The sequence below is a fragment of the Pseudomonas sp. QS1027 genome, from assembly GCF_002814235.1.
GTDB lineage: Bacteria > Pseudomonadota > Gammaproteobacteria > Pseudomonadales > Pseudomonadaceae > Aquipseudomonas.
The window spans coordinates 1-57,671 of sequence record NZ_PHSU01000015.1 but is presented as its reverse complement, the minus strand read 5'-3'; the positions used below and the strand labels follow the sequence as shown (position 1 = coordinate 57,671).

General features: G+C 59.6%; 51 protein-coding genes, 1 tRNA gene and 1 pseudogene (1 of these 53 running past the window's edge). 22 read left to right on the top strand and 31 right to left on the bottom strand.

What is annotated here, in order from left to right:
- The 3 genes in view from CWE01_RS14535 to CWE01_RS14525 are tightly spaced (at most 10 nt apart) and all read left to right on the top strand, a layout consistent with a single transcriptional unit that may run on beyond the window.
- A protein-coding gene (locus CWE01_RS14535) for an ABC transporter permease subunit (RefSeq protein ID WP_100941230.1) crosses the window boundary here: on the top strand, nucleotides 1-686 show its 3' portion. It extends 226 nt beyond the left edge of the window; only the last 686 of its 912 coding nucleotides appear in the window; its start codon lies beyond the left edge, outside the window; it ends in the stop codon at nucleotides 684-686.
- A 10-nt stretch (nucleotides 687-696) separates the two neighbouring features.
- Nucleotides 697-1,665, top strand: a complete 969-nt coding sequence (locus tag CWE01_RS14530; RefSeq protein WP_100941229.1) for an ABC transporter ATP-binding protein — start codon at nucleotides 697-699, stop codon at nucleotides 1,663-1,665.
- Nucleotides 1,665-2,636, top strand: a complete 972-nt coding sequence (locus tag CWE01_RS14525; RefSeq protein WP_100941228.1) for a peptide ABC transporter ATP-binding protein — start codon at nucleotides 1,665-1,667, stop codon at nucleotides 2,634-2,636. Before CWE01_RS14530 ends, CWE01_RS14525 begins: the two co-directional genes overlap by 1 nt.
- A 114-nt stretch (nucleotides 2,637-2,750) precedes the next feature.
- Here the strand turns inward: CWE01_RS14525 and CWE01_RS14520 are convergent, their stop codons facing one another.
- The gene (locus tag CWE01_RS14520) at nucleotides 2,751-2,969 is read right to left on the bottom strand and encodes a hypothetical protein (RefSeq protein WP_100941227.1); all 219 of its coding nucleotides are present in this window, start codon (nucleotides 2,967-2,969) and stop codon (nucleotides 2,751-2,753) included.
- A gap of 463 nt (nucleotides 2,970-3,432) precedes the next feature.
- Complete coding sequence (locus CWE01_RS14510) at nucleotides 3,433-5,016, bottom strand: peptide chain release factor 3 (RefSeq protein WP_100941225.1); 1,584 nt, start codon at nucleotides 5,014-5,016, stop codon at nucleotides 3,433-3,435.
- Nucleotides 5,017-5,356: 340 nt separating this feature from the next.
- Here CWE01_RS14510 and CWE01_RS14505 point away from each other — a divergent pair, with 340 nt between their 5' ends.
- From CWE01_RS14505 to CWE01_RS14470, 8 genes are all read left to right on the top strand, one after another.
- Complete coding sequence (locus CWE01_RS14505; RefSeq protein ID WP_100941224.1) at nucleotides 5,357-6,073, top strand: ABC transporter permease; 717 nt, start codon at nucleotides 5,357-5,359, stop codon at nucleotides 6,071-6,073.
- A 20-nt stretch (nucleotides 6,074-6,093) separates the two neighbouring features.
- The gene (locus CWE01_RS14500; RefSeq protein WP_100941223.1) at nucleotides 6,094-6,987 is read left to right on the top strand and encodes a glycine betaine ABC transporter substrate-binding protein; all 894 of its coding nucleotides are present in this window, start codon (nucleotides 6,094-6,096) and stop codon (nucleotides 6,985-6,987) included.
- Between the two features lie 9 nt (nucleotides 6,988-6,996).
- Nucleotides 6,997-7,650, top strand: coding sequence for an ABC transporter permease (locus CWE01_RS14495; RefSeq protein ID WP_100941222.1), 654 nt, complete (start codon nucleotides 6,997-6,999; stop codon nucleotides 7,648-7,650).
- Nucleotides 7,647-8,804: a betaine/proline/choline family ABC transporter ATP-binding protein gene (locus tag CWE01_RS14490; RefSeq protein ID WP_100941221.1), complete on the top strand. Its 1,158-nt coding sequence runs from the start codon at nucleotides 7,647-7,649 to the stop codon at nucleotides 8,802-8,804. Before CWE01_RS14495 ends, CWE01_RS14490 begins: the two co-directional genes overlap by 4 nt.
- A gap of 337 nt (nucleotides 8,805-9,141) precedes the next feature.
- On the top strand, nucleotides 9,142-10,305 hold the full coding sequence (locus tag CWE01_RS14485; RefSeq protein ID WP_100941220.1) for a type III PLP-dependent enzyme: 1,164 nt from the start codon (nucleotides 9,142-9,144) through the stop codon (nucleotides 10,303-10,305).
- Nucleotides 10,306-10,485: 180 nt separating this feature from the next.
- Nucleotides 10,486-10,710 (top strand): type II toxin-antitoxin system HicA family toxin, encoded by a 225-nt coding sequence (locus tag CWE01_RS14480; protein ID WP_100941219.1) that lies wholly within the window; start codon nucleotides 10,486-10,488, stop codon nucleotides 10,708-10,710.
- On the top strand, nucleotides 10,679-11,086 hold the full coding sequence (locus CWE01_RS14475) for a type II toxin-antitoxin system HicB family antitoxin (RefSeq protein WP_100941218.1): 408 nt from the start codon (nucleotides 10,679-10,681) through the stop codon (nucleotides 11,084-11,086). The genes CWE01_RS14480 and CWE01_RS14475 overlap by 32 nt, the downstream gene beginning before the upstream one ends.
- A 175-nt stretch (nucleotides 11,087-11,261) precedes the next feature.
- Nucleotides 11,262-13,793, top strand: coding sequence for a sulfite reductase flavoprotein subunit alpha (locus CWE01_RS14470; protein WP_100941217.1), 2,532 nt, complete (start codon nucleotides 11,262-11,264; stop codon nucleotides 13,791-13,793).
- A gap of 321 nt (nucleotides 13,794-14,114) precedes the next feature.
- On the opposite strand, the gene CWE01_RS14465 is transcribed toward CWE01_RS14470, so the two are convergent.
- From CWE01_RS14465 to ptsP, 3 genes are read right to left on the bottom strand one after another with little or no spacing between them, the layout of a single operon-like run.
- Nucleotides 14,115-15,857: a PTS fructose-like transporter subunit IIB gene (locus tag CWE01_RS14465; protein ID WP_100941216.1), complete on the bottom strand. Its 1,743-nt coding sequence runs from the start codon at nucleotides 15,855-15,857 to the stop codon at nucleotides 14,115-14,117.
- An 11-nt stretch (nucleotides 15,858-15,868) separates the two neighbouring features.
- Complete coding sequence (pfkB, locus tag CWE01_RS14460; protein WP_100941215.1) at nucleotides 15,869-16,810, bottom strand: 1-phosphofructokinase; 942 nt, start codon at nucleotides 16,808-16,810, stop codon at nucleotides 15,869-15,871.
- Complete coding sequence (gene ptsP / locus CWE01_RS14455; RefSeq protein WP_100941214.1) at nucleotides 16,810-19,671, bottom strand: phosphoenolpyruvate--protein phosphotransferase; 2,862 nt, start codon at nucleotides 19,669-19,671, stop codon at nucleotides 16,810-16,812. Before ptsP ends, pfkB begins: the two co-directional genes overlap by 1 nt.
- 414 nt (nucleotides 19,672-20,085) lie before the next feature.
- Between ptsP and cra the strand changes: the two genes are divergently transcribed.
- Entirely contained in the window at nucleotides 20,086-21,081 is a 996-nt protein-coding gene (cra, locus tag CWE01_RS14450; protein ID WP_100941213.1) for a catabolite repressor/activator, read from the top strand.
- A gap of 2 nt (nucleotides 21,082-21,083) precedes the next feature.
- Nucleotides 21,084-21,872, top strand: coding sequence for a TatD family hydrolase (locus CWE01_RS14445; RefSeq protein WP_100941212.1), 789 nt, complete (start codon nucleotides 21,084-21,086; stop codon nucleotides 21,870-21,872).
- A gap of 70 nt (nucleotides 21,873-21,942) precedes the next feature.
- On the opposite strand, the gene CWE01_RS34280 is transcribed toward CWE01_RS14445, so the two are convergent.
- The 4 genes from CWE01_RS34280 to CWE01_RS14425 form a co-directional block, all read right to left on the bottom strand.
- Nucleotides 21,943-22,647, bottom strand: coding sequence for a methyl-accepting chemotaxis protein (locus tag CWE01_RS34280; RefSeq protein ID WP_371315573.1), 705 nt, complete (start codon nucleotides 22,645-22,647; stop codon nucleotides 21,943-21,945).
- 1,624 nt (nucleotides 22,648-24,271) lie between these two features.
- Nucleotides 24,272-25,108 carry a regulatory signaling modulator protein AmpE gene (ampE, locus tag CWE01_RS14435; protein WP_100941210.1) on the bottom strand — a complete coding sequence of 279 codons (837 nt, stop codon included), beginning with the start codon at nucleotides 25,106-25,108 and terminating at the stop codon, nucleotides 24,272-24,274.
- A complete protein-coding gene (gene ampD, locus CWE01_RS14430) occupies nucleotides 25,105-25,668 on the bottom strand; it encodes a 1,6-anhydro-N-acetylmuramyl-L-alanine amidase AmpD (protein WP_100941209.1) in 564 nt (187 codons plus the stop codon). The genes ampE and ampD overlap by 4 nt, the downstream gene beginning before the upstream one ends.
- A gap of 128 nt (nucleotides 25,669-25,796) precedes the next feature.
- Complete coding sequence (locus tag CWE01_RS14425; protein WP_100941208.1) at nucleotides 25,797-28,004, bottom strand: DUF1631 domain-containing protein; 2,208 nt, start codon at nucleotides 28,002-28,004, stop codon at nucleotides 25,797-25,799.
- Nucleotides 28,005-28,375: 371 nt separating this feature from the next.
- On the opposite strand from CWE01_RS14425, the gene nadC reads away from it, so the two are divergent.
- The gene (gene nadC, locus CWE01_RS14420; protein ID WP_100941207.1) at nucleotides 28,376-29,224 is read left to right on the top strand and encodes a carboxylating nicotinate-nucleotide diphosphorylase; all 849 of its coding nucleotides are present in this window, start codon (nucleotides 28,376-28,378) and stop codon (nucleotides 29,222-29,224) included.
- Between the two features lie 175 nt (nucleotides 29,225-29,399).
- Here nadC and CWE01_RS14410 read toward each other — a convergent pair whose 3' ends face one another.
- The 6 genes from CWE01_RS14410 to CWE01_RS14385 form a co-directional block, all read right to left on the bottom strand.
- The gene (locus CWE01_RS14410; protein ID WP_100941205.1) at nucleotides 29,400-29,897 is read right to left on the bottom strand and encodes a methylated-DNA--[protein]-cysteine S-methyltransferase; all 498 of its coding nucleotides are present in this window, start codon (nucleotides 29,895-29,897) and stop codon (nucleotides 29,400-29,402) included.
- Nucleotides 29,894-31,390 (bottom strand): DNA-3-methyladenine glycosylase 2, encoded by a 1,497-nt coding sequence (locus tag CWE01_RS14405; RefSeq protein ID WP_100941204.1) that lies wholly within the window; start codon nucleotides 31,388-31,390, stop codon nucleotides 29,894-29,896. Before CWE01_RS14405 ends, CWE01_RS14410 begins: the two co-directional genes overlap by 4 nt.
- Nucleotides 31,391-31,448: 58 nt before the next feature.
- A tRNA-Thr gene (locus CWE01_RS14400) sits at nucleotides 31,449-31,524 on the bottom strand.
- 39 nt (nucleotides 31,525-31,563) lie between these two features.
- On the bottom strand, nucleotides 31,564-32,532 hold the full coding sequence (locus CWE01_RS14395; RefSeq protein ID WP_256579355.1) for an O-antigen ligase: 969 nt from the start codon (nucleotides 32,530-32,532) through the stop codon (nucleotides 31,564-31,566).
- Between the two features lie 492 nt (nucleotides 32,533-33,024).
- Nucleotides 33,025-34,671: a tetratricopeptide repeat protein gene (locus CWE01_RS14390; RefSeq protein WP_100941202.1), complete on the bottom strand. Its 1,647-nt coding sequence runs from the start codon at nucleotides 34,669-34,671 to the stop codon at nucleotides 33,025-33,027.
- 113 nt (nucleotides 34,672-34,784) lie between these two features.
- Nucleotides 34,785-35,192: a prepilin-type N-terminal cleavage/methylation domain-containing protein gene (locus CWE01_RS14385; RefSeq protein ID WP_100941201.1), complete on the bottom strand. Its 408-nt coding sequence runs from the start codon at nucleotides 35,190-35,192 to the stop codon at nucleotides 34,785-34,787.
- Between the two features lie 226 nt (nucleotides 35,193-35,418).
- On the opposite strand from CWE01_RS14385, the gene pilB reads away from it, so the two are divergent.
- The 5 genes from pilB to yacG are packed head-to-tail and all read left to right on the top strand — an operon-like array spanning nucleotide 35,419 to nucleotide 40,035.
- Nucleotides 35,419-37,119: a type IV-A pilus assembly ATPase PilB gene (gene pilB, locus CWE01_RS14380; protein WP_100941200.1), complete on the top strand. Its 1,701-nt coding sequence runs from the start codon at nucleotides 35,419-35,421 to the stop codon at nucleotides 37,117-37,119.
- 3 nt (nucleotides 37,120-37,122) lie between these two features.
- The gene (locus CWE01_RS14375) at nucleotides 37,123-38,340 is read left to right on the top strand and encodes a type II secretion system F family protein (RefSeq protein WP_100941199.1); all 1,218 of its coding nucleotides are present in this window, start codon (nucleotides 37,123-37,125) and stop codon (nucleotides 38,338-38,340) included.
- A 2-nt stretch (nucleotides 38,341-38,342) separates the two neighbouring features.
- Complete coding sequence (locus CWE01_RS14370; protein WP_100941198.1) at nucleotides 38,343-39,215, top strand: A24 family peptidase; 873 nt, start codon at nucleotides 38,343-38,345, stop codon at nucleotides 39,213-39,215.
- Complete coding sequence (gene coaE, locus CWE01_RS14365; RefSeq protein ID WP_100941197.1) at nucleotides 39,212-39,835, top strand: dephospho-CoA kinase; 624 nt, start codon at nucleotides 39,212-39,214, stop codon at nucleotides 39,833-39,835. Before CWE01_RS14370 ends, coaE begins: the two co-directional genes overlap by 4 nt.
- Nucleotides 39,832-40,035 (top strand): DNA gyrase inhibitor YacG, encoded by a 204-nt coding sequence (gene yacG / locus CWE01_RS14360; protein WP_100941196.1) that lies wholly within the window; start codon nucleotides 39,832-39,834, stop codon nucleotides 40,033-40,035. The genes coaE and yacG overlap by 4 nt, the downstream gene beginning before the upstream one ends.
- Nucleotides 40,036-40,046: 11 nt before the next feature.
- On the opposite strand, the gene CWE01_RS14355 is transcribed toward yacG, so the two are convergent.
- Together CWE01_RS14355 and CWE01_RS14350 are read right to left on the bottom strand one after the other, a co-directional pair.
- Nucleotides 40,047-40,262, bottom strand: coding sequence for a hypothetical protein (locus CWE01_RS14355; RefSeq protein WP_100941195.1), 216 nt, complete (start codon nucleotides 40,260-40,262; stop codon nucleotides 40,047-40,049).
- A 61-nt stretch (nucleotides 40,263-40,323) separates the two neighbouring features.
- On the bottom strand, nucleotides 40,324-41,010 hold the full coding sequence (locus tag CWE01_RS14350) for an energy-coupling factor ABC transporter permease (RefSeq protein WP_100941194.1): 687 nt from the start codon (nucleotides 41,008-41,010) through the stop codon (nucleotides 40,324-40,326).
- Nucleotides 41,011-41,139: 129 nt separating this feature from the next.
- Between CWE01_RS14350 and CWE01_RS14345 the strand changes: the two genes are divergently transcribed.
- The 3 genes from CWE01_RS14345 (at nucleotide 41,140) to CWE01_RS14335 (ending at nucleotide 43,372) form a co-directional block, all read left to right on the top strand.
- Nucleotides 41,140-41,769, top strand: a complete 630-nt coding sequence (locus tag CWE01_RS14345) for a DUF1780 domain-containing protein (RefSeq protein ID WP_100941193.1) — start codon at nucleotides 41,140-41,142, stop codon at nucleotides 41,767-41,769.
- A gap of 67 nt (nucleotides 41,770-41,836) precedes the next feature.
- Nucleotides 41,837-42,010 carry a DUF3094 family protein gene (locus tag CWE01_RS14340; protein WP_100941192.1) on the top strand — a complete coding sequence of 58 codons (174 nt, stop codon included), beginning with the start codon at nucleotides 41,837-41,839 and terminating at the stop codon, nucleotides 42,008-42,010.
- Nucleotides 42,011-42,073: 63 nt separating this feature from the next.
- Nucleotides 42,074-43,372 carry an NAD(P)/FAD-dependent oxidoreductase gene (locus CWE01_RS14335; RefSeq protein ID WP_100941191.1) on the top strand — a complete coding sequence of 433 codons (1,299 nt, stop codon included), beginning with the start codon at nucleotides 42,074-42,076 and terminating at the stop codon, nucleotides 43,370-43,372.
- Nucleotides 43,373-43,461: 89 nt separating this feature from the next.
- On the opposite strand, the gene CWE01_RS14330 is transcribed toward CWE01_RS14335, so the two are convergent.
- The 14 genes and pseudogenes from CWE01_RS14330 to CWE01_RS33690 form a co-directional block, all read right to left on the bottom strand.
- Nucleotides 43,462-44,268, bottom strand: coding sequence for a class I SAM-dependent methyltransferase (locus CWE01_RS14330; RefSeq protein ID WP_157815222.1), 807 nt, complete (start codon nucleotides 44,266-44,268; stop codon nucleotides 43,462-43,464).
- Between the two features lie 129 nt (nucleotides 44,269-44,397).
- Nucleotides 44,398-45,369, bottom strand: a complete 972-nt coding sequence (locus CWE01_RS14325) for an SDR family oxidoreductase (RefSeq protein ID WP_100941189.1) — start codon at nucleotides 45,367-45,369, stop codon at nucleotides 44,398-44,400.
- Nucleotides 45,369-46,136, bottom strand: a complete 768-nt coding sequence (locus tag CWE01_RS14320; RefSeq protein ID WP_100941188.1) for a glycosyltransferase family 2 protein — start codon at nucleotides 46,134-46,136, stop codon at nucleotides 45,369-45,371. The genes CWE01_RS14325 and CWE01_RS14320 overlap by 1 nt, the downstream gene beginning before the upstream one ends.
- A 9-nt stretch (nucleotides 46,137-46,145) precedes the next feature.
- Nucleotides 46,146-47,555 carry a mannose-1-phosphate guanylyltransferase/mannose-6-phosphate isomerase gene (locus CWE01_RS14315; RefSeq protein ID WP_100941187.1) on the bottom strand — a complete coding sequence of 470 codons (1,410 nt, stop codon included), beginning with the start codon at nucleotides 47,553-47,555 and terminating at the stop codon, nucleotides 46,146-46,148.
- Nucleotides 47,549-48,685: a glycosyl transferase family 1 gene (locus tag CWE01_RS14310; protein WP_100941186.1), complete on the bottom strand. Its 1,137-nt coding sequence runs from the start codon at nucleotides 48,683-48,685 to the stop codon at nucleotides 47,549-47,551. The genes CWE01_RS14315 and CWE01_RS14310 overlap by 7 nt, the downstream gene beginning before the upstream one ends.
- Before the next feature lie 2 nt (nucleotides 48,686-48,687).
- Nucleotides 48,688-49,827 (bottom strand): glycosyltransferase family 4 protein, encoded by a 1,140-nt coding sequence (locus tag CWE01_RS14305; protein ID WP_157815221.1) that lies wholly within the window; start codon nucleotides 49,825-49,827, stop codon nucleotides 48,688-48,690.
- Nucleotides 49,828-49,838: 11 nt separating this feature from the next.
- Nucleotides 49,839-51,005 (bottom strand): glycosyltransferase, encoded by a 1,167-nt coding sequence (locus tag CWE01_RS14300; RefSeq protein WP_256579360.1) that lies wholly within the window; start codon nucleotides 51,003-51,005, stop codon nucleotides 49,839-49,841.
- Between the two features lie 44 nt (nucleotides 51,006-51,049).
- Nucleotides 51,050-51,514, bottom strand: a pseudogene (locus CWE01_RS14295) (DapH/DapD/GlmU-related protein); the annotation flags it as partial.
- 116 nt (nucleotides 51,515-51,630) lie between these two features.
- Nucleotides 51,631-52,608 (bottom strand): GDP-L-fucose synthase, encoded by a 978-nt coding sequence (locus CWE01_RS14290; protein WP_100941182.1) that lies wholly within the window; start codon nucleotides 52,606-52,608, stop codon nucleotides 51,631-51,633.
- Nucleotide 52,609: 1 nt separating this feature from the next.
- Nucleotides 52,610-53,734 (bottom strand): GDP-mannose 4,6-dehydratase, encoded by a 1,125-nt coding sequence (gene gmd / locus CWE01_RS14285; protein WP_100941181.1) that lies wholly within the window; start codon nucleotides 53,732-53,734, stop codon nucleotides 52,610-52,612.
- 32 nt (nucleotides 53,735-53,766) lie between these two features.
- Nucleotides 53,767-54,726: a GDP-mannose 4,6-dehydratase gene (locus CWE01_RS14280; protein ID WP_100941180.1), complete on the bottom strand. Its 960-nt coding sequence runs from the start codon at nucleotides 54,724-54,726 to the stop codon at nucleotides 53,767-53,769.
- Nucleotides 54,727-54,730: 4 nt separating this feature from the next.
- Nucleotides 54,731-55,825 (bottom strand): glycosyltransferase family 1 protein, encoded by a 1,095-nt coding sequence (locus CWE01_RS14275; protein WP_100941179.1) that lies wholly within the window; start codon nucleotides 55,823-55,825, stop codon nucleotides 54,731-54,733.
- A 99-nt stretch (nucleotides 55,826-55,924) separates the two neighbouring features.
- Nucleotides 55,925-57,424 (bottom strand): lipopolysaccharide biosynthesis protein, encoded by a 1,500-nt coding sequence (locus CWE01_RS14270; protein ID WP_100941178.1) that lies wholly within the window; start codon nucleotides 57,422-57,424, stop codon nucleotides 55,925-55,927.
- 13 nt (nucleotides 57,425-57,437) lie between these two features.
- The coding region (locus tag CWE01_RS33690; RefSeq protein ID WP_218274284.1) for a hypothetical protein at nucleotides 57,438-57,671 on the bottom strand (234 nt) is incomplete at its 5' end.

Sequence of the window (57,671 nt, the reverse complement as noted above, 5' to 3'; positions counted from 1 at the left end):
GCCAGATCCAGTACCTGCTGGGCACCGACGAACTGGGCCGCGACCTGCTTTCACGGCTGATCCACGGTTCGCGCCTGTCGCTGCTGATCGGCCTGTCCTCGGTGGTGATGTCGCTGATCCCGGGCATCTTCATGGGCCTGCTGGCCGGTTTCTTCCCGCGCATCCTCGGTCCGACCATCATGCGCCTGATGGACATCATGCTGGCCCTGCCCTCGCTGCTGCTGGCCGTGGCGATTGTCGCCATCCTCGGCCCTGGCCTGATCAACACCGTGATCGCCATCGCCATCGTTTCGCTGCCGTCCTACGTACGTCTGACCCGGGCCGCCGTCATGGGCGAACTGAACCGTGACTACGTGACCGCCGCACGCCTGGCCGGTGCCAGCCTGCCGCGCCTGATGTTCATCACCGTGCTGCCCAACTGCATGGCGCCGCTGATCGTCCAGGCCACCCTGAGTTTCTCCTCGGCGATCCTCGATGCCGCCGCCCTGGGCTTCCTCGGTCTGGGCGTACAACCGCCCACCCCGGAGTGGGGCACCATGCTGGCCTCGGCCCGCGACTACATCGAGCGCGCCTGGTGGGTGGTGAGTCTGCCTGGCTTGACCATTTTGCTCAGCGTGCTGGCAATCAACCTGATGGGCGACGGCCTGCGCGATGCGCTGGACCCGAAACTCAAGAACGCCGCCTGAGGAGATTCCCATGTCACTGCTAGAAATCAAGAATCTCAATGTTCGCTTCGGCGACAAAACCGCTGTGCCGGTGGTCGACGGCCTCGACATCAGCGTGGACAAGGGTGAAGTCCTGGCCATCGTTGGCGAGTCGGGTTCGGGTAAATCCGTGACCATGATGGCGCTGATGGGCCTGATCGAGCACCCCGGCATCGTCACCGCCGACGCCCTGCGCTTCGACGGCAAGGACATGCTCAAGCTCAGCGCCCGCCAGCGCCGGCAAGTGGTCGGCAAGGACCTGGCGATGGTTTTCCAGGACCCGATGACCGCGCTGAACCCCAGCTACACCGTGGGCTTCCAGATCGAGGAAGTGCTGCGCCTGCACCTGAAGATGTCCGGCAAGGCGGCGCGCAAACGTGCCATCGAGCTGCTGGAAAAAGTCGAGATCCCGGGCGCCGCCAGCCGCATGGACGCCTACCCGCACCAACTGTCCGGTGGCATGAGCCAGCGTGTCGCGATCGCCATGGCGATTGCCGGCGAGCCCAAGCTGCTGATCGCCGACGAACCGACCACCGCCCTCGATGTGACCATCCAGGCGCAGATCATGGACCTGCTGCTCAGCCTGCAACAAGAGCAGAACATGGGCCTGGTGCTGATCACCCACGACCTCGCGGTCGTTGCCGAAACCGCCCAGCGGGTCTGCGTGATGTACGCCGGCCAAGCCGTGGAAGTCGGCATGGTGCCGGGGTTGTTCGATGTACCGGCGCATCCGTACAGCGAAGCCCTGCTCAAGGCGATCCCGGAGCACAGCTTGGGAGCCGAGCGCCTGTCGACCCTGCCGGGTATCGTGCCCGGGCGTTATGACCGGCCGGTGGGTTGCCTGCTGTCGCCGCGCTGCCCCTACGTGCAGGAAAGCTGCCGGCAGCAGCGTCCGACCCTGGACCCGAAAGCCAAGAGTCTTGCCCGTTGCTTCTTCCCGCTGAACCAGGAGGTGGCGTAATGGCCGTCGTTCTTACCGCCCGCGACCTCACCCGTCACTACGAAGTCTCCCGTGGCCTGTTCAAGGGCCATGCGCTGGTGCGCGCCCTCAACGGCGTGTCGTTCGAACTGGAAGCCGGCAAGACCCTCGCCGTGGTCGGCGAATCGGGTTGCGGCAAATCCACCCTGGCCCGGGCCCTGACGCTGATCGAGGAGCCGTCGTCCGGCTCATTGAAAATCGCCGGGCAGGAAGTCGCCGGCGCCAACAAGGCCCAGCGCAAGCAACTGCGCAAAGACGTGCAGATGGTGTTCCAGAGTCCCTACGCGTCGCTCAACCCACGGCAGAAGATCGGCGACCAGTTGGGCGAGCCGCTGCTGATCAACACCAAACTGTCCGCCGCCGAGCGCCGGGAAAAAGTCCAGGCGATGATGAAGCAGGTCGGCTTGCGCCCTGAGCACTACCATCGCTACCCGCACATGTTCTCCGGCGGCCAGCGCCAGCGTATCGCCCTGGCGCGGGCAATGATGCTGCAACCGAAAGTGCTGGTGGCGGACGAACCGACCTCGGCGCTGGACGTGTCGATCCAGGCCCAGGTGCTGAACCTGTTCATGGATCTGCAGCAGCAGTTCAACACCGCCTACGTGTTCATTTCCCACAACCTGGCGGTGGTCCGTCACGTTGCCGACCAGGTGCTGGTGATGTACCTCGGCCGGCCAGTGGAAATGGGCCCGAAGGAGGATATCTACGCCCGTCCCCTGCACCCGTACACCCAGGCCCTGCTCTCGGCGACGCCGGCGATCCATCCGGACCCGCTGAAACCGAAGATCAAGATCGCCGGTGAACTGCCCAACCCGCTCAACCCGCCGTCCGGCTGTGCTTTCCACAAGCGCTGCCCGTACGCCACCGAGCGTTGCAGCACGGAAGAGCCGGCCTTGCGCGAGCTCGACTCGCGTCAGGTGGCCTGCCATTACGCGGAGCAATTCCTCAACTGACAGGCCATAAAAAAGCGCTCTCCTGAATAAGCGAGAGCGCCGAAAACGGTAGTACGGCCTCTTTCGTCGAGCGAGTTACTCGCTGGGCGCAAGGGGCTTTTTCATTCGTGTGACTCAGCTATCGCTGTCACCATCAGCGTCGTCGTCGCCCTGATCATCCTGATCCGGGGCTTTCTTTTCCGTGTCATCGGCATAAAGCGCGTGCACCGCGGACTTCGAAGGAGAAACCGCCCCATGATCCGACACCGCATTACTGGCCCAGGCACTTGAAGCCCCCACCATCAACAACACCAGTACCTTGATCAGCAGCACGCTGCGTTGAAAAATTTTCATCGTCGCTTCCGTCCCTCTGTGGATAAGTCACCAACACTGCAGCCGACTTCAAGAAGCCAACGGCAACTTGTCTGAACCTAGACCGGTTGGCCGGACTTTTCCATACTGGCTAGATGAAAACTGTTGGCTGGCCATAGAATTATTCTGAATTACAATTATTCTCAAAAAGAATAAGAGCCTTTCAACTGCCCTGCCCAGCGCCGCCAAATCTATAGCAACAGCCGGACACTCCTGCAGGTTCTCGACAGGCACAGCACCAGCGCACGACACAATCCTGTAGGAGCCGGCTTGCTGGCGATGAGGCCAGGGAGTCTTGTACCGCTCTTGCGGCCGTCTTCGCCAGCAAGCCGGCTCCTACAAGGGGACCGCGTCAAACCTCGACTTTTTGCCGTGCCCATAAAAAACCCGCGGCCTGGGCCGCGGGTTTTTCAAGAGTGCGGCCAGTAGTGCCGCGAGCAACGCCTTAGTGGTGCTCACGCGTCGCGCGAAATTTCACGTCCGGCCAGCGCTCTTCCATCAGCGCCAGGTTGACCCGGGTCGGCGCCAGGTAGGTCAGGTGACCGCCGCCGTCCAACGCGAGGTTTTCCACGGCCTTGACCCGCAGTTCATCCAACTTCTTCTTGTCGCTGCAATCAATCCAGCGCGCGGACCACACGGTGATCGGCTCATAAGAGCACTCGACCTTGTATTCCTCTTTCAGGCGGCTGGCGACCACATCGAACTGCAGCACACCGACGGCGCCGAGGATGATGTCGTTGCTGCGCTCGGGGAAGAACACCTGGGTCGCGCCCTCTTCCGCCAACTGCTGCAAGCCCTGGCGCAGTTGCTTGGACTTGAGCGGGTCACGCAGGCGCACGCGACGGAACAGTTCCGGGGCGAAGTGCGGGATACCGGTAAAGCCCAGGGCTTCGCCCTCGGTGAAGGTGTCGCCGATCTGGATGGTGCCGTGGTTGTGCAAGCCGATGATGTCGCCGGCGTAGGCCTCTTCCAACTGCTCGCGCTCGGAGGAGAAGAAGGTCAGCGCATCGCCGATCCGCACGTCCTTGCCAGTCCGCACATGGCGCATTTTCATGCCCTTGTCGTACTTGCCCGAACAGATGCGCATAAAGGCGATCCGGTCGCGGTGCTTGGGGTCCATGTTCGCCTGGATCTTGAACACGAAACCGGCGAACTTCTCTTCCACCGGTTCCACGGTGCGCTCGTTGGCGACCCGAGCCAGAGGCATAGGAGCCCAATCAACGACGGCGTCCAGCACATGGTCAACACCGAAGTTGCCCAGGGCGGTGCCGAAGAACACCGGGGTCAGTTGACCGTCGAGGAACTCCTGCTGGTTGAACTCGTGGCAGGCACCCTGCACCAGTTCCAGTTGGTCGACAAAACGATCGTACTCGTCACCCAGGTGGGCGCGGGCTTCGTCGGAGTCGAGCTTCTCGATGATTTTCACATCGGTGCGTTCATGCCCGTGACCAGCGGTGTAGACAATGATGTAGTCGTCGGCCAGGTGGTACACACCCTTGAAGTCGCGGTAGCAACCAATTGGCCAGGTGATCGGCGCGGCCTTGATCTTCAGGACGGCTTCGATCTCGTCGAGCAGCTCGATCGGGTCACGGATATCGCGGTCGAGCTTGTTGATAAAGCTGACGATGGGCGTGTCGCGCAGGCGGCAGACGTCCATCAGGGCGATGGTCCGTGGCTCGACGCCCTTACCGCCGTCGAGGACCATCAGCGCCGAGTCGACCGCGGTCAGGGTGCGGTAGGTGTCTTCGGAGAAGTCTTCGTGGCCCGGGGTGTCGAGCAGGTTGATCATGTGATCGCGATACGGGAACTGCATGACCGACGTGGTAATCGAGATACCCCGTTGTTTTTCCATTTCCATCCAGTCGGAGGTGGCATGGCGGTCGGATTTACGGGATTTCACCGTGCCGGCCACCGCGATCGCCTTGCCCATCAGCAGGAGCTTCTCGGTGATGGTGGTTTTACCGGCATCGGGGTGGGAAATAATGGCGAAAGTGCGGCGTTTCGCGACTTCGGCGGCCTGGTGGGTCATGGGAAATCGCCTGGCAGGTGAGTCAAAAAAGGGCGGCGAGTATAGCGCAAACCGAGGTCCACGGACCACCGCTCACCCGTTTGCAGTGACTTCAAGGGTGGCTAAATGCTGCCAAGTATGGAACCTTTTAAAAGGTGGAGGCGTCCACTCCCCTGTTACCTCACTCGTGCCAGGGGCTGAAATATCAGCAAGTTAGCCTGACGAGGCTGCGCTTATGGCTCGACCGCCTGCCGCTTTGCCGGCAGTAGCGAGCTGCATTTCGCGAGTACATTCACCGGCAGCCAGGAATGGCCTTGCCACACCGGAATGTGCTCGCCGACTGAAATAAAGGAGTCCGCCTGTGGCTATTCGCTATGGCAAAGGGCTGATAGGTGGAGCGGTTGTCGTCGCTCTCCTGGCCCTGCTGGTCCACTGGATTGGCATCAACACGATCGAACTGTACCGCGACGATTTGTTGTTTTACCTGCAAGCTCACCTGATCCTGGTTCTTGTCTCCATGCTTGCCGCCCTGATCGTAGGGATTCCCGCCGGTATCCTGCTGAGCCGACCGAACATGGTCGGGCGCGCGGAACGCTTCATGCAGATCTTCAATATCGGCAACACCGTCCCGCCCCTGGCCGTACTGGCCATCGCCCTCGGCGTGCTGGGCATCGGCAGCGGCCCGGCGATCTTCGCCCTGTTCCTCGCCTCCCTGCTGCCCATCGTGCGCAACACCTACGAAGGCCTGAAAAACGTCCAGGGCTCGCTGAAAGAAGCCGCCGTCGGCATCGGCATGACCCCGCGCCAGGTGCTATGGCGGGTGGAACTGCCCAACGCCGTGCCAATCATCATCGGCGGTGTGCGGGTGGCCCTGGCGATCAATGTCGGCACCGCGCCCCTGGCGTTCCTGATCGGCGCCAACAGCCTGGGCAGCCTGATCTTCCCCGGCATCGCCCTGAACAATCAGCCGCAACTGCTGCTCGGCGCCGCCTGCACCGCGCTGCTGGCCTTGCTGCTCGACGGCCTGGTGACCATGACCAGCCGCCTCTGGCTGGAACGCGGGTTGCGCCCGTCTTAAGGCTAGGCAAAGGAATCGATATGAAAAGACTGACTGCAATACTGGTCTGCGTCCTGCTGTCCGCGGGAATTGCGCAGGCCGCTGAAAAACCGCTGATCCGCATCGGCGCCCGGGTCTTCACCGAACAGACCCTGCTGGCGGAAATCACCGCCCAGTACCTGCGCACCAAGGGCTATAACCCCCAGGTGACCGGCGGCCTGGGCAGCAACCTGGCGCGTAGCGCCCAGGAAAGCGGGCAACTGGACCTGATCTGGGAATACACCGGCGTGTCGCTGGTGGCCTACAACCATGTCGACGAGAAACTCGACAGCGAACAGTCCTACGCAAGGGTCAAGGAACTCGATGCGAAAAAAGGCCTGGTCTGGCTGGCACCGTCGAAGTTCAGCAACACCTACGCCCTGGCCCTGCCGGAGAAGGTGGCCAAGCAATACCCGCAGATCAACAGCATCAGCGACCTGACCCGGGCCCTGGCCGAAGACAGCCAGGAAAACCGCCTGGTGGCCCTGGACACCGAGTTCGCCAACCGTTCCGACGGCATGGCCGGCATGGTCAAGCTGTACCAGATGAACCTGACCCGCAAGAACACCCGGCAGATGGACGCCGGCCTGGTCTACACGGCCCTGCGTAACGGCCAGGTGTTTGCCGGCCTGGTCTACACCACCGACGGTCGCCTCAACGCCTTCAAATTGAAGCTGCTGGACGACGACAAACATTACTTCCCGGACTACACCGCCGCGCCGGTGGTGCGCCAGGTCTATCTCGACGCCCATCCGCAATTGGCCGCCGATCTCAAGCCACTGGCGGCGCTGTTCGACAACGACACCATGCGCCAGCTGAATGCGCGGGTCGATGTCGACCATGAAAGCCCCTCCGCCGTGGCCGCCGACTTCCTGCGCCAACATCCGATCAACTGAGGAGAAGACATGGAATTTCTCAACGCCTTTTCCCATCTCGACTGGACACAGGTCCTGCATCTGACCTGGCAGCACATCACCCTGGTGGGCATCGCCGTCATTCTCGCGATCGTCGTCGGTGTGCCCCTGGGCGTGCTGATGACCCGCTTCCCCACCCTGGCCGGGCCACTGCAAGCCAGCGCCACCGTGCTGCTGACCGTGCCGTCCATCGCCTTGTTCGGCCTGCTGCTGCCGTTCTACTCCAAGTTCGGCCAGGGCCTGGGACCGCTGCCGGCGATCACTGCCGTGTTCCTCTACTCCCTGCTGCCGATCATGCGCAACACCTACCTGGCCCTGACCGGTGTCGAGCCGGGTATCCGCGAAGCCGCGCGGGGCATCGGCATGACCTTCGGCCAGCGCCTGCGCATGGTCGAGCTGCCCATCGCGGTGCCGGTGATCCTCGCCGGTGTCCGCACCGCCGTGGTGATGAACATCGGTGTCATGACCATCGCCGCCACCATCGGCGCCGGCGGCCTGGGGGTACTGATTCTGGCGGCCATCAGCCGCAGTGACATGTCGATGCTGATCGTCGGCGCCGTCCTGGTCAGCCTCCTGGCCATCGTCGCCGACCTGCTCCTGCAATGGCTGCAACGCACGCTGACTCCAAAAGGATTACTCAAATGATCGAACTTCAAAACCTGACCAAGACCTTTCAAAGCAACGGCAAGACCATCACCGCCGTCGACTCCGTAAGCCTGACCGTCAACGAAGGCGAAATCTGTGTATTCCTCGGCCCTTCGGGTTGCGGCAAGAGCACCACGCTGAAGATGATCAACCGCCTGATCAAGCCCACCTCGGGCAAGATCCTGATCAACGGCGAAGACACCACCGACCTCGACGAAGTGACCCTGCGCCGCAACATCGGTTATGTGATCCAGCAGATCGGCCTGTTCCCCAACATGACCATCGAGGAAAACATCGTGGTGGTGCCGAAACTGCTGGGTTGGGACAAGCAGAAATGCCACGACCGCGCCCGCGAGTTGATGAGCATGATCAAGCTGGAGCCCAAGCAGTACCTGCACCGCTACCCGCGGGAGTTGTCCGGTGGCCAGCAACAGCGGATCGGTGTGATCCGCGCCCTGGCGGCCGATGCGCCGTTGCTGTTGATGGATGAGCCGTTCGGCGCGGTCGACCCGATCAACCGCGAGATGATCCAGAACGAGTTCTTCGAGATGCAGCGGGCGTTGAACAAGACCGTGATCATGGTCAGCCACGACATCGACGAAGCCATCAAGCTGGGTGACAAGATCGCCATCTTCCGCGCCGGCAAGCTGTTGCAGATCGACCACCCGGACACCCTGCTGGCCCACCCGGCCGACGACTTCGTCAGCAGCTTTGTCGGCCAGGACAGCACCCTCAAGCGCCTGCTGCTGGTGAAGGCCGAAGACGCGGCGGACAACGCGCCCTCGGTGAGCCCGGAGACCCCGGTGGCCGATGCCCTGGAGCTGATGGACGAACATGACCGGCGCTATGTGGTGGTCACCGATGCCGGGAACAAGGCACTGGGTTATGTACGACGTCGCGACCTGCACCGTCAGACCGGCACCTGCGCGCAGTTTCTGCGCGAGTTCAACGCCACGGCGGCCTATGACGAGCACCTGCGCATCCTGTTGTCGCGGATGTACGAGTTCAACCGTTCGTGGCTGCCGGTGATGGACGCCGAGCGGGTATTCCTTGGCGAAGTGACCCAGGAGTCGATTGCCGCCTACCTGAGTTCCGGGCGCTCGCGCGGGGCCAAGACCAGTATCGTCTCGCCTGCGGAAATAGCCCTGGCCTGAGACCATCGGTCAGTGATCGGGAACATCAGACTGTCATCCGGGTCGGTTAAACAGGTGACTGATCCGGGCTACGCGACGGGCGCGTGCAAAAACGCGACATTTTTAGTTGATCTAAAGCCCCTCAAGTCCTAAAGTTCGCGCCGAACGTCCATGCTGGAAACGATCCATCCGGCTCAAGTACTGACGACGAGACAGCAAGGCCAAGGGAAGCGGTTGTTCCCATGGCCTTTTTGCTTTCGGCGACATGCCTTGGGAAGTAGGCGAACCAAAGTGGGGATACGGAGGACGTTCATTTGCACCCATTGATCAATCTAGTTTGCCAGTAGGAGTTCCCAGCATGTCGATTCAGGTCGAAGACTATTTCGCGCGCGCCACTTTTGACAAAATGAAGGCGTTCGCCGACCAGCAAGAAACCCCGTTCGTGGTGATCGACACCGCGATGATCAGCCAGGCCTACGATGACCTGCGCGCCGGTTTCGAATTCGCCAAAGTCTACTACGCAGTCAAGGCCAACCCGGCCGTCGAGATCATCGACCTGCTGAACAAGAAAGGCTCCAGCTTCGACATCGCGTCGATCTACGAACTGGACAAGGTCCTGGGCCAGGGCGTCACCCCCGACCGTATCAGCTACGGCAACACCATCAAGAAATCCAGGGACATCCGCTACTTCTACGAGAAGGGCGTGCGGCTGTTCTCCACCGACTCCGAAGCCGACCTGCGCAATATCGCCAAGGCTGCCCCGGGCTCGAAAGTCTATGTGCGCATCCTCACCGAAGGCTCGACCACCGCTGACTGGCCTCTGTCGCGCAAGTTCGGCTGCCAGACCGACATGGCCATGGACCTGCTGATCCTCGCCCGCGACCTGGGCCTGGTGCCTTACGGCGTGTCCTTCCACGTCGGTTCGCAACAGCGCGATATCAGCGTCTGGGACGCGGCGATCGCCAAGGTCAAAGTGATCTTCGAACGCCTGAAGGAAGAAGACGGCATCCACCTGAAGCTGATCAACATGGGTGGCGGCTTCCCGGCCAACTACATCACCCGTACCAACAGCCTGGAAACCTACGCGCAGGAAATCATCCGTTTCCTCAAGGAAGACTTCGGCGACGACCTGCCGGAAATCATCCTGGAACCGGGCCGTTCGCTGATCGCCAACGCCGGCATCCTGGTCAGCGAAGTGGTACTGGTCGCGCGTAAATCCCGTACCGCCGTCGAGCGATGGGTGTACACCGACGTGGGCAAATTCTCCGGCCTGATCGAAACCATGGACGAGGCGATCAAGTTTCCGATCTGGACCGAGAAGAAAGGCGAGATGGAAGAAGTGGTCATCGCCGGCCCTACCTGCGACAGCGCCGACATCATGTATGAAAACTACAAGTACGGCCTGCCCCTGAACCTGGCCATCGGCGACCGCCTGTACTGGCTGTCCACCGGCGCCTACACCACCAGCTACAGCGCCGTGGAATTCAATGGCTTCCCGCCGCTGAAATCCTTCTACGTGTGATGCGCCGGGCCGCTGAAAGGCGGCCTTGCGGACACCGCGCGTTGCTCCCGAAAGGCCCGTGAACCCTCACGGGCCTTTTCTATTTCACATGCTGCAAAACCTTTCGAAGCGGTGTACTGTTGCCCTGTGGAATTTGGTGGGTACAGTAACCACCAAACCCCAACGACAAGGAACGTCGTCTTGAATAGCCGACAGCTGATCAGGCTTATCGAAGCGGACGGTTGGTATCTGGTCAGGATCAAGGGCAGTCACCACCATTTCAAGCACCTGTACAAGCCAGGGCTGGTGACCATCCCCCATCCGAAGAAAGACCTACTGACCAAGACAGTCAACAGCATCCTGAAACAAGCACAGTTGCAAGCAGGAGACCATCATGCTTTTCCCCATTGCGATTCAACCCGGTGACGAGCAACACGCCTGGGGCGTAGAGGTTCCGGATATTCCGGGCTGCTTCTCGGCGGGCGAGGACCTGGACGATGCCCTGGCCATGGCCCGTGAAGCCATCGAAGGACATCTGGAAATTCTCGCCGAGGACGACGCGCCCATCCCTCGGGCGGGCACCGTGACCCAGCACGCGAAAAACCCGGACTACGCAGGTTGCATCTGGGCACTGGTGGACATCGATATCACCCAGTACCTGGGCAAGTCGGAAAAACTCAATATCACCTTGCCCGGTTACCTGTTGAGCCGTATCGACGCTTACGTGCGCAATCATCCCGAGCAGAAGAGTCGGTCGGGCTTCCTGGCCACGGCGGCCTTACGCATATTGCAAGGCGCCTGAGCCTTCAACCCACCCGCTCGTGCATCGACCCAAGCCCCGCTCCTGCCCAGGAATGGGGCTTTTGTCCGTTTTGTCACACGAAAAAAACGCCGTTAATATGAATTCGTCGCATTCTCACAAACACACGGCATAATGCGCGTCGTGAGAATCACTTCGAGAAAGCAAGGCGGTCGCCGTGTTGAAGAAAACACTGTTCCAATTGCACTGGCTGTTCGGCATTACTGCCGGGCTGGTGCTGGCTTTCATGGGCATTACTGGAGCCACGGTGTCGTTCCAGGACGAACTGCTACGCCTGCTCAACCCCAGCGTCCTGCAACTCGAAGTGCCCGCGCAAGGCGAAGCCCTGCCCCCCGCCGAACTGGTGCGCAGGCTCGAAGCCCGCGAAGGCAAGACCGTCGCCATGCTCTGGGTTTCCCCCCATGGCGACAACGCCGCGCGGGTCGCCTTCACACCTGCGCCCGGTGAACGCCGTGGGCAGATGCGCTATTTCGACCCCTACACCGGCGAGTACCAGGGTGAGGCACAAGGCCAGGACTTCTTCGCCCTGGTATTGCAACTGCACCGTTTTCTCGCCCTGGGCGATACCGGCCGGCAGATCACCGGCGCGTGCACCCTGATGCTGCTGTTCTTCTGCCTCTCCGGGCTCTATCTGCGCTGGCCGCGCCAGGCCCTGAACTGGCGGGTCTGGCTGACACTCGACTGGGCGAAAAAAGGTCGCGCCTTCAACTGGAACCTGCACGCGGTCGCCGGCACCTGGTGCCTGCTGCTCTACCTGCTGTCGGCGCTGACCGGCCTGTTCTGGTCCTACGAATGGTACAGCGACGGCCTGAACAAACTGCTGGCCGACTCACCGATCCAGCATCGCGGCGGCGGACAACGCAAGCCGGCACCCGGCGGCCCGGCGCCGAGCGCCGACTACGACGCGATCTGGGCCAGTATCCAGCGGGCCACGGGCCCTGACGTCAGCGCCTACAACATCCGCATGCCGGCGGTGGCCGGGCAACCGGCGACGGTCTACTACCTGCTCAAGGATTCGCCCCATGAGCGCGCCCTCAACCAGATCAACCTGGACCCGGCCACGGGGGTGATCAGCGACCAGTTGCGCTACGCCGACCAAAGCTTCAAGGCACAGTTGCTGACCAGCCTCTACGCGCTGCACACCGGCGGCTATTTCGGGATCACCGGGCGAGTCCTGCTGACCCTGTCGAGCCTGGCCATGCCGCTGTTCTTCGTCACCGGCTGGCTGCTGTACCTCGATCGGCGGCGCAAGAAACGCCAGGTCAAGCAAGCCCGCCTGGACCTGGAGCCACAACACGGCGAGGCCTCCGCCTGGCTGATCGGTTTCGCCAGCCAGAGCGGTTTCGCCGAACAGATGGCCTGGCAGAGCGCCGGTCAGTTGCAGGCCGCCGGCGTGCCAGTGCGGGTCAGCCCGCTGGCCGACATCAATGAGCGGGACCTGCGCGAGTCGCAGCATGCGCTGTTTGTCGTCAGCACCTTCGGCGACGGCGAGGCACCGGACAGCGCCCGCGGTTTCGAACGCAAGGTACTCGGCCAGCCGCTGCCCCTCGGCACCCTGAACTATTCGGTACTGGCCCTGGGCGACCGGCAATACCAACACTTCTGCGGTTTCGCCCGACGCCTGCATCGGTGGCTGGAAGCGCGTGGCGGCAATACCCTGTTCGCCCCGGTCGAAGTCGACAACGGCGATCCCTACGCCCTGCGCTATTGGCAACAGCAACTCAACCAACTGACCGGCGGCACGCCTCCGGTGGCCTGGCAGGCACCGGATTTCGCCAACTGGACCTTGCGCCAGCGCGACCTGCTCAACCCGGGCAGCGCCGGTTCCGCCGTCTACCTGCTGGGCCTGACGGCCGAGACGGCGACCCCATGGCAAGCCGGTGACCTGGTGGAAATCCTCCCACGCCAGAGTGCCCTGGCAGTGGAACGCTTCCTCGCCGGACTCGGACTTGACGCCGACACTCCGGTACAACTCGACGGTTTGCAGGAAAGCCTCGCCCAGGCCCTGGGAGCACGCCAGTTGCCGGAGAACCGGGCTCATCTGGTCGGCCTGCATGCCCAGGCCCTGGTGGATGCGCTGATACCGCTGAGCCCGCGCGAATACTCCATCGCCTCCATTGAAAGCGATGGGCAACTGGAGTTGATCGTGCGCCAGGAGCGCCACGCCGATGGCAGCCTGGGCCTGGGTTCCGGGTGGTTGACCGAGCATGCGGCGCCGGGCGCCGGTATCAGCCTGCGGCTGCGGCGCAACAGTGGTTTCCATTTGCCGACGGCGCCGTGCCCGTTGATTCTGCTGGGCAACGGTACGGGCCTGGCGGGCTTGCGCAGCTTGCTCAAGGCGCGCATTGCCGATGGCCAGAGGGACAACTGGTTGTTGTTCGGCGAGCGCAATATCGCCCATGACTTCCACTGCGGGGAAGAACTGAAAGGCTGGCTGGCCAGCGGTGACCTGGCGCGCCTGGACCTGGCGTTTTCCCGTGACCAGGCAGAAAAGATCTATGTCCAGGATCGCCTGCGCGCAGCGGCGGATGAACTGCGCCAATGGCTGGCGAACGGTGCGGCGATCTATATCTGCGGCAGCTTGCAGGGGATGGCGACGGGGGTCGATCAGGTGCTGCTGGAGTTGCTCGGGGCCGAGGCCGTCGAGCAATTGATCGAGCAAGGGCGTTATCGGCGGGATGTGTACTGAGGCCCACTCGACGCCCCGGCTTGCCAGCGGTGAGGCCCTTGAGCCTCGCATCGTCAGATGCCGACGCTTTCGCGGGCGAGCCCAGCTCCTACAGTTTTGTGTCGTACACAAGGTCAGTGAACGACGACGTACTGTAGGAGCTGGGCTTGCCCGCGAAGAGGCCCTTGAGCCTTGCGCAGCTTATACGAACGCGATCGCCAGCAAGCCGGCCCCTACAGGTTTTATGTCGTACGCAAGGTTTGCGCTCGGCCACATACTGCAGGAGCCGGCTTGCTGACGATCGCGGTGCAACTACCGCCGCGGATCTGAGGCCGAATGCAATCAAGCTCGCACCGGCTCCACCGCCAACTCGACGACTTCCGGCCGCTTGAGCACGGCATAGGCCAGCGCCGTCAGCAGGCTGCCGGCGACAATCGCCAGCAAGTACAGCAAGGTATGGTTGATCGCATTCGGGATCAGCATCACGAACAGGCCGCCGTGGGGCGCCATCAGCTTGCAGCCGAAATACATCGACAAGGCACCGGTCAGCGCACCACCGGCAATGCTCGCCGGAATCACCCGCAACGGGTCCTTGGCGGCAAACGGAATCGCCCCCTCGGAGATAAAGCACAACCCCAGCACAAACGCCGCCTTGCCCGCCTCGCGCTCACTCTGGGCAAACTTGTGCCGCGCAATCAGGGTGGCAATCCCCAGGCCGATCGGCGGTACCATCCCCGCCGCCATGGTCGCCGCCATCGGCGCATAACTCTGCGACGCCAGCAGCCCGACCGAGAACGCATAGGCCGCCTTGTTGATCGGTCCTCCGAGGTCGACACACATCATCCCGCCCAGCAACACCCCGAGCAGAATGGCGTTGGTGGTGCCCATGCTGTCGAGGAAATGGGTCAGCCCTTCGAGCATCCCCGCCACCGGTTTGCCCACCACGTAGATCATCACCAGACCGGTGAACAGGCTCGCCAGCAACGGAATGATCAGGATCGGTTTCAACGCCTCAAGGCTGCTGGGCAGCCGCGCATAACGATTGATCGCCTTGGCGCTGTAGCCGGCAAGAAAACCGGCGACGATCCCGCCAATAAAACCCGCACCCAGGGTGCTCGCCAACAGGCCACCGATCATCCCCGGCGCCAGGCCCGGACGGTCGGCAATCGAGTAGGCGATATAGCCGGCCAGCAGCGGTACCATCAACTTGAACGCGCTTTCGCCACCGATCTGCATCAAGGCCGCCGCCAACGTGCCGGGTTCCTTGAAGGCGGTGATGCCGAAGACAAACGACAAGGCGATCATCAGGCCGCCCGCCACCACCATTGGCAACATGAACGAGACACCGGTCAGCAGGTGCTTGTAGACACCGGTCTTTTCCTGCTTGACCGAGGGCCCGGCGTTGCCCGACGCAGCCTGCTCCGGATGACCTTCGGCCAGTGCCTTGTTGAGGGTCGCGTCCGGCTGCTTCAAGGCAATGCCGGTACCGCAACGGTAGATTTTCTTGCCGGCGAAACGCTCGGTGGAGACGTCGATATCCGTCGCCAGCAGCACCACATCGGCCTCGGCAATCGCCGCTGCGCTCAGCGGGTTGCGGGCGCCGACGGAGCCCTGGGTTTCCACCTGCAGGTCATAACCCAGGCGCTTGGCCGACTGCTGCAAGGCTTCGGCGGCCATAAAAGTGTGGGCCACGCCGGTCGGGCAGGCGGTCACCGCCACCAGGCGCGGTGCGCGCTTGGCGGCCGCAACCGGTTCGGTCGCCACTGCTGGCGCAACAAACACCCGGGCCTCTTCGGCACCACGACGCAACACCGCCTCGACATCCTGCAACGCCTGGGCCGGGGTGCTTTGAAAAACCCGCTTGCCGATAAATCGCGACATCTCCACCGGCACGCTGCTGACCAGCAGGACCCATTCGGCGGCATCGACCGTCGCCGCCGACAACTGGCGCTCCGGGTGCTGGTTGTCGTGGACTTCGACGCTGGTGCTCCAACCCTGGCGCTGGGCCGCCGCATCGAGCAGGCGGGCGCAGAGCACACTGGTGACCATGCCGTTCGGGCAGGCGGTAACAATGGCTAATTTCATCACTTTCCCTCTTATTGTTCTGTCAGGGCGTGCACGCGGACGCCGCTTTCAAGCTGCGCCAACTGCGCCTTGTCACTGATGCCGAAACCGATCTGGGTCACCGCCTGGGCGGCAATCGCGGTGGCGGTGCGCAGGGTCTGCTCGGCGGAGTGACCGCTGAGCAACCCGTGCAGCATGCCGGCCAGCAACGAGTCGCCGGCACCGACCGTGCTGGCGACCTTCACCTTCGGCGGCAAGGCCTGCAAAGCCGGCGCGCTGGAAAACCAGTTCACCCCTTCGGCACCGTGGGAAATCACCACGTGTTCGATCCCCTGGGCCTGCAGTCGCGCGGCGGTTTCGGCCTGGCCCTGCAACGAGGTCACCGGAGTCTGCAAGGCTTCGGCCAGCTCCTCGCCATTGGGTTTGATCAGCCAGGGCGTTGCCGCAAGACCGGCGCGCAATGCCGCACCGCTGGTGTCCAGGGCGACTTTCAGGCCAAGGTTTTTCAAGCGCAGCAGCAGCGCCTGCAACCACTCGGGGCTCACCCCTTGCGGCAGGCTGCCGGCGACCACCACGGCGTCGTGCCCCGGGGCGATCAGGTCGAGTTTGTCCAGCAGCGCTTGCCGCGCCTGTTCGCTGACCAGGGGCCCCGGGCCATTGAGATCGGTGATCCGCCCGTCGTGTTCGGCCAGCTTGATATTGCTGCGGGTTTCGCCCGGCACCCGGACAAAGGCGTCGACAAAACCGCGACGCGCCATCAGGGCCTCGAACGCTTGCGGATTGCTGTCGCCGAGAAAGCCACCCACGGTCAGTTGATGCCCCAGGTCCGCCAGCACCTGGGCGACATTCACCCCTTTGCCGGCGGCGTGGGTCTGCATCGCTTCGCTGCGATTGACCTGGCCGGGCTCCAGCCGCGCCAACTGTACGGTCAGGTCCAGCGCCGGGTTCAGGGTCAGGGTCAGAATCCGCGCCATTACAAAGCCTCCACCAGGGCACGGACTTCATCGCCGCTGCCCACCGCCAGGGCGGCCTGGGCCAGCGCTTGCGCTTCAGGCAGGCTCAGCTCGCGGACCCGCGCCTTGACCTCGGGAATGCTGCGCGCCGAAACGCTCAGTTCATCCACACCCAGCCCTACCAGCACCGGCACCGCCAAAGGATCAGCCGCCAGTTCGCCGCACACGCCGACCCACTTGCCATGGGCATGGGCCGCGCGCACGGTGATATCGATCAGTTGCAGCACCGCCGGGTGCAGGCCATCTGCCTGGGCCGAAAGGGTCGGGTGACCACGGTCGATGGCCAGGGTGTATTGGGTCAGGTCGTTGGTGCCGACGCTGAAGAAGTCCACTTCCTTGGCCAGCACCGGCGCCAGCAACGCCGCCGACGGCACCTCGATCATGATCCCCAGTTGCAGATCGGCCACCGGGATTTCCAGCCGCAGACGTTCGGTCATCTCCCGCGCCTGGCGCCACTCGGAGACGCTGCCGACCATCGGGAACATGATCCGCAACGGACGGTTGTCGGCGGCACGGAGCAAGGCACGCAGTTGCCCTTCCATGATCTGCGGACGTTGCAGGGTCAGGCGAATGCCGCGCACACCGAGGAAGGGGTTTTCCTCCTTGGCGATCGGCCAGTACGGCAGCGGTTTGTCGCCGCCCACATCGAGGGTCCGCACCACCAGTGGCCGACCCGCCAGGCCATCGAGCACGCGACGGTATTCGGCTTCCTGGGTCGCCTCGTCCGGCGCCTGCTGATGGGCCATGAAAATCAGTTCTGTGCGCAGCAGGCCGATGCCTTCGGCACCCTGCTCCACCGCGCTGGCGACGCCGGCGCTTTCGCCGATATTGGCGAACACCTCGACCGCGTGACCATCGCGGGTCAGCGCCAGTTCGTGGCGTTGCTCCGAGGCCAGACGCAGGCGTTGCTCGCGGGTGTCACGTTCCTGCAAGGCGCGCTGCAAGGTCGCGTCATCCGGCGACACATGCAGGCGGCCGCGCTGCCCGTCGATCAGCAACGGCGTGCCCGGCGCCAGCAGCAACACCGCCGCACCGGCACCGACCAGGGCGGGGATGCCCAGGGCCCGGGCCACGATCGCGCTGTGGGCCGTGGCGCCGCCGCGGGCGGTGAGAATCCCGGCAACCCGCGCCGGGTCCAATCGAGCCACATCCGAAGGACCGACTTCATCCATCACCAGCACATACGGCTGGTCGGGCTCGGCCAGGGTTTCGACGCCACAGAGTTGCGCCAGCACTCGCCGGCCGACATCCCGCAGATCCGCCGCGCGTTCGGCCAGCAAGGCATCCTGCAACGCCTCCTGCTGACGGGCCGCCGCCTCGATCACGGCCATCCAGCCGGCCTCGGCGCTTTCGCCCTGCTTGAGACGGGCTTCGACGTCGTCGCTCAGTTCCGGGTCATCGAGCATTTCCTGATGGGTAATGAAAATTTCCCGGATGGCCTTGGCCTTGCTGCGCTGGATCAAGCCTTCAATGTCCGCGCGCACAAGATCCAGGGCCTGTTGCAGACGCTGACGCTCAACCAGCGCGGACTCGCCGCGCAGCGGGTACTCGAACTGCGCCAGCACCTGGACATGGGCCGGGCCGATGGCGATTCCCGGTGCGGCGGCGATAGCCTGGAGCTGGCTGCCGGCACTCGGCGCCACCAGGGGCACCAGTACTTCTTCCGGCGCAGGGCTCGCGGCACTGATCGCCGGCAATGGCTCGACTTCCTCGCCAAGGCCTTCTTCCACCGCCGCCAGAAGCGCGGGCAAGGCATCGGCGGCAATGCTCGGTTCAGCGATAAATTCCAGTACCTGGGCGCGCCGGGCGCCGAGGCTGAGCAACTTGCTCAGGCTTTTGACCGACACGGCACCGCCCGTGCCATCGACGATGCGCACCCGGATATCGCCTTCGAAATTTTTCGCCAATTGCGCCAGGACCTTCGCCGGCCGGGCATGCAGCCCATGGGCATTGGCCAGGGCAATCCGCGCGCTCGGCCAATCGGCCGGCAACTCGCCGCCCAGCACTTCGAGCACCGCCCGGCTGCTGGTGGCGCGGCCCAGTTCGTGACCACGGCCTTCGATCAGCAGCGCACACAGGCGCTCGAGCAGAGCCTGGTGCGCTTCGCCGAGACTGGCCAGGCAGAACAGGCCGCTCAGGGGCTGTCCAAGGTAGCGCATCGGTTTGTTCGGGGTGACAAAGGCCAGGCCAGGACGCTTGACCGTCTGCTCGCTGTGCAACCACCAGAGGCCGTCGCCCAGGGGCAAGGCTTCGACCTGCTGCAACACGGCGGCAAAACCATTGCTGACACAATCGGCCTGGCGCAACAGGCGCGCACCGCGCCAGACCAGTTCTTCGAAATCATCCGCGGCCACCCCCAGGCCGATCATCTGTGCATCCAGCGCCAGCTCCTGCGGTGCGCCTTGCAGCAGCTTGAGCAACGCTTCAGCGGAACTGGCGCGACGCAGGGCCTGGCCCAGATCGGTTTCACCGAGGGCCCGGGTCAGCAGTTGCAGCAAGCGCAAGTGCTCATCGGAACGCGCAGCGATACCGATGGCCAGGTAGACGATCTGGCCGTCGCCCCAGTCCACACCTTCGGGAAATTGCAGCAGGCGCACCCCGGTGGCGAACACCTGGTCGCGGGTTTCCGGCGTGCCGTGGGGAATCGCAATACCTTGGCCGAGAAAGGTCGAGCCCTGGGCCTCACGCGCCTGCAAACCCACCAGGTAACCCTCGGCCACCAGGCCGTCAGCCACCAGTCTGTTCGCGAGCAGTTGCAGGGCTGCAGATTTGTCCACGGCCGACTGGCCCATGGAAATCTGCTCTACGGTGAGCTCGAGCATGCCTTTCTCCTATTCAGCGTCATAAGGACGCTAGGTATTGTTTTGAATGAGTCAGCTTAGGCGGGTGGCCCGAACAATGTGCAACGGTCTTCCGGCAGGACCGTGACACGGGCCGAATGTCCCAAAAATACGCTTGCTGAAACGTTTAATCTAGAGTGTTGGTCACGTTACTCGATTATTGTTCGGTGTTGAAGCCCCACGACGTCTTGAAAGTCCGGGGATAAACCGCTGGACCATGACGGGCCGTCGAAGCGTTTGACAGCCCCAAGGCTCCGACATCCGGGTTGTATACAGCCTGACATCTGAAACTCCGTCGTCTTTTGACAACTGGGCGACGAAGGTCGGCTGCTGGAATAGGATACGATCAGCGAAAATGCAGACATGAACGCTGCAGCAAAATAAGGAACTCCCCGCTTGAAACTCAGTGATATCGCCCAACTGGCCGGTGTGTCCGTCACCACCGCCAGCTACGTGATCAACGGCAAGGCCGCGCAACAGCGTATCAGCAGCAGCACCGTCGAACGGGTGCGGGCGGTGGTCGAGCAGCATGGCTTCACGCCCAACCCCCAGGCTGCCGGGCTGCGCAGTCGCAAGACGCGGACCCTGGGTTTCATTCTGCCGGACCTGGAAAACCCCAGTTACGCGCGCATCGCCAAGCTGCTGGAGCAAGGCGCCCGCGCCCGTGGCTATCAGTTGCTGATCGCCAGTTCCGACGACGCTCCCGACAGCGAGCGGCAATTGCTGCAACTGTTCCGCGCGCGGCGCTGCGATGCACTGTTCGTCGCCAGTTGCCTGCCCGCCGATGACGACAGCTATCGCGAGTTGCAGGCGCTGGGGACACCGGTAATTGCCATTGACCGGGAAATGGAGCCGGCGCACTTCTGCTCGGTGGTCAGTGACGACCGTCAGGCCAGCCTGCAACTGACCCGCAGCCTGCTGCAGCCGTTGCCGCGGCATATCGCCCTGATCGGCGCCCGCGCCGAGTTGAGCATCAGCCGCCAACGCGCCGCCGGTTTCCAGGAGGCCTTGAAGGGCTTCAAGGGCGAGGTGCTGGTCGAACAGGGCGAGGCCTTCAGCCGCGAGTGCGGTCGCCAGTTGATGGAAGGCCTGATCAAAAGCCTCGGCCATCTGCCGGACGCCCTGATCACCACCTCCTATGTCCTGCTGCAAGGTGTGTTCGACGCCCTGCACGATCAGCCGCTCCAGGCGCAGCCGCTGCGCCTGGGCACCTTCGGCGATACCCAGTTGCTGGACTTCCTGCCGTTGCCGGTCAACGCCATGGCCCAACAGCACCAACTGATCGCCGAAAAAGCCCTGGAACTGGCCCTGGCCGCCATCGAGGACAAGAACTACCAGCCGGGCGTCCAGGCCATCGCCCGGACCTTCAAGCAGCGCATCCACGGGGTCTGACAGTGGAGCTGATCGACACCCATACCCACCTCGACTTTGCCGATTTCGATGCTGATCGCGGCGAGGTCCTTGAGCGCAGCCGCGCCTTGGGTGTGGGGCGGATGGTGGTGCTGGGGGTTTATCAGAAAAACTGGCAGCGGGTCTGGGACCTGGTGCAAAGCGATTCGCGGTTGCACGCGGCGTTCGGCTTGCACCCGGTGTATCTGGATGATCACCGCCCGGCCGATCTCAACGAACTGGGCGACTGGCTGACGCGTTGCGCCGGCCATCCGCAGCTGTGCGCGGTAGGCGAGTTCGGCCTGGATTATTTTCTGCCGCAGCTGGATCGCGAACGCCAGCAAGCGCTGTTCGAAGCCCAGTTGAAACTGGCGGTGGACTTCGCCCTGCCCGCGCTGCTGCATGTGCGCAGAAGCCACGCGGCGACCATTGCCACCCTCAAGCGTTTTCGCCCGGCCCGCAGCGGCATCATCCATGCGTTTGCCGGCAGTCGCGAGGAAGCCCGGGAATATATCAAGCTGGGTTTCAAGCTGGGCCTGGGCGGTGCCGGCACCTGGCCGCAGGCCTTGCGCCTGAGCAAGGTCATCGCCGACCTGCCGCTGGACAGCGTGGTCCTGGAGACCGATTCACCGGATATGGCGCCGGTGATGTTCGCCGGCCAACGCAACAGCCCCGAGCATTTGCCGGCGATTTGTGCGGCGTTGGCCGGGCTGATGAATGTGAGCCCGGAAGCCCTGGCGAACGCCAGCACGGCCAATGCCTGTGCACTGTTCAATTGGCCGGCAGGCGCCTGAGCACCGATGTCTCGATTGCTGGCGATGGCGATGTCACATTCACCATCGCCCTCTCTGAAAACTCCCCGCCTCAGACCCTGAACGCGCCAATCAATTGCTTCAGCTCCACCACCTGTACCGAGAGCAGGCGGCTGGCACTTTCGGTCTGGTGCGCGCCTTCGGCCGTACGCTCACCCGCGCGATTGATCTCGACGATGTTCTGGTCGATATCATGGGCCACCGCGGTTTGCTGCTCGACGGCCGCCGCGATCTGCTGGTTCTGGTCGACGATCATGCCCACCGCGCCGAGGATATTGTCCAGCGCCTGCTGGACCTTTTCCGACTGGCTCACCGTGCTGTTCGCCATCCCATGACTGATGCCCATGGCTTTCACCGCCGCCCCCACGCCGCCGTGAAGCCGGCTGATCATCTGCTCGATTTCCCCCGTCGACTGCTGGGTGCGCTTGGCCAGGGTCCGCACCTCGTCGGCCACCACCGCAAACCCCCGGCCCTGCTCACCGGCCCGGGCCGCCTCGATGGCCGCGTTGAGGGCCAGCAGGTTGGTCTGCTCGGCGATGCTCTTGATCACTTCCAGCACCCGGCTGATGGACTGGCTGTCGGTGGCCAGTTGATTGATCACCTGCACCGACTGATCGATCTCGCCAGCCAACTGCACGATGCTGTTCTGTTGCGACTCGACCAGGCCACGGCCACTGAGGGTTTCGCCATTGACGCTATGGGCGCTGCTCACTGCGGCCGCCGCGCTGCGGGCCACTTCCTGGGCGGTGGCCGACATCTGGTTCATCGCGGTTGCCACCTGCTCGATCTGGCTGCGCTGACCGGCTACCGCCTGATTGCTGCGGGCCGACACCGACTCGACCTGGCCGGCCTGGCGCTCGACCTCGCTGACGGTCTGCCCGACCCGCTCGATCAGGTCATGGATCTTCGCCACGGTGCCATTGAACACGCCGCCCAGCTCCCCCAGTTCATCGCGACTATGGGCGACGAAATTGACCGTCATGTCCCCGGCCGCGACCTTGTTCATCATTTCCCCCAGGCGCCGCAAGGTGGTCCGGGTCGAGGCATAAAAACCACCGTACAGGTAGACGATGGAGAAAAACACCGCCGCCAGCGCGACCACCAATGACAGCATGTGCAGGCGATTTTGCCCCAGGCGCTGTTCAAGCTCCTGAGCGAAATAGGCCAGGGTCGCGTCATTGAGCTGGTAGGTCTGCGCCATCAGGGCGCTGACCTGATCGTAGAAAGCCGGCCAGGGTGCATCGAGGGTTTCGGCCATGACCACCTGCTCTTCGAACAGCTCACTGCCTTTTTTCAGCGACGCCTTGCTGCTGGCGGCCTGTGTATCCAGGGCGGCGTGAGCATTTTTGCTGCCGCCCAGGGCATCCTGGAGTTTCAGCGCGTATTCGGCCTGCAACTTCTCGATCTGTTGCAACAGCTCGTCGAAGCGCGTGCTCGACGCCGAATTGAGAAAGCCCTGGCCCAGGGAATAAGCGCCCATGGAGCGGCCTTCGCCGAGGATCTGCGTCACTTGCGGCGTGACACTGGTCACCAGCTCGCTCAACTGCCGCAGATCGCTCTGGTTATCGCGGCTGAGCCCCGACTGGCTGGCGATGATCTGGCTGAAAATCTGCGCCTTGGCCAGCAGCTTGGTGATCAGTGCGCTTTTGCTTTGCAAGGAGGTTTCGGCCTGCTGGGCCTTGAAGGCGCCAATCATTTCATCGCGCTTGGCGTTGAAGGCATCGACCTGCTCGGGGTCGATCGTCACCGGCGCCAGGCCTTGCAGGCGGGCGAGGACGCTTTGCTCGAGGGTGTGGATCTTGCTTTCCAGGTCCCCCGCCTTGCCGGACTGACCGAGGACGGCGTCGATCTGCACCTGGTTGTTCAGGGTTTCCAGGTCGCGTCGCAGGCTCAGGCTGCTGCCCAGCAGGTCGAGGCTTTGCAGCTCGATCTGGGTGCCGGAGAATTCGCGATAGGAGTCGTGCACCAGGTAGAAGTTGGTCACCAGCATCGGCACGAAGAACAGCACACTGATCAAACTGAACTTCTTCCCGAAGCTCATGCGATTCATCAGGGCGACGGCGGGATATAGCAAGCGCTTCACTGGAATGCTCCCTTTCGTATTATTTTTATAGTGGCAGGCACGGCGAGGCACAAAGCCAGTATCCGCAGCTACTGCTTGTATAACTTAATTTGGAAGGGAGTTTTGTAACTTAAGGTTAATGGCGATTCGCCCGCCTGCGGTCGACACTGCATTGCTTTTGAAAACGCCACAGACCTGCAGAAGCCGGCTTGCTGGCGATGAGGCCAGTGAGCCTTGCGTCGTTTTATCGGCCGCTATCGCCAGCAAGCCGGCTCCTACAAGGTTCGCGGTGCTGGCGAGAACAGTGGGCGGCCGTGGATCAGATCAGTACGGTCCACAGGGCAAACCCGGCATACCAGAGCACCGCCGCCCGCAGCAGCAGCTCCCACAGGCTGTCCAGGCTGGTGACACCATCGGCACCGACGACAGGCGCGGGGATTTCCCCGGCGACGCGACCCACCTTTTCCACCAGTTGTCGCGCCGTGATATCCCAGTTGAGCAACTCATGCAGCATCACCCGGCTGACCCCGACAAAATTGCCCACCAACGCCAGGCTGGCCGCCAGCAAGCGCACCGGCAACCAGTCGAAGGCGTGCCGCAGCAAGGTCGCGCGCTCCACCAGCGCCGGGCTCTGGCCATGCTCCGCCGCCAGCGCCAGCAGCCGATAACTCAGCGCCGCCACCGGGCCCAGCAGGAAATACCAGAAAATCACCACGAAGAAACTCTGGTAGGCCTGCCACAACAGATAGCCCTGGACCTTCTCCAGCAAGTCATCGCCGTTTTCGGCGCAAACATCCAGGTCACGCTTGGCCACATGCACGGCCGCCTGCACATCACCGCGGCGCCAGGCATCGCGAAACGGTCCGAGGGCCGCCAGCAGATCCCCGCGGCCCAGGCTGTAAATCACCACCACCAGATGCACCGGCAACGCCAGCAAACCATAGGCCAGCGGTTGCAAGGCCATCAGCAGCAAGCCGAGTACGACCACCGGCAACAGCACCAGCAGGACCAGCACCAGCCAGGGATGCCCAGCCGTCCGCGGAGCGGCTTCCAGCTTGGCCAGCTCCCGCAGCCAGCTGCCGTCACGTTGGACCCGTTGGCGCAAGGCCGAGAATTTTTCGACCCAGACCGCCAGCAGCAACACCAGAAAACTCATTGTGACTCTCCTTTTTCCAGCACGGCGGCACGAAAGCGCGCCCAGTCGAACGCCGGCCCCGGATCGGTCTTGCGGCCCGGAGCAATATCGCTATGGCCGCAAATCCGTTGCGGGGTAATGGCCGGGTAAGCGGCCCGCAGTTGTCGGGTCAAATCGATCAGCGCCGTGTACTGCGCCTCGGTGAAAGGCAGCTCATCGGTGCCTTCCAGTTCGATGCCCAGGGAAAAATCGTTACAGGTTTCCCGCCCCTCGAAAGACGACACCCCGGCATGCCAGGCGCGCTCCAGACAAGAGACAAACTGAGTGACTATACCGTCACGCTCAATCAGAAAATGCGCAGACACGCGCAGGTCGGCAATGCCTTCAAAGTAGGAATGTTCCGTGACATCCAGGCGGTTCTGGAAGAACTCCTGCACCTTGCCCGTGGCGAACTGCCCTGGCGGCAGGCTGATGTTGTGGATCACCAGTAGGGAAATTTCCTCGGCCGGACGCTGGTTGAAGTTGGGCGACGGACAGTGACACACGTCCTGGCACCAACCGCTGGCGGGATCCAACTGCATACCGATTCCTTCGAAGACAAAACGACAGGCTCAGTATGCCGCGATAGGCACGCGGATGGGTCAGCAATCCGCGCTTATACAGGAAATTTTCTCAAGCAACGCCCGGCGCCGGGACACGCGAAGCGCACTCAGCGCATCTTCATCCGTCGCAGGTTGCCGATGACCGACGCCAGCGCCCGGTCGAACAGCAAGGCGTCGTCGAGCAGGCGGACCGCGCCACGGCGGAACTCCACGGCCAGGGCCTGGGCGGTTCGCTCCAGCACCTTCATGCCGGTACGGTTGACGAAAATGTACTTGCCGCCCGGCTCGATGATTGCCGTCAGCTTGCAGCGCAGACAGTTCTCCTCGTCCTCACGGATTTCCACCCACTGGCCGATGCGCAATTGCCGGATCCAGAACAGCGCGGCGTCATCGGCCGGCAACTCGAAGGCGACGTCTTCGACCAGGGGCTCGTGGGGCGCGCTGAGGACAATCTCTTCCACCACTTCAACCATCGCCGGCGCCTGGGCGCTCACCACGGGCTCGGCATTCTTCCTGGCAAGCTGCTGGAGCACCTGCACATGCAGGCCTTCCAGCTGGCTGAAAAATTCGCTGGTGGCGAAGGGGTCGAAGGCGGCGCTGGTCAAGCCATCGCGCAGGGACTTGAGCAACCCCGGCACCAGCTCCAGCAGCTTGAGCCGCGCATCCACCGGGTCCTGGGGTTCGACACTCCAGATCAAATCGTCCATGGTCTGCAAACCGGCCTGCCATTCGGTGGACGCTTCGCCCTGCTTGAGCCAGGTCAGCAACAGCACCTTGCTCCAGGCCTCCTGGAGCAGACGCACCACCACCTCGGGCAAGGTCCGCCCCAACAACCGTTCGTTCAAGACTTCCTGGACCCGCTGGCGCGCCTGCTCGGCTTTCGCCCGACCTTCTTCGGCATCGCGAGTACGCTGTTCGAGCAATTCGCTACGCCGGCGCTCGTCGCTGGTAAAGGCGAGGAATTCCACCAGCAGCTCGGCAAAGATCGCCGGATCGTCGACGAAATCATTCAACAGGCGCTGCACGATCTGCTCGATGCGCACGTACAGGACGTCGCGCTGATAGTCGTCACGTGACCCCCAGCCCAGGGCAGCGGAGGCGATTTCATTCAACAGGCGGCGAGCCGGATGACTGCCACGGCTGAAGAAGCTCTTGTCCAGCACCGCCACTTTCAACATCGGGATCTGCAAGCGACCGATCAAGGCCTTCAGCGAATCCGGCAGGACACGATCATCGAGGATAAATTCGAAGAGCATGGCGATCAGGTTGATCACGTCCTCGTCCATGCCCCCGACCACCCGGGACTTGCCGCTTTTCACGCTGACCCGGGTCAGCAGCTGTTCCAGCTGATTACGCAGGTCGAAATCTTCCGGCGAGCTGGGCTCCGGCACATATTGCTGCAGATGCGAGAGCAGGCGCAGCAGGTCGTTGGTGGAAATCGGCTGGACCTCGGAGCCGGCCTCAAGCTTGGGCGCGACGCTGCCACGCACATGCAGCAGGAGTTCCTGCAAGGCGGCGAACACCTCCTGCACGCTTTCATCCAGGGGCTTGGCGTTGGCGGTCGGCGCCTGATGGCCACGGGTACTGGTGGTCACACGATCACTGGCGCGCCGCGCCGGGGCAGCCTTGAGCTCCGGCAACACACCGGTGGCGATCAGCAACTGATTGGCTTCGGCGTACAACTGGTCGGCGTCGCTGAGGACATATTTCTCGAACAGCTTGAGGATGATCAGCTTGACCTTGATCTCTACCCCGAGGTTGCGCCCGGCCTCGAGGAAATACTCACAGAGCATCGCCGGGCCCATGGGATTGCTCGCATCGTCGACACGCCGGGTGATCAGGGCATTGAGGCGGGTGCTGAGTTGCCCCAGGGCAAAACTGTCGCGGCTGAGGACCTTGGCGACCATGGCATCGAGGGCTACGGTGCGTTCGAGCTCATCGTTGGGCACCAGTGCAAGGGATTCGTAGGACACCGCCGAGGACAGTGTCGGCTCACTGATGTCGTACTGGCCAAGGCCGTCAAAGGCCTCGAAAAACCGCTCGAGAAAACCGCGCTCGATACTCTTGCGCTTGAGGCGCAGGTCGCGCATGGCTTCGAAAAAGGTGTTCTGGTCGACGTTGTTCTGGGCCTTGTCGGCCATTTCGAACAAGGTGTCGTCGGCGTTATCGAACAGCACCTGCAAGCCTTGCTTGAGCTGCAATGCAGCCTTGTCACGGACCTGGACGAGAACCACGGGCAAACGGGCAAGCGGCGACCGCGTCGCTTGATCTTCGGCGGCCTTGTGCAAAGGCACGACCTTCCCGTCAATGTGCATCAAAGCCTCCTGCCGCAGCGGTTCTGTCAGTTCGGGTGAAAGATCGGTGTTTGCGGGGGGTGGGCAACAGCGCTCACAACCGCTTCTCGGCGAACACCTAAGATGCTCGCCGGCTATCGATAATCGGGGAATCACAGAGACGTCAAAGCTATGACGTCAATTACAAGGCAGATTATCTTGTAAAAGATGTCACTTTTACTAGTGCCTCGGCAATTCCTTTTCCTATCGATATGAAAATAGACCGTCGAACGGCCAAAACGCTCGCGACAATCGACCAAAGGCAGGATCCGGGCGGCCAGTCTCGGCCGCGCGCCTTGGGTTGGGCGGCGCCCTGCCCCTATAATCAGGGTACTTTGTTTGTGGAGTCCGTTATGCCGAATCTACGCCTCGCCGACCTGACCGCCGAAATCGAAGCCAACGTGCGCCGTGCGTTGCTCGAAGACATCGGCAGTGGCGACATCACCGCCCAGCTGATCCCCGCCGAGCGCCTGGCCAAGGCCACCATCATTACCCGCGACGCGGCGACCATCGCCGGTACGGCTTGGGTCGATGCGGTGTTCCGCCAGCTCGACCCGCGGGTGGCCGTGCATTGGCAGGTGCGCGACGGCGAACGGGTCCAGCCGAACCAGCCGCTGTTCCATCTGGAAGGCCCGGCGCGCTCGCTGCTCAGCGGCGAACGTTGCGCGTTGAATTTCCTCCAGATGCTCTCCGGGGTCGCGACCCATGCGCGTTATTACGCCGACCAGGTCGCCGATACCGCGGTCAAGCTGCTGGATACCCGCAAGACCTTGCCGGGTTTGCGCCTGGCGCAGAAGTACGCGGTGACCTGCGGCGGTTGTCATAACCATCGGATTGGCTTGTACGACGCGTTCCTGATCAAGGAAAACCATATCGCCGCGTGCGGTGGGATCGCCCAGGCGATCAACGCGGCGCACAAGATCGCACCGGGCAAGCCGGTGGAGATCGAGGTGGAGAGTCTTTCAGAGCTCAAGGAAGCACTGGCGGCAGGGGCGGACATCATCATGCTCGATGAGTTGAGCCTGGACGATATGCGCGAAGCGGTGCGCCTGAATGCCGGCAAGGCCAAGCTGGAAGCCAGCGGCGGGATCAATGAAAGCACCCTGCGGCCGATTGCCGAGACGGGGGTGGACTACATCTCCATTGGCGCGATGACCAAGGATGTGAAGGCGGTGGATCTGTCGATGCGGTTAAGCCTCTGACACCGGCTTGGGAATCCCCCCTGTAGGAGCCGGCTTGCTGGCGATGAGGCCGGTAAGCCTTGCATCGACCTTTCGGCCGCCATCGCCAGCAAGCCGGTTCCTACAAGTAATCGTATTGGTCGCAACGGTGTGTTCAGGGTCAAGACGCTCGCGACAGACGCAAGAGCCAAACACCTCAACGCAATGCAAAGCGCCGCGACTCCAGCTCCAGCAACCATTGCTTGGCCGCCAGCCCGCCACCGAACCCGGTCAGACTGCCGTTGCTGCCGATCACCCGATGACAGGGCACGATCACCGGCACCGGATTGCGTCCATTGGCCGCCCCGACTGCCCGTGAAGCCTTGGGTCGATTGATCTGCTGGGAAATTTCCCCATAGCTGGTGGTCACGCCGTAAGGAATAGTCACCAGGGCCTGCCAGACGTCTTTCTGGAAGTCCGTCCCTTGCATATTGAGCTTCAAGTCGAACTCGACGCGCTCCCCGGCAAAGTACTCCCGCAATTGCGTATGCACCTGCGCCAGTTTCTCCGGCGCATGCACCCAGCCGTCCAATGGCGTCTGCGGCCGATAGTCCAGCTCGAAGCGCAGCTCGCGCAGCCCGTCGTCGTCAGCCACCAGCATCATGGGGCCGATGGGCGAAGGGATGATGTCGTAGTAAATCGGGCTTGCTGTCATTTTTGACTCCTGCGTATCGATTCTGCCTCACTCGCCCCGCGCCACAGGTACATCACCGTATAGGCCCGCCACGGACGCCAGTCTTCGGCGAGCCGCTCCAGTGCCTTGGTACTCAAGGGCGGGATATCCCTGACCACTTCGCGGCGCAGGATCAGGTCCGCCGCCGGAAAGGCATCGGGATGATTGAGCGCGCGCATGGCGATGTAGTGCGCGGTCCATTCGCCAATACCCGGTAGCGCAACCCAGCTTTTGACGAAATCATTGAGGCGCTGTTCTGTACGAAAACTCACCCGACCATCGAGCAAGGCCTGGGCGATCCCTTGGATGGTAGCGGTGCGTGTCCTGATCACTCCGATTGAGCCCAGGTCTGCGTCGACCATCTGCTCTGGAGATGGAAACAAGCGATCCAGGCCGGGTGCCGGCGGTACCTCAATGACAGTGCCAAAGCGGGTCAGCAGTCGTGATGCCAGGGTACGTGCCGCCGCCACACTGACCTGCTGCCCCAACACCGCCCGCACCGAAATCTCGAAGCCATCCCAGCCACCTGGCAGCCGCTGGCCGGGATAACGCTCAACCAGCGGCGCAAGCACCGGACTCGCGCCCAGGGTGGCGGCGATGGCCTGGGGGTCGGCATCCAGATCGAACATCCGACGAATCCGCGTGACCACCGGCAGCATCTGGCTGGGCGGGACATTGAACAGTTCGAGCTTCAAGGCATGAGCGCCATCCGACCCGGTGCTGACCTGCAGCCAACTGGGCGATTCGTGGTTGCCGAAGACCCGCCGATAGCCTTGCTCGTCGACAACCTCGATGCCCGGTAAGGCACGACTGGCGAGGAACGCCAACACAGCCTTGAAATCGTAGGGGGGTCGATAGCCCAGGCGCAGGACCAATGCGTTGTTGGCATTGGCCAACGGCTTGCGGCGAAAATCCCGGGGCGGCGCATGGTTGGCGTCGGCAAAGGCCGAGTTGAAGCGGCGCAAGCTCTGGAAACCCGAGGCCAGCGCCACTTCGGTGATCGGCAGCGCGGTCTCGGTCAGCAGTTGCTTGGCGAACAACAGGCGCTGGGTGGCATGGACGGCGATAGGCGGAGCGCCAAGGTGTTTGACGAACAGGCGACGTAGTTGCCGGGCACCGACATCGAGCCGGGCTGCCAGGTCGTCGAGGGATTGTTCGGCGAGAAAACCTTCGTGGATCAACTTCAGCCCACGACCGACCAGATGTTCGCCATGCAGCCAGATAGTGTTGCCCGGCGCCAGTTCGGGGCGGCAACGCAGGCAGGGTCGGAAGCCCAGGGCTTCGGCAGCAGCGGCACTGGGGTAGTACTGCACATTCTCGACCTTGGGCGGACGCGCCGGGCAGACGGGACGGCAATAGATACGGGTGCTGAGGACCGCCGTGAAAAAGACCCCGTCGAAGCGCGCATCGCGGCTCAGGCGGGCCTTTTCGCAGATATCGGCCGAGGGGAATGAGGAAGCAATAGTCGTGTTCATGGGCAGAGACTAGCACCGGTGATGGGGCTGTTCTCGCCATTTTCGGACGTCAATGATCTGGTGCCGGAGATAGGAATCGAACCTACGACCTTCGCGTTACGAGTGCGCTGCTCTACCGACTGAGCTACACCGGCGTGGCGCTAAAGCTAGCATCCGATACCGCAGCGGGCAAGCTACTCGGGCTTGATCGCAATCACGCCCTGGGTCCAGAAGCGCGGTTGAAAATGGCCGCCGTATTGCTGCTGGTAGAGGTTGTTGCGCTCGTCCAGATGGGGAACGTCACGGATCACCACATAGACCAGGAACAGCACGGCGGCTGTGCTGATGCCCATCCACGACCAGTGGATAAAGGCATCGGGCTTGGCCGGCTCGCCCTTCCAGACATGCAACGCCATAAGCCAGCCGACCACCAGCGACAACCAGAGCTGGGAGTACGGCATCACGATCACCCCGTCGACCATGGATTGGGTCAGGGCGCCAATCAGGCTGGCGAACAGGCACAGGCGCAATAAATCGGTTGGGTCATCAGAAGTCGAACGTTCGCGGATCAGGCTAAAGGTGGCCCACAGGCCACGTCCGACCAACCCCATGACCAGCAAGGCGGAGGGAACGCCCCATTCACTGGCCCATTGCAGAATGGCCTGATGCGGATGGGCGGCGATGGGGTTGTGGATATCGGCAAAGTGCATGGGGCCGAAGCCGAGCCAGGGCCGTTCGCGGATCATGTCCCAGGCCTGTTGCCAGAGCGGACCTCGGTTGGAAAGCGTGGTGGTCAAGCGATCGCTGGCAGCGTTGCTTACCTCCATGCAGAGGTAACCGGAGAGGACACTAAACAACAGCCAGTAGAGAGTCACCCCCACCACAACAGCGAGCAACTGCCACATGATCCAGCGCCTGCCGGAGTGACTACAGAAGAACAGCGCACCGGCGGCTACCCCCATGCCCAGCCAGGTGCCGCGAGTACCACCCATCACCGCGATCAACCACCAGAGACTCAAGAGCGAGAAAACCCAGGCTTGGGATGAACGCTTGGTGGTAGACAACAAAAGTGGGAGCGTTAAAAGCGGCAAGGTGAAGGTCTGGAATTGGCCGTAGAAGCGCTTGTTGGAAAACCCGCTCAAAAGCCCGCTGGTATCCAGCATGCCTGTGCCTGCGAAAAGCGAATGGAATGCAGATATCAGAAAGTCAAAGCTCTTGAAGGCGCAGATAAACACGACAAACAGCATCAACAATCGATCAGCGGAGGCCCCATTGGATCGGCGTGTACAGGCAAAGGCCTCAGCGCAGCAGCAACAAGCAACGGTCAAGGCGATCTCTGTGAATGCCCAGAGTGGCTGATCCGCACACAGGGCGGAGACGATGCCTCCCAGCAAGATCAGCCCGCAGGCCAGGAGCGCAGGCCGATCAACAAGAGCAAACACATAAGAAGTTCGGCAGCAAAGAAGGAAAACGACTGCCGTGCTGGCAACGAGGAGTTGCCCTAGACGCTGAAGCATATGCCCGCCCAGACCGTGCCCAAGGACCATCACGGCAGCGACCAACAGCGTGAAGACCAGCCAAGTCTTTGTTCGCCCAGTCCAGGCTGCGCCCATTACGACCTCGAAATGTCCATATTCAGGCAGTTTACAGACGCATCAGGCTTTCGGGGCCAACATCAGAGCAGCCTTGGGGTGCGCGCGGTCGCAGGCAGGCTGACTGCCTTTGCCACATCCAAGCTCCAGGTAGCGCTGGGATTCGTCAGCTTGCCCCAGGATTTTCAAGGCGTCGGCCATGCCGACGTAAGGCCTTGCGTAGCTAGGCTTAAGGTTTATGGCGTGCTCAAACTCCGACTTGGCTTCTTCCGCCTTTCCACGCAGAAGAAAAATCTTGCCACGTTGATAGTACGCATATTCATATTTCGGTTTCATGCCTATGGTTTTATCAATGTTACCCAACGCCATATCAACAAAACCCGCATCCAGGTAGGTGACCCCCAAATTGTAGTAAACCCGGTAACCACCAAACAGACCCGGCGTGTCGCCCTGGGCCTCATAGTAGTCAACCGCTTCCTTCCACACAAATACCGGTTCGGACAATGTCATCAAGCGATCATAGGAAAGTCCAAACAGGTAAAGCCCAAAAACGGGAACCAGCGTCACCAGATAAATCTTCTTGAGCCGTCGCAGCCCCAGTGCCAAGGCAATGAACAACCCAGGTATCCAGATATAGCTGCGATACAGTACAAAGGGTTCCTGCAATCGAACCGACACCAACTCCGTGGTAAACATCACCCATGGGAACAGCAACGCGAATCCCAGGAGACCTTTGCTCGCCCCACGCAACAGCAATATGAAGGCTGCCAGACCATAGGTAATAAAGGCCATCAGACCGGCCCAAACCCACCAGACACCGTAACTCAGGGGAAAGGGTACCCGAAGATCAAGGCCCATGGTCCGGCCCTGAGGCAAGATCAGAACCAGCAGGTACTTGAAGAACAATCCCATCTGATTCAGCACGCTCAACACATACAGCGAGCCATTCGGCTGGAACACCTCATCGCTGAGCACTTCTTCACTTTTAAGCTCATAGACATGACCGATCAAGCCCTTGGCCCAGAGTACGACGGACATGGCCATAATTGCCTGAACCGCCAGTACTGAAAAAATCTCCCCGGTGCCGAACGACGAAGGAAGCCGGCTACGGCGATGCAATACCCACAACAGGAAACACAACGCCGGTAACATCACCGCATGCTCTTTGGCATAAAGCGACAGCAGGATACAGAGGCAGGACGCCCAAAGAGCCCAGCGCTTACCACAAAGCCCCTGCCAGAAAGCCCATAGCCCCAACAGGCCAAAAAGGGTGGCACAAACGATGGTGCGCTGAATCAGGTAACCCTGGGTCAGAATGGCCAACGGATGGATAGCGAATAAAAAAGCGACGATAAAGGCCGCTGTATCCGTATTCAGAAAAAAAGTGGTGCGTCTCTCCAGGCTGTTGAGGAGTTGGCGAACAAAACCGAAGAGCACCAGGGCCGCGCAAGCGTGAAGAATGAGGTTCTCCACTCGCAACCAGATGACCTTGTCACTGAGATAGACGAGGGTAGCGGCCATGGAGTCGTGTACCCATAACCGTGGGGTCAAGCTAAAGCCCATGGATAGCAGGGCGGCGGGAGCGCCTTCCCGGAAAAAGGGCTCATCGTCAAAAATCAGGGGATTATTCAGAAAGTGGAAGCAGAGCACCAACAACAAACCGGCTGACAACACGGCGAGCAGCAAAAAAACCAATCGACGCGATATCATAGAGATCTCTATATTCGTTGCTTTAAAAATTCCATATTCATGAAGCTCGGCGCTCCCCCCCTGAGGAGGAGTGCCGCCCCACTTAAAGACTGAAAATTTCAGCCCTCAAATAATTACGGTTTGCAGAAGCCATTCGTCAAACAGCTGCCTGTCTGTGTCCAAGTAACGGAACCACCAGAAGTGATAGGAACAAGGTTAGTATTGACGCCACCGGCCGCGGTGGTGCCTACCAGAATAATTGTACCGCCACTCACACTAGAACCAGTAGGGTTGAAGTTGGCCGTTCCTGATGGCATTGAAGGAACACCATTGGTACCCGCTGTACAGTTGGTAGTGGAGGCAAGATCATTGATACAGATCGCCACAGCCGTTTTATAGGAATCGGCCAACGTATTCACTTCAGAAAAACGAGCTTTCTGTGTGTAGGAGTTGTAAGCAGGCAAGGCAATCGCCGCCAAAATACCGATGATCGCCACAACGATCATCAGTTCGATCAAGGTGAAACCCTTCTGAGCATTCATATTTCGTCTCCAAACGTGAGCAAAGGCGTGATGACTCCCGTAACGATTAGCACAGCCCGTGCCATGCCCCACAGTCCGGCTCAGCATCTGTTGAAATACCCTTCCACGCTCGGAATGCTGCTTCAGAACAACAAAAACTGACATTTTTTGTCACCTACCCTCCCCCAATTTGGCACCATCGCCCGACTACGCTATAAGACTCCGACTGTTTGCGTTTGGTGCTCAAATGAACGATATCGCCCTTTCCGGTCTGGCCAAGCAACTGGTTGCCGCCGAGCTGATTACCGACAAGAACGCTCAGCAGGCGTATCAACAGGCCCAGCGCAATCGGGTGTCCCTCGTCAGCTATCTGGTCCAGAACAAACTGGTCAAAAGTCGCCAGGTCGCGGAAATCGCTTCGGAGCATTTCGGTGTCGCCTTGCTCGACCTGAGCTGCCTCGACAAGGAAAGCCAGCCCAAAGGCCTGGTCAGCGAAAAGCTGATCCGCCAGCACCATGTCCTGCCACTCTGGCGGCGTGGCAATAAATTGTTTGTCGGTATCTCCGACCCCAGTAATCATCAGGCGATTACCGATATCCAGTTCAGCACCGGTCTCACGACCGAGGCCATCCTGGTGGAGGACGACAAGCTCGCCGACGCTATCGACAAGTTCTTCGACAACAACTCCACCGGCCTTGAAGAGATGGGGGACGTCGACCTCGAAGGCCTGGATATCGAGTCGGTCGATGACAGGAAGCACGAACAGATCGCCGGCCAGGATGCTGACGATGCCCCCGTGGTGCGCTTCGTCAACAAGATGTTGCTGGACGCCATCAAGGGCGGTTCCTCGGACTTGCATTTCGAACCCTATGAAAAGATCTACCGCGTTCGCCTGCGTACCGACGGCATCCTGCGTGAGGTCGCAAGACCACCGATCCATCTCGCCAGCCGCATCGCTGCCCGCCTGAAAGTCATGGCCAGCATGGATATCTCCGAGCGCCGCAAACCCCAGGACGGGCGCATCAAGATGCGTATCTCGAAGACCAAGGCCATCGACTTCCGGGTCAACACCCTGCCGACACTGTGGGGCGAGAAGGTCGTGATGCGGATCCTCGACCCTTCGAGCGCACAAATGGGTATTGACGCGCTCGGATATGAACCGGATCAGAAGATTCTCTATATGGAGGCCCTGAAACAGCCGCAGGGCATGATCCTGGTCACCGGCCCCACCGGCTCGGGTAAAACCGTTTCGCTCTACACCGGCCTGAATATCCTCAATACCGTGGACATCAACATCTCCACCGCCGAGGACCCGGTGGAAATCAATATGGAAGGCATCAACCAGGTCAACGTCAATCCGAAACAGGGCCTGGACTTTGCCCAGGCCCTGCGCTCATTTCTGCGCCAGGATCCAGATGTAATCATGGTCGGTGAGATCCGCGACCTGGAAACCGCCGAAATTGCCATCAAGGCCGCCCAGACCGGTCACATGGTCCTGTCCACGCTGCACACCAACAGCGCGGCGGAAACCCTGACCCGCCTGCACAATATGGGCATTCCCGGTTTCAACATTGCTACCTCAATAAACCTGATCATCGCCCAGCGACTCGCGCGTAAACTGTGCAGTTACTGCAAGAAGGAAATCGATATCCCCGAGGAAGCCCTGATCAAAGAGGGTTTCCCAGCGGATAAAATCGGCACCTTCAAGATCTACGAGCCCGTCGGCTGCGAACAGTGTAACGGTGGCTACAAAGGCCGGATCGGCATCTACGAAGTGGTCAAGAACACCCCGGACCTGCAACGGCTGATCATGGCCGAAGGCAACTCGATCGAGATCGCCGCCCAGATGCGCAAGGACGGTTTCAATGACCTGCGCACCTCCGGCCTGCAGAAGGCCATGCAAGGGCTGACCAGCCTGGAAGAAGTCAACCGCGTGACCAAGGACTAAACCATGGCGACCAAAGCAGTCAAAGTCAGCCTTTATGCCTGGGAAGGGACCGACAAGAAAGGCAATAAAATGGCCGGAGAACTCACCGGGCACAATCCGGCACTGGTCAAGGCACAACTGCGCAAGCAAGGTATCAACCCTGGCAAAGTGCGGAAAAAAAGCAACTCGATCTTCAGCAAGGGCAAGCGCATCAAGCCCTTGGACATTGCACTGTTCACCCGCCAGATGGCAACGATGATGAAGGCCGGCGTGCCGTTGCTGCTGTCCTTCGACATCATCGGCGAGGGTTTCGAAAACCCGAACATGCGCAAGCTGGTGGACGATATCAAGCAAGAAGTCGCCGCCGGCAACAGCTTTGCGACGGCTTTGCGCAAGCAACCGGAATATTTCGACGACCTGTATTGCAACCTGGTGGATGCAGGCGAACAGGCTGGTGCGCTGGAAAGTCTGCTTGAACGGGTGGCGACCTACAAGGAGAAAACCGAAGCCCTGAAAGCCAAGATCAAGAAGGCAATGAACTACCCGATTGCTGTCGTGCTGGTAGCGATCATCGTTTCCGGGATCCTGTTGATCAAGGTCGTGCCGCAGTTCCAGGCGATTTTCAAAGGTTTTGGCGCGGAACTTCCAGCCTTCACCCTGATGGTAATCGGACTATCCAACATCGTGCAGGAGTGGTGGTGGATCATTATTCTGGCGCTGGTTGGAGGTATCTACTGCCTGAGACGGGCACACAAGACATCCGAGCGTTTTCGCAACTGGATGGACAGGACGCTACTGAAAATCCCGATCATCGGCCCATTACTCTATAAATCCGCCGTGGCCCGCTATGCCCGCACCCTCTCCACCACATTCGCCGCAGGCGTGCCGCTCGTCGAAGCCCTTGATTCCGTGGCCGGCGCTACCGGCAATATCGTCTTCAAGAATGCCGTCAACCGCATCAAGCAGGACGTCTCCACTGGTATGCAGTTGAACTTCTCCATGCGGACTACAGGCGTATTCCCGAACATGGCCATCCAGATGACGGCGATTGGTGAAGAGTCCGGCGCCCTGGACGACATGCTCGACAAAGTAGCGAACTACTACGAAGCCGAAGTCGACAACATGGTCGACAGCCTCACGAGCCTGATGGAGCCCATCATCATGACCGTGCTGGGCATCATTGTAGGGGGCTTGGTGATCGCCATGTACCTGCCTATCTTCAAACTCGGATCCGTCATCTGAACATGCCCCTACCCGACTTCCTGGCCAGCCACCCGCTGGCCTTTGTTTTTTTCGCCCTGCTCCTCGGACTGATCGTCGGCAGCTTCCTCAACGTCGTGGTCTGGCGCCTGCCGAAAATGCTCCAACGCGACTGGCGCACCCAGGCCCACGAAGTCCTCGGCCTGCCTCAACCCGCGCCCGATCCGACCTACAACCTGCTACTGCCCCACTCCCATTGCCCGCACTGCAATCACCAACTCCGAGCATGGGAAAACCTGCCCCTGATCAGCTATACCCTGCTACGCGGCAAATGCTCCAGTTGCAAGACTCCCATCAGCAAGCGCTACCCGCTCACCGAACTGGCCTGCGGCCTACTCTCGGCCTTTGTCGCCTGGCATTTCGGCTTCGGCTGGCCCGCCGCCCTGATGCTGGTACTGACCTGGGGCCTGTTGGCCATGAGCCTGATCGACGCCGATCACCAGCTCCTGCCTGACGCTCTGGTCCTGCCACTGCTCTGGCTCGGCCTGATCGCCAACCACTTCGGTTTCTTCACCGACCTCGACGACGCCCTGTGGGGCGCCGTGGCCGGTTACCTGAGCCTATGGTCGGTCTACTGGCTGTTCAAACTGCTCACCGGCAAGGAAGGCATGGGCCATGGCGACTTCAAGCTGCTGGCGATGCTCGGCGCCTGGGGCGGCTGGCAGATCCTGCCACTGACCATCCTGCTGTCATCCCTGGTGGGCGCCGTGCTGGGCCTGATTCTGTTGCGCCTGCGCAACGCCCAGACCTCGACGCCGATCCCCTTCGGCCCTTATCTGGCGATTGCCGGCTGGATTGCCTTGCTCTGGGGTGGTCAAATAACCGCTTCCTATCTGCAGTTTGCCGGTTTCAAATGACCACAGCCGTTTCAACACCCTGGATTCTCGGCCTTACCGGCGGCATCGGTAGCGGCAAGAGCGCAGCGGCCCAACACTTTATCGACCTGGGCATCCACACCGTGGACGCCGATCACGCCGCCCGCTGGGTGGTGGAGCCCGGTCGCCCGGCGCTGGCGAAGATCGTCGAGCACTTCGGCCCCGGCGTGCTGCAAGCCGACGGCCAACTGGACCGCGCCGCCCTGCGCACGCTGATCTTCGAAGCCCCGGAACAACGCCGCTGGCTCGAAGCCCTGCTGCATCCGCTGATCGGCGAAGAGATCGCCAGCCACCTGGCTCGGGCACAATCGCCCTATGCGATCCTGGTCTCGCCGTTGCTGATCGAATCGGGACAATACAAGAACACCCAGCGCGTGCTGGTGATCGACGCCCCGCAAGCGTTGCAGATCCAGCGCACCCAGCAACGGGACCAGACCAGCGAGCAGCAGGTGCAGGCCATCCTCAAGGTCCAGGCCAGCCGCGAAGAACGCCTGCGCCATGCCGACGATGTGCTGGTCAACGACCGCGACCAGGCCTGGCTATGTAGCGAGGTCGAGCGTCTGCATCACTTTTATCTGACTTTGCGTGGAGGCCACTCATGAGCCAACCCTTGACCGTTGAATGCCCGACCTGCGGCGCCCCCGTGGAATGGACCGCCGCCAATATCCAGCGGCCGTTCTGCTCCGACCGCTGCAAACTGATCGACCTCGGCGCCTGGGCCTCGGAAGAACACAAGATTCCCGTCAGCCCAGACGCCGAGGACGACCTGTTCTCCGACGATCTGCCGCCCCGCGCCCACTGATCACCAGGGGATCAGGGCCGCATAAAGCCGTAGTCCTGCCCGTCATCGAGGTTCTCGGCGAGAAATTGCAGTTCGTCCGCCAGATCCTCCGCACTGCGCAACGCCTTGCTCTGCTGCACCACCGCGCTGAGCAAGGCGCGCAAGCCCAGCCCCGGCTCGAACCCTTCCGCTTGCGCCGCCTCCAGGCTGGCCTGCACTTCCTGACGCGCCCATTCGTAAACACTCATGACCTTGCTCCCGGTTTTTCCGCAGCATGGTCGCGAGTCAATCCGGCGGGGTTGACCCAGGTCAACGGGGCTCATTGTCCTTCCAGGGTGCCGACAGGTAGCGGGTGCGGTTGAAGGTTTCCAGCCACTCCGGACAGAACACCACCAGCGCAGTGACCACCATGCCGTTGATAAAGGCTTCGGGGAAAATGATCAGCCACAGGTAACCGACAAAATCCTCCAGCCACTCCGGTAGGGCGAAACGCCCGTCGAACCACAGCAGGCCCAGGCTCGCCAGCAGGCAGAGCAAAGCCGCCAGGGCGGCGGCGAAAAAGCCCGAGCAGAAGATATACACAAAGGGATTACGCGGCTGCGCCCGCTCCACCAGGATCGCGCAGATCTCCGTCACCAGCACCGGCAGCAGGATCAGCAAGCTGCCGTTGACACCGAGCGCCACCAGATCCTGGCGCCCCAGCAGTACCAGACCGAGCTGCGCCACCAGCCCACCGACAATCGCCAGCGGCCAGTCCAGCAGCAGGGTCACCGCCGTCAGGCCGATAAAGTGATAGGACACCCCGGTATCGAAGTCACGCCGCACCAGCCAGAGCAGGAACAGGGCGAAGACCGTGCCGAACAGCAGGTGCTGGCGGCGACTGTCGGTGAACAGCTCGACCCAGGGTGAACGCCAGATCGCCCAGGCCACCGCCGGCAGATAGATCAGCCAACCGACAGCCAGGCTGGCGGGCGACAGCAGTTGCGCGCCGATCATAAAAACATCCCCCTCCGTGGACTCGATAACACTTGGTCCTGAAGTCTACACCGCCCGTTACGACACACCCCGTCGACAAAAATGGCTCCAGACTTCCAGGCCTCGCAGTTTCGACGCTAAGCTTGGGCCATGGACGACTCAGATTTTTTACGCTTGCTGACCATCCAGGCGGAGCAAGCCAACACGTTTCTTTCCAATGCCCGCAAATGGGAGCGTGAGCGTTGGGTCTGCCAGCGCCTGCTGCAAGGGCTGAACATCAGCTATCGCGCCGAAGACTTCCAACCCGCCGGGCAGGAGCCGCCGGACGTTTTGTTTCGCGACGCCTGCTTCGAGGTGTTTTTTGTCCTCGACGAAGGCCGACGGCTCAACGACGAGTGGCGCGAAGAGTTGCAGCGCCGGCGCAGCGCCTTTTCCCTCAGCCAGCTGGTGCGCCGCGAGGCCAAACCCAGGCGAATTCCCGCCTCCGAGCTGCTCCAGCGGCTGGCCCCGACCCTACGCAAGAAAGCCCACAACTACCAGGAGCGCGGGCTGGACCTGGGCGAGCTGGATATCATCGCCTTCGCCAGCCTCAAGCGCGAAGTGCTGGACCTCAACAGCCACTTCCCGCCCCCAACCGAATACCTGCGCCAGGGCTGGCGCTCACTGTCGCTGGTGGGGCCGACCTTCGCCCGGGTGCTATTCGCCCACCCTGATGCCCCGGACTTCCTGCGGGGCAATCTGGGGCGCAGCATTGTTTTCGATGTTGGTATCAGCTTGTAAGCCCATGGCGTAATCACTGCACCAGTGATACAAAGCATCTTAGTGACGTCTACCTGACGAGGCTCCCATGACCAGCCGCCTGAACCCCGACGACCAGCAGCATGTCGATCAGTACCTGCAGCTTCCCCAACACCAAGTCGAGCGCCGGCCTTTTCGGCCGTGGATGCTCCTGGTGGTGGTGCTCGCCGTGGTCATCGGCCTGGGCCTGTTGAGCCGTTTCCTGAGTTACCTGGTGCTATGAGCTGCCTCGCGCTCGCCCGGATAACGCAGGCACAGATTTCCTTTAGCCTTGCGAGATATCCCCATGAACCATCGTATCGTGATCGTCGGCGGCGGCGCCGGCGGCCTGGAACTAGCGACCCGCCTGGGTAAGACCCTGGGTAAACGCGGCATTGCCAGTGTCATGCTGGTCGACTCGAACCTGACCCATATCTGGAAACCCCTGCTGCATGAAGTGGCGGCCGGTTCCCTCAATTCTTCGGCTGACGAGCTCAACTATGTCGCCCAGGCGAAATGGAACCACTTCGAGTTCCAGCTGGGGCGCATGAGCGGGCTCGACCGCGAGCAGAAAAAGATCCAGCTGGCCGCCACCTACGACGAAAACGGCGTCGAGCTGCTGCCTGCCCGGGAACTGGGCTACGACTCCCTGGTGATCGCGGTGGGCAGCACCACCAACGATTTCGGCACCCAGGGCGCGGCGCAGCACTGCCTGTTCCTCGACACCCGTAAACAGGCCGAGCGCTTCCACCAGCAGTTGCTCAACCACTACCTGCGCGCCCATGCCGGGCAGACCGATACGGTCGAGCAGATCAGCGTGGCCATTGTCGGCGCCGGTGCCACGGGCGTGGAGCTGGCGGCCGAGCTGCATAACGCCGCTCACGAACTGGCGGCCTACGGCCTGGACCGGATCAAACCGGAAAACATGCATATCACCCTGATCGAGGCCGGCCCTCGCGTATTGCCGGCCTTGCCGGAGCGCATCGGCGGCCCCGTGCACAAGACCCTGGAAAAACTCGGGGTCCGGGTCATGACCAACGCCTCCGTCAGTGAAGTGACCGCGGACAACCTGGTGACCGCCGATGGCCAGGTGATTGCCGCGAGCCTCAAGGTCTGGGCCGCGGGGATCCGCGCACCGGGCTTTCTCAAGGATATCGATGGCCTGGAAACCAACCGGATCAATCAGCTCCAGGTATTGCCGACGCTGCAGACCACCCGTGACGAGAATATCTTTGCCTTCGGCGATTGCGCGGCCTGCCCGCAGCCGGGGACCGACCGCAATGTACCGCCACGGGCACAGGCGGCCCATCAGCAGGCATCGTTGCTGGCCAAGTCGCTGAAACTGCGCATCGAAGGCAAGACCTTGCCGGAGTATCGCTATACCGACTACGGCTCGCTGATTTCGCTGTCGCGGTTTTCCGCCGTCGGCAACCTGATGGGTAACCTGACCGGTAGCGTGATGCTGGAAGGCTGGCTGGCGCGGATGTTCTATGTGTCGCTGTACCGGATGCACCAGATGGCACTGTATGGCACCTTCCGCACCCTGATGCTGATGTTGGGCAGCCGGATCGGGCGAGGGACGGATCCGCGCTTGAAGTTGCACTGAGGGCATTAAGACTGTCACGGGTTGCGCTTATGACCAGGATAGCTGGCCATATACATACCCGTGCAGTCTGTCTTTTTGTAAAATATCAACTACGAGGTTTCTTTCGTCTTTTCAATCTGAAGGGCATGATCCGACCCCACACCAGGGCAGGGCAACATGACCACCAGCGGTTTCAAAAGACGACAGATCCGTGCTTTCAATAAAAACCTGGCGATGATTTTTTTTACCGGGGAAACATCACCTCTGATAAAAAGTATAAATCCACCACTAACAACCAGAGAATAGCCATATTGCTTCGCAATCAGCATAATAGCCTGCTGACTATAAAAGAAAATATGCTGCCCAGAGTCTGGAGTCAGATACCACCATTCTTTTGTTTGCGCGGCATAAAGCTCGGTACTCAAAAGGACAACCCTTGAGTTATATTTGAAAATATCATTCAGATCCTGCGCAGGACTCGCAAAGTGCTCCAACACTTCGAAACCAAGAACCAAATCTGGAGTATCGAAATTCGGCTCGGTGAAACCTTGGGCATAGGAAGGGGAAGCATATCGATCCTTGACGTAACAATTTATGCCGTGATCACGTAACAACCTACAAAGCAAGCCATCACCACCGCCCATATCGATGACATTCTTCACACCAAACAATTTTGAAATCACATAACAAGCAGCCCAATTGTGAATATTGCGCTGAGCGGCTCCGGTATCCAGGTTTGAGAGATTTTCCCCATATGCCTCGTCCAACCAGTAAGGCGCTTCGGTTTGCAAGGAGTAGCATTCAGCGCACTTGAAATATTCAATTTCGTATTTTTTCAGCAGCACCGATTTAAACATCGGTCGCAGTGTCCCCCGGCAAAGCCGGCACTGCTGAGCCGTTGACGCTGTCGGTTTCAAATACTGATCCTGCATTTTAATTGCGTGCCTATTTTTTGTGGACGGGCCATAGGATGCTACCCAATGCGAGCAGAATAAATTATCAAGCTCACGCTGACAAATGAGCGATTGGCCATCGCGCAATCCGCCTCAATCAGAGGCTTTACCCGACCGACGGAGAAAATCTTCAGCTGTCTGCGCCAACGCCTTGTTGACACTCGTTACGGGCGCCCAACTGAGTAACTGCCTCGTTTTCTCAATGTCCACTTGCAATGATCCAAGCAGACGTTGCGATACTGCCTTCTTTCCCAACGTCGTTGCAAGGACGGTCAATAACCCTATTGGAACCGGAAGCAGTCTTGTCGGTTTCCCGAGAGCCTGCCCCATACGTAAAAGAAGAGAGGTAGTGGACAGGTCCTCGCCATCACTGACAAGAAATACCTGATTGGCCGCGGCCGAATGATCGATACAGGTCACAATCAGGTCAACCAGGTTGTCCAGGGCCACCAGACTGCGCTTGTTGGTGACAGAGCCAAAGGGCAACGGCAGGCCTTTGTACAGCCAATTCATCATGGTTCGGAAATTGGCTTTCACTCCTGGCCCATAGACCAGGACAGGACGGATAATGACGACTTCCATGCCCGTCTCTGACGCCAAGGCCAGTAGACCTTGCTCGGCTTCAAGTTTCGAAATGCCATAGGCATCCATGGGGGCAGGAGGATCATCTGCACGATAAGGGCTTCCAAGCAGAGTACCCTCACCGTTGACCTTGATCGAGCTGATGAACACAAAGCGCCTGACACCTGCGTGAGCGGCCTCACGAGCAAGGGCCAAGGTAACGTCAGTATTGACCTTGCGAAATGCCGCCAAGGCGTCATCACCTTCCTCATTCATGATATGCACGCGAGCGGCTGCGTGAATCACGACATCGATATCGGACAGGTCCGAGGCCGTAAAGCAAAGACTGTTTTGCTCCCCTACGACCTGGGTAACCGACTCGGGGATATGACTGCTGTGTTTGCGTACCCCGGCGATAAGCCGGAGGCTTGCGTTACGACTCAAGTATCGTAAAACAGCACCGCCCACGAAACCGGTCCCCCCGGTAAGAAAAACCGCGCGCATCAAGAGGCGTCCTTGGGGCGTTTACACAGCTCATAGAGCTTGAACGGTAACTTGAAGAGCAGCATAAACAGGTTGGTGTACACACCGTTGCTTCGACAAGCGTTCACTATTTCCAGATTAAGCCTCATGTTGCTTCTCGGGCCAGCCGTGCTCGCGCCTCCCGAGCGCATACGGACCAATACTTGGCTCAGATACGAGTACCTGAGGCGGTGAATCAGGAAGAACCGGACAAAAAATTCGTAATCGGCAGATATCCTGTACTTCAAGGAATATGAACCCACTCGTTGGTAGGCGGCCCGGCGAATGAAACTCGCAGGGTGAGGTGGCATCCAGCCGAAGCGTAACTTCCAGGGCGCGAAGCGATTACCACGGTAAAAGCGCGTTATTTTCTGAAGGTTAGGCGCGTTGACGAAAACAACATCGCCAAAAATCACATCGCTGTCTGCGCAACGCTGGAATGCCTCGACAACGGAAGATATAACCCCAGGCCCTTCATAAAAGTCGTCGGAGTTCAGGATACCGACGATATCCCCGCCAGCCAATGCAACGCCCTTGTTCATGGCGTCGTAAATCCCCTTGTCCGGCTCGCTGACGAAGGTACTGATACGGTGCCCGTAAGACTCGACAATCGCCTGCGTACCATCCTTCGAACCGCCATCGACCACAATATATTCAATGTCGGCATAATCCTGCGACAGAACAGACTCTATCGTGTCTCGAATCGTCGCTGCACTGTTATAGCAGACCGTAATAATTGATAACTTCAAGACTGCCTCTTATTTACGGCCATAGACATCTTCGAAGCGCACGATGTCATCTTCCCCCAGATAAGAACCTGACTGGACCTCGATAAGTTCCAGTGGAATAACACCTGGATTCTCCAGTGTATGAACCTGTCCTATCGGAATATAAGTGGACTGGTTTTCGGTGACCAGATAGGTTTTATCACCATTGGTCACTTTGGCCGTACCACTGACCACCACCCAATGTTCCGCGCGATGATGGTGCATCTGCAATGAAAGTTTCGCACCTGGTTTGACGCTAATTCGCTTGACCTGATAACGGCTGCCTTTGTCGATCGAGTCATAGACGCCCCAAGGCCGGTAGACCTCACGGTGATCAATCGACTCTCCGCGCCCCTCGCTCTTCAATCTGTCGACAATTTTCTTCACATCTTGCACGTGGTCTTTATGGGCCACCAACACGGCGTCCTTGGTTTCCACGATGATCAGGTCGTCGACACCCACCGTACTGACCAGGCGGCTCTGTGAGTGAATGAGGGTATTGCTTGTCTGTTCGACCAGCACATCACCATGGCATAGATTTCCCTGGCCATCCTTGTTGCCGACCTCCCACAACGCCGACCAGGAACCGATATCGCTCCAACCCGCATCCAGTGGAACAACCACGGCATCCGCCGTCTTTTCCATAACGGCATAGTCGATAGACTCCGAAGGACACTGAGCAAATTCCTCGCGCCCTATGCGGGTAAAATGCATGTCCTGCTCGCCTTCGGCGAGAGCGCTACGACAAGCCGCGAGAATATCAGGGCGGAATTTTTCCAGTTCATCCAGATAACGATGGGCGCGGAACATAAACATGCCGCTGTTCCAGAGGTAGTGACCACTGGCCAGATAGGCTCGTGCGGTTTCTTCATCCGGCTTTTCTACAAAGCGGGCGACTTCGAATCCACCAGCGTTGAGAGCCTTACCCTTTTCAATGTAGCCATAGCCCGTTTCTGCCTGTGTCGGAACAATACCGAAGGTAACGAGTTTTCCGGCTAGCGCCAACGGCAATGCCTGCCGGATGCTTTCCTGAAATGCAGCGACGTCTCTGATCAGATGGTCCGCGGCCAATACCAGCAACACGGGGTCCTGCTCTTCGCTGCTCGCCTGCAGGGCGGCCAGGGCAACAGCAGGCGCGGTATTACGGCCCATGGGTTCCAACAGGATATTGGTATTCTCAAGACCCAGGCGCCTTAGCTGCTCCGCTGCAAGAAAACGATGTTCTTCGTTACAGATAAGACGTGGCAGGGCGACATCGAGCCCTTCCAGCCGCCTGATCGTGGCCTGCAGCATCGACAATTCGCTGTCGGCCAGGCAAAGAAACTGCTTGGGATTGAGCTGGCGCGAAAGCGGCCAGAGGCGAGAGCCAGAGCCACCGGCCATAATTACCGGAATCAACATTTATGGTCCCTTGCATTCAATTCATTGGGGGCCTCGGCAGCGGGAGAAGCAGCGATGTCCAGCATCGATTGCGCTACCGTTTCCCAATCTTTGGGAATCGCTTTCAACTGCTCGCTCCAATTCGGCCAATAACCGGTAGAAAGTTTTTCATGCAGTTTATTCACTGCCTGCTTCAAAGAGCCTGCATCATCCACTTGAAAGTATATGGCTTCGTTTCCGCACAAGACTCGCGCATATGGCAAGTCCGGGCAAATGATCGGCAAACCGGCAAACATCGCCTCGACCAAGGGGAAACCATAGCTCTCATCTCTGGAGAGAAACAGTAAACCGTCCACACGGCCATAAGCCTCAAGCATCCGGGGTGACGCGAGGCGGTCGACACAGCGTAGCCAGGGGATATGTGCCGCAGGATTACTGGTTTCTGCCAGCGTGATCTCCAAGCTGGAGATGGGCCAGTTCGCGACATCGTCTGGAGCTATAGTGCCCAGCAAACGATGGTTTTTATGCGGATAACCGGCCGCCGGATAAATCAAATGAAGCGGTGCGTGATGCTCTCCCTCGCGCCGGGTCCGTTTCAAGCCCGACCTCAGCAGCCAGGCCGGAACAGGCTGCGCGACAATGTGCACTCTGGAATGCAGTGACGGATACGATGCGATCAATGAGTCACGCATGAAGGTGGTTTGCACGATGAACGCCTGCGCATAGCGAATATTCAGGCGAAACACCCATCGGAGCAGCGAGCGCTTCAAGCCCGCCGCACTCCAGATGTTTTTTGCAGGCTGCAAGAGATGCGGCGTTTGAACAAAAACAGTTTGGCGGGCATGGCAACGAATGGGCAGGTCACCCATGACCAATAAGGGCACGGCACCGTCAAAGCGTCTTCCAGGGAACAGGCACTCCACCACGCGGGACAAGGCGTTTGGCAAATAGCGTCGGTAATAGGTACGCCGCACCGTGGGATCTGTACCTGTGTATGAGGCCAACTCTCCCCGATCAGGCAAGTACGTCTCCACCACTCGGACCCCATCATTACCCTCCAGCGCCGGCAACAACGAATTGAGCAGTTGTATGGCACCGAGACCGGCAATATTGGTTAGGTGCACGCGAACAGACGGCTGATGAAGCGGCATGGTTATTCCACGTACCAAGGAGAGGGAATCGACGCTCTATCCGATGGTTCGGAGCGCAGGACAGCCAACATATAACCGGCCGCAACACTGGGTTGTATGGCCTCTGCAGCCAGGTGCGTAGCCAGGCGCATCGCCAGCAAACGCTCTGGATCATGCCCTAACTCCGTCAACACATGCTCAAGGGCCTTCGGCTCTGTGGAACTGAATACCGCTCCGGCGCCAAAGCGTTCAACCAAGGTGCCAGCGCCTACCTGATCGCTGCAAACCACGGGGACACCCGCGCACAGCGCCTCATTCACGACAACCCCCCAGCCATCGTAGCGGCTGGGTAAAATCAGAAGATCGTAGGCCCCCACTACGGCCTGGGTTCCTCCAAATGGAATGCTTCCCCGGTAATGAACTGTCCGGCCATCGACGTCGAACAGCGCGGGATCACCCGGCCCATAAATATCGAGTTCGACCGGAAATCTCAACGCTTTGATTGCCTCTATAAGCTGGTCAAGACCTTTGCGCCCAATCAATGCACCGACAAAAACAACTCGCAAAGGTGATGAAGCGGCATGCGCGTCCCGCCGCGACGCGGAGATGACCTCGACAGCGGGCACAAAATAACCGAAAGGAAACAGCTTTCCCGTGACCACGCCCGCGTCGGCATATTGCGAAACAGCCCGGCGAGAAATTGCGAATACGCCAGCCATCCGCCGTCGGAGCAAGAGCACGTACAACTTGTAGAGGTAGGGCCGTAAAGAGGCTTTGAGACGTTCAGCGCTCAGCGACCGATCGCTGAAGTACCCTTGGGCAATGGGTGAATACGGCTCGGATATAATGTAGAACTCGACCCCCAAGCAGACAGCCAGCATCCAGCAGTAAAGCATTTTCAGATTCTGGAAAGGGCTGCCAAAGAAATGCACATTGTGCCGATGCTCGCGCATTTTTTCATAGCAATAGAAGAGTGCACCCCGCTCGGGAATCAGTCGTCTTTCAATCGACTCAACCTGAGTATCGTTCCAACCCTGGGAGCGACGGGTTTCGTCCTCCATGGCCAATACGTAGGCCAGGACGGGGGTTTTGGCCTGACGAGACAACTGCTCGTAGGTAAAGGCCTGATGATCGGTCAGCACCGGCTGCCACGTGACGAACAAGGAGCACTCGCTCATGGGCAACGACCAAAGATGAACCCAAACACGGCTTGGCCGGCCAATTGCGGCGCGCAGCGCTCGACCACTGCGCGCTGACCTCGCAAGGCGCAAGCCTGGCTCTCTTCAGGATTTTCGACGATGCCTCGCAGCAAGGCCATCAACTCCCTTGGATCGTTATGGGTCAGATAGGCAGCCCCAGAACCAAGCACCGCCCTGACGTCACTGATATCGGTGCTGAGGACCAGAAGCCCCGCCTCGGCGAACTCAATGACCTTGGAAGGAAAGGTCGTGTCGGCCAGCGGACCGCCCACCGGTTTCAAGGCCAATCCGACATTACAGCGCCCAAGCACTTCTGCATACTGCATGTCCGTCGTGCGACCGTGCACCGTAATTTGCGGAAGGCCCTCCTCACGGGCCAACTCTTCAAGGGCAGCCAAGGCCTCGCCTTTTCCGGTCACCTCGAAGTGGAGCTTGCTCATCCACTCACTCGCGTCCTGGCGCATCAAACGGATCGTATCGATCAACAGATCAGTGCCGGTATCGGCATTGAGTGTCCCGGCCATAAGAACCGATTGCCGGGCTTCAACCGAGCGAACGCCAAAGGCTTTGGAGGAAGTCGAGCCGTAGTAACAATGCACCGGTCGTATCGTTGTCATATCCGATAACGCACTACAGGCCAGCAAGGCGCCATCCGGGCACAAGCGATCATAAAGCCAGGTAATGGACCTACCCAAGGCAGCTTTCAGCCCACCGCCTTGTTTCGGCCCCAGGACCTCGCCATCCTCAAGATCGAGGAATCGTCTGTATCCTGTAACGGAGGCCACACACAACATGGGCAGGTAGGCCGTCATGCGGTTGTAGAAAACCACCGCCTTCTTCTCGCTGGAGGACAGCCGAAACAATGTGCCGATAAGAAAGAACAAGGAGAGGAACTGAGAGAAGAATCGTACATGTGAAAAAGGCGCGTAAACGATAGGCACCCCTCCCGCTCTTTTGACCGTACGCTGGAAATACGTAAACGAACCATTGGCACGACCTCGACCGAGGCTCAGGATACAAGGGCGAGCACCCGCGTCTCTCAGCGCCTGGCACAACATGATCACCTTGCGGGAAGCGGCGGGACTGTCACTGACAATGCCTCGTTCGAGGCGCGTCAAATCATCCAACGCATTGCAGACCACGAGAACCAATGGCCGCCTCATGACAACTGCTTTTTCATAACAGCAGGCACACCAGCGACCATCGTATTGGGTGCGACATCACGTGTTACAACGGAGCCGGCCGCAACGATGGCCCCCTCCCCGATAGAAACCCCACCCAGCACAAGGCTCTTAGCACCCAACCAGCATCCAGCCCCCACCGTGATGGGAAGCGCCGTGCCTGTTCCTGCTCGCCTGTGACTGGAGCCGATTTCATGGCTGCCCGGGATAAACTCGACCCCATGGCCAATGTCGCAACGCGCGCCCAGTAGGATGTCGGCATCACAGTGGGTGTGAAAAACAACGCCCGGGCTCAGCCAGGTTCCTTCACCAATGCTCAAGCGCCCCCGACCATAGATCCAACCGCGGCCACAGAGCTTCGCATCCGGATGTATCTCGACTCCGGCCAGGCGCAACAACGCCGCCCTGAAGGAAAAAAACCGGGAAGGCGGTAAAAAGGAAAACAAGATATTGAGTAGGTGCCTGATCATAATTACCGACTGACGCTCTACGGGAACAATCCCGGAAGACGAGGATATCCTCAAGCAAAGGGAAGCGCGCAAGGACGCAGATTTTGAAACAATACGGCTTGCGCGCGATAACCGACCTATCGTGAACGAGCGTGCAGCGCGTTCTCGGAAAACCATTTGTAAGCATCACGCAGCCCGTCTTCCAGACCGATGCTGGCGCGCCAGCCTAGAAGACCTAGGCGTGAGACATCCATCAGTTTTCTCGGCGAACCATCTGGCTTGCTCGAATCAAAAACAAGGCGACCGTTGAACCCGGTTACCCTGGCGACGGCCTGCGCCAACTCCCGAATCGAACAGTCCTCTCCCGTCCCGACATTAATGTGGGAGAGCATGGATTGGGTATGCGCCCGATACCGCTCCTCATCCAGCTCCATGACATAAACGCTGGCACTGGCCATATCGTCGACATGCAGGAACTCACGCATCGGCGTTCCGCTGCCCCAGATCACCACCTCCTCCACATCCTGCGCCACAGCCTCGTGGAAACGGCGTAAAAGCGCCGGAATAACGTGAGAGTTTTCCGGATGAAAATTGTCATTCGGCCCATACAGATTCGTAGGCATGACACTCCGGTAGTCGCGACCGTATTGGCGGTTATAGCTTTCACAGAGCTTGATACCAGCAATTTTCGCGATGGCGTAAGGCTCGTTGGTAGGCTCCAGGACACCGGTCAACAAGGCCTCTTCGGCCATGGGCTGTTGGACACTGACCGGGTAGATGCAAGAAGAGCCAAGGAACAACATCTTCTGCACGTCATTACGATGAGCAGCCTGAACAATGTTTGCCTGCATCATCAGGTTTTCGTATATGAACTCGGCAGGGTAAGTGTTATTGGCATGGATCCCACCCACCTTGGCCGCCGCCATATAGACCTGCTGAATACCCGCCTGGCGGAAAAAATTCTCCACCGAACGTTGATCCAGCAGATTCAATTGAGCCCTGTCGCAGGTGACAATATTCGTGTAGCCCAGCGCTTGCAGGCGACGGACGATGGCCGAACCGACCATCCCCTTGTGGCCCGCGACAAAAATGCGCTCGCTCAATTGACGTGACATCCTAGTTCTCCAGCGACACCGGCAAATCGTAGCCATGGTTTTTCAACAGCGCGTGCCGCTGGGCAACCTTCAAATCCTCACGCACCATCTCGGCACACATCTCCTGGGCCGTAATCTCCGGAACCCAGCCCAGCTTGGTCTTGGCCTTGGTTGGATCACCCAACAAGGTCTCGACCTCCGCAGGACGGAAATAGCGCGGATCGATACGTACCAGGGTGTCGCCGACCTTGAGGGCTGGGGCCTTGTCACCAGAAATCGACTCAATGATGCCTCGCTCGTCCAGGCCAGCACCCTCGAAGCGCAAGGTGATACCCAACTCGGTAGCGGACCAGCGAATGAAGTCACGAACCGAATACTGAACGCCCGTTGCAATGACGAAGTCCTCCGGCACGTCCTGCTGGAGCATCATCCACTGCATGCGGACGTAGTCCTTGGCATGACCCCAGTCACGCAGCGCATCCATGTTCCCCATGTAGAGGCACTGCTCAAGGCCCTGGGCAATATTTGCCAGGCCGCGGGTAATCTTGCGGGTTACGAACGTCTCGCCACGACGCGGCGACTCGTGATTGAAGAGAATCCCGTTGCAGGCGTGCATACCGTAGGCTTCGCGGTAGTTCACAACGATCCAGTAGGCATACAGCTTTGCCACTGCGTACGGCGAACGCGGATAGAACGGTGTGGTTTCTTTCTGCGGGGTCTCCTGGACGAGACCGTAGAGTTCGGAAGTCGAGGCCTGGTAAAAACGTGTTTTTTTCTCAAGACCCAGCAAGCGAATGGCTTCGAGAATGCGCAAGGTCCCCATGGCATCGACATCGGCCGTGTATTCCGGTGACTCGAAGCTCACGGCGACATGCGACTGCGCCCCCAGGTTGTAGACCTCGTCCGGCTGAACTTCCTGAATGATACGGGTCAGGTTCGAAGAGTCGGACAAGTCGCCGTAATGCAAAATGAAGCGTTGGTTGTCGACATGCGGATCTTGATAGATATGGTCAACACGCTGGGTATTGAAGGAGGATGCACGTCGCTTGATACCGTGAACCTCATAGCCTTTTTCCAGCAGCAATTCAGCCAGGTAGGAGCCGTCCTGGCCAGTGATCCCGGTAATCAGTGCTTTTTTCAGGGTCATTTATACGTCCTAGAACTCTTTAGATTTTGTATTTAAGCGGCACTTAGCATGCTGGCGATAACGTCAGGCATCATCGCCTGTGCCTTCCACCCCAGAACCCGCTCGGCCTTAGAGGGATCCGCGCGGCTGACCAGCAAATCGGTAGGCCGAAAGAACACCTCCGACTGGTCAACATGCGCTCTCCAATCCAGTCCCAGCTGTGTGAAAGTTTCTGATACGAATGCTTCCAGCGTGTGTGTCTTGCCAGTCGCAATCACGAAATCGCCTGGCTGTTCGCACTGAAGCATCCGCCACATGGCATCAACATACTCGGCGGCTGCCCCCCAATCGCGCGCGATATCAAGGCGTCCCAGCGTCAACCGCTCGCCCGAACCAGAAGCGATACGTTTGGCCGTAGTCACGATTTTTTGTGTAACAAACCTGAGGGGGCGCAACGCGGATTCGTGATTGAATAAAATTCCGGTACAAGCGAACAGATTATAGGCTTCGCGATAATTGTCGACCAGCCAGAAAGCCGAGGATTTCGCCACTGCATAGGGGCTGCGCGGATGAAAAGTGGTCGCTTCGCAGGCTGGCTCGCCATTGGTGTCGCCGAAACACTCACTGGACCCCGCCTGATAAAATCGGATCGGGCGCTCGCTCATCCTGCAAGCTTCGAGCATATTCAGCGTCCCCAGAGTAATACTCTGAATGGTTTCCGCAGGCTGCTCGAACGACAAACCAACGGAAGACTGCCCTGCGAGAAAGTAAACCTCATCGGGCTGGCTGCGCTTCAAAGCCATGAACACGCTACGAAAGTCCTCTGGCACCATCGACAGCAATTTCAAGCGCGGCAAAATATCCAGGCGCTTCAGATTCGCAAACGAGGAACCTTGCGCATCACGGGAAGTCCCCCAGACGGCGTACCCCTTGTCGAGCAGAAATTTCGCGAGATAGGCCCCATCTTGGCCACTTACCCCACAGATCAGCGCTGTTCTTTCTGGATATTCCAAAGTCTTACCTTTGTAGGCTTTGATAGATCGATAGTGTTTCCTGGGTGCAACGCTGCCAGGAAAAATGATTGAGTCGCTCACGACCACGACTCACCAAACCTGCTATTTCACTTTCCGAATAGACGACTCTTTCTATCGCCCCAACCATATCATCGCTGTCGTGGGGATCGAAAAAAATACCGGCATCACCTATGACCTCGGGCATGGAGCTCGTACCACTGCTGATGACGGGACAGGAATGAGACATGGCTTCCAGGGGGGGAAGACCAAAACCTTCATACAGCGAGGGATAAATGAATGCCCTGGCACCATTATAAAGCCCACCCAACACGGCGTCATCACCACCAATGTGTCGAACTTGGTATGAATCAAAACCCAGACGACTGATGTTTTGCTGCTCGACCTCGGAAAAAGCCCCTCCCCCGAAAGCCACGATATCAAAATCGCGCTTCAAACGATCCGAAGTTGCAACCGCTTCAAGCAAGCCGGAGAAGTTTTTGTAACCATGCCGACTTCCCACATAAAGTAAATAAGGCCGAGAAAGCCCAAGCTCCGACGGCCGCGCGCTGAAATGCTCGAATCCCAGGTGCACAACCGACAATTTGCTTTCCGGCACGGAAAACAGCCTCATGAGGTCAAGCCGGGTACTCTCTGAAATACAGATCACGTGATCAGCCCGCTCAACAGCCAGCCGTTTCAGCTCGCTTGTATTATCGCGAGCGGCGAAATTCTCCGGAAACAACTCATGAATCATGTCGTAGACAGTGAGAACCCTAGGGCATGTCTTAGGGCCAGAGCCAAAACGCGAATAGTAGGTTTCATGCACCACGTCGGGACGCCACTGGTGCATACCTTGTCGACCGAGAAGGTAATTGTAGGCCAATGCGATACGAGTCGTACGAGACCAATACTTCTCCGCCCAACGACCATACACGGCAGGCTGCGCCAGATCTTTCAGATAATGATTACGATGCAACGGTGCAAAACAAACCACATCCGTCCCCGCCGCCAGCATGCTCTCCGCCATACGCACAAAATACCGCGATATACCGCCATAATTCTGCAGGCAAAATATCTGATGATCAAAAGCAACTCGCACATCTCCTCCCGAACAGCCCAATCAACATCAAACCAATTAAAAACCACCACCCTATCAGCATACCACACACTCTAAACGCATGACTTATAAGTAAAAATATTAGCCAACATCCCTCCAGCGAGTTTTTTTCCAATCGAGACTCAATATAAAAAACCGAGCCACAACAAGAAAAAAGCTAAGACAGAGAAAAATCACGGATAAGAAAATTTTGTAGCTCCCCAAAGGAGCAATCAAAATACTCCCCCCCCATAAAACTACGAAAGAAATCAAACAGGGCCAAACCACCACCTGCGAGCACCAAACCATGCCGCCCGGCACCCTCAAACGACTGAAGACAATAGGTAAAATAATCATGACACAAGCGACATTCATCAACAGCCAAGGCCAGCCACTCCCCCGCAACCCATACACCACCAAAAGAAAATAAGTCAGTGGCGCCATGAATACCAAGGAGACAGCATTTTGCCACACGCTAAATTTGGAGCGTCCACGCGCCAATTGCAGAGCATAAGGCATGTGCATAAACGAATAAAACATCGTACCTATAGCAATAAGACTGAGCGGACCAGCTGCCACCTCCGCCACCTCCTTATCGCGAGTCCAGAACAACAGTAAATCAGAGCTGTAAATGGCTATCCACAACGAAATCGGCACCACCAATATTGACAACAACTGACTTCCTCGGAGCAAAAGACGAAACACCTCGCCATCCTCTCCCAATTCCACATGCGAGGCCATTTTCGGATAATAAGAGTTAAAGATAGGTGACATCAAACGGAAAGCTATTGTCCCCACCGTCCAGGCCAGCATGTAATAACCAAAATCCCTCAACGACAAGAGCTTGGATAAAATAATTTTATCCACCTGCATTAGTGCAAACGACAAAATATTGGAAACTCCCATCCCCGTAGCAAAATGCCCCAGACGCTTGAGCGCATAAATAGAAAATACGGGGCTCTGACTCCAACCCGGAACCGCTCGCACAACCCCCACTCGAATCACCAGCAATGTCGTCAGACTGACAACACACTGCCAAATGAAAAAAGACTCTACCGAGGGAGAGACCAACCACAAAACAAGTGCCGCCCCAGCGGATCGAACAGTCGCAAAAAAAGAGCTATAAACATTCAACAAAACTTGCCGCTGAAGACCAATAAAACAGCCATAATAAAAAGGAACAGGAAACTGTAACAATATAGCACCAGCCATGATTCTTATTACGCGAGTAACCGACTCAACCTTACTAACGTCAACATCCAACCAATGACTAACAATAAATGGGGCCAATAAAAAAATCAGCAATCCACAAAAGAAAGCCACCCCCCAAAATATGACCTCCGTACTGCGCAAAACCAGTATTATCCTGAGCTTATCTTCATCGCTAGACGCACCATAGACCGACGCCTCTCTCGTTGCCGCCGCCCCAAATCCACCGTCCAACAAAGTCAAGGCCGATGAGAGGATCAAGAAAAAACCGACCAACCCGTACCCTTCAACACCTATAAATTTCAAATACACTGGAACAAAGCAAATCCCCATCAAGGCGACCCACCCTTGCCCGACAAAATTCGCAGATATATTTTTTAACAAACCGCTCATAGATAAAATCACCCTAGCGCAAGACGATCAACCAAAATCCCAGAAATGCTCCCTCCCTCACATAGACAGCTGAAGATACCCAGCAGTGACCATTAACAGCACGAGCACACACAAAATAACAACGAGTTCTAGCATGCTCGCCGGGAGATGAACAACCCCACTCCTCATACTGATTCCGGGACGCCAAGGCAAAAAAAAAGACATCCATAAGGATGTCTTTTTTTTGAAAATGGTCGGGGTAAGGGGA

What these genes read in the sequence shown, in the direction of transcription:
- CWE01_RS14530 (WP_100941229.1), top strand. Translation starts at nt 697, where the DNA reads ATGTCACTGCTAGAAATCAAGAATCTCAATGTTCGCTTCGGCGACAAA.
- CWE01_RS14525 (WP_100941228.1), top strand. Translation starts at nt 1,665, where the DNA reads ATGGCCGTCGTTCTTACCGCCCGCGACCTCACCCGTCACTACGAAGTC.
- CWE01_RS14520 (WP_100941227.1), bottom strand. Translation starts at nt 2,969, where the DNA reads ATGAAAATTTTTCAACGCAGCGTGCTGCTGATCAAGGTACTGGTGTTG.
- CWE01_RS14510 (WP_100941225.1), bottom strand. Translation starts at nt 5,016, where the DNA reads ATGACCCACCAGGCCGCCGAAGTCGCGAAACGCCGCACTTTCGCCATT.
- CWE01_RS14500 (WP_100941223.1), top strand. Translation starts at nt 6,094, where the DNA reads ATGAAAAGACTGACTGCAATACTGGTCTGCGTCCTGCTGTCCGCGGGA.
- CWE01_RS14495 (WP_100941222.1), top strand. Translation starts at nt 6,997, where the DNA reads ATGGAATTTCTCAACGCCTTTTCCCATCTCGACTGGACACAGGTCCTG.
- CWE01_RS14490 (WP_100941221.1), top strand. Translation starts at nt 7,647, where the DNA reads ATGATCGAACTTCAAAACCTGACCAAGACCTTTCAAAGCAACGGCAAG.
- CWE01_RS14485 (WP_100941220.1), top strand. Translation starts at nt 9,142, where the DNA reads ATGTCGATTCAGGTCGAAGACTATTTCGCGCGCGCCACTTTTGACAAA.
- CWE01_RS14475 (WP_100941218.1), top strand. Translation starts at nt 10,679, where the DNA reads ATGCTTTTCCCCATTGCGATTCAACCCGGTGACGAGCAACACGCCTGG.
- CWE01_RS14465 (WP_100941216.1), bottom strand. Translation starts at nt 15,857, where the DNA reads ATGAAATTAGCCATTGTTACCGCCTGCCCGAACGGCATGGTCACCAGT.
- pfkB (WP_100941215.1), bottom strand. Translation starts at nt 16,810, where the DNA reads ATGGCGCGGATTCTGACCCTGACCCTGAACCCGGCGCTGGACCTGACC.
- ptsP (WP_100941214.1), bottom strand. Translation starts at nt 19,671, where the DNA reads ATGCTCGAGCTCACCGTAGAGCAGATTTCCATGGGCCAGTCGGCCGTG.
- CWE01_RS34280 (WP_371315573.1), bottom strand. Translation starts at nt 22,647, where the DNA reads ATGTCGGCCACCGCCCAGGAAGTGGCCCGCAGCGCGGCGGCCGCAGTG.
- ampE (WP_100941210.1), bottom strand. Translation starts at nt 25,108, where the DNA reads ATGAGTTTTCTGGTGTTGCTGCTGGCGGTCTGGGTCGAAAAATTCTCG.
- ampD (WP_100941209.1), bottom strand. Translation starts at nt 25,668, where the DNA reads ATGCAGTTGGATCCCGCCAGCGGTTGGTGCCAGGACGTGTGTCACTGT.
- CWE01_RS14425 (WP_100941208.1), bottom strand. Translation starts at nt 28,004, where the DNA reads ATGCACATTGACGGGAAGGTCGTGCCTTTGCACAAGGCCGCCGAAGAT.
- nadC (WP_100941207.1), top strand. Translation starts at nt 28,376, where the DNA reads ATGCCGAATCTACGCCTCGCCGACCTGACCGCCGAAATCGAAGCCAAC.
- CWE01_RS14410 (WP_100941205.1), bottom strand. Translation starts at nt 29,897, where the DNA reads ATGACAGCAAGCCCGATTTACTACGACATCATCCCTTCGCCCATCGGC.
- CWE01_RS14405 (WP_100941204.1), bottom strand. Translation starts at nt 31,390, where the DNA reads ATGAACACGACTATTGCTTCCTCATTCCCCTCGGCCGATATCTGCGAA.
- CWE01_RS14395 (WP_256579355.1), bottom strand. Translation starts at nt 32,532, where the DNA reads ATGCTGGATACCAGCGGGCTTTTGAGCGGGTTTTCCAACAAGCGCTTC.
- CWE01_RS14390 (WP_100941202.1), bottom strand. Translation starts at nt 34,671, where the DNA reads ATGATATCGCGTCGATTGGTTTTTTTGCTGCTCGCCGTGTTGTCAGCC.
- CWE01_RS14385 (WP_100941201.1), bottom strand. Translation starts at nt 35,192, where the DNA reads ATGAATGCTCAGAAGGGTTTCACCTTGATCGAACTGATGATCGTTGTG.
- pilB (WP_100941200.1), top strand. Translation starts at nt 35,419, where the DNA reads ATGAACGATATCGCCCTTTCCGGTCTGGCCAAGCAACTGGTTGCCGCC.
- CWE01_RS14375 (WP_100941199.1), top strand. Translation starts at nt 37,123, where the DNA reads ATGGCGACCAAAGCAGTCAAAGTCAGCCTTTATGCCTGGGAAGGGACC.
- CWE01_RS14370 (WP_100941198.1), top strand. Translation starts at nt 38,343, where the DNA reads ATGCCCCTACCCGACTTCCTGGCCAGCCACCCGCTGGCCTTTGTTTTT.
- coaE (WP_100941197.1), top strand. Translation starts at nt 39,212, where the DNA reads ATGACCACAGCCGTTTCAACACCCTGGATTCTCGGCCTTACCGGCGGC.
- yacG (WP_100941196.1), top strand. Translation starts at nt 39,832, where the DNA reads ATGAGCCAACCCTTGACCGTTGAATGCCCGACCTGCGGCGCCCCCGTG.
- CWE01_RS14355 (WP_100941195.1), bottom strand. Translation starts at nt 40,262, where the DNA reads ATGAGTGTTTACGAATGGGCGCGTCAGGAAGTGCAGGCCAGCCTGGAG.
- CWE01_RS14350 (WP_100941194.1), bottom strand. Translation starts at nt 41,010, where the DNA reads ATGATCGGCGCGCAACTGCTGTCGCCCGCCAGCCTGGCTGTCGGTTGG.
- CWE01_RS14345 (WP_100941193.1), top strand. Translation starts at nt 41,140, where the DNA reads ATGGACGACTCAGATTTTTTACGCTTGCTGACCATCCAGGCGGAGCAA.
- CWE01_RS14340 (WP_100941192.1), top strand. Translation starts at nt 41,837, where the DNA reads ATGACCAGCCGCCTGAACCCCGACGACCAGCAGCATGTCGATCAGTAC.
- CWE01_RS14335 (WP_100941191.1), top strand. Translation starts at nt 42,074, where the DNA reads ATGAACCATCGTATCGTGATCGTCGGCGGCGGCGCCGGCGGCCTGGAA.
- CWE01_RS14325 (WP_100941189.1), bottom strand. Translation starts at nt 45,369, where the DNA reads ATGCGCGCGGTTTTTCTTACCGGGGGGACCGGTTTCGTGGGCGGTGCT.
- CWE01_RS14315 (WP_100941187.1), bottom strand. Translation starts at nt 47,555, where the DNA reads ATGTTGATTCCGGTAATTATGGCCGGTGGCTCTGGCTCTCGCCTCTGG.
- CWE01_RS14310 (WP_100941186.1), bottom strand. Translation starts at nt 48,685, where the DNA reads ATGCCGCTTCATCAGCCGTCTGTTCGCGTGCACCTAACCAATATTGCC.
- CWE01_RS14290 (WP_100941182.1), bottom strand. Translation starts at nt 52,608, where the DNA reads ATGTCACGTCAATTGAGCGAGCGCATTTTTGTCGCGGGCCACAAGGGG.
- gmd (WP_100941181.1), bottom strand. Translation starts at nt 53,734, where the DNA reads ATGACCCTGAAAAAAGCACTGATTACCGGGATCACTGGCCAGGACGGC.
- CWE01_RS14270 (WP_100941178.1), bottom strand. Translation starts at nt 57,424, where the DNA reads ATGAGCGGTTTGTTAAAAAATATATCTGCGAATTTTGTCGGGCAAGGG.